The 42,077-nt window shown below is 43.5% G+C and carries 48 protein-coding genes (1 of these 48 only partly in view); 42 read left to right on the top strand and 6 right to left on the bottom strand.

The window, feature by feature from the left end; genetic code table 11:
- The 3 genes from ACNAZ4_RS19880 to ACNAZ4_RS19890 form a co-directional block, all read left to right on the top strand.
- Positions 1–139 carry the end of an SCO family protein gene (locus ACNAZ4_RS19880; RefSeq protein WP_415817380.1) on the top strand. It extends 446 nt beyond the left edge of the window, so only the last 139 of its 585 coding nucleotides appear in the window; the start codon falls outside the window, past its left edge; the stop codon is at positions 137–139.
- 161 nt (positions 140–300) lie between these two features.
- On the top strand, positions 301–1,107 hold the full coding sequence (locus ACNAZ4_RS19885; protein ID WP_415817382.1) for an SGNH/GDSL hydrolase family protein: 807 nt from the start codon (positions 301–303) through the stop codon (positions 1,105–1,107).
- A gap of 27 nt (positions 1,108–1,134) precedes the next feature.
- Positions 1,135–1,719, top strand: coding sequence for a YpmS family protein (locus ACNAZ4_RS19890; protein ID WP_415817384.1), 585 nt, complete (start codon positions 1,135–1,137; stop codon positions 1,717–1,719).
- Positions 1,720–1,803: 84 nt separating this feature from the next.
- Here ACNAZ4_RS19890 and ACNAZ4_RS19895 read toward each other — a convergent pair whose 3' ends face one another.
- Complete coding sequence (locus ACNAZ4_RS19895; protein WP_415817386.1) at positions 1,804–2,565, bottom strand: DUF4397 domain-containing protein; 762 nt, start codon at positions 2,563–2,565, stop codon at positions 1,804–1,806.
- 516 nt (positions 2,566–3,081) lie between these two features.
- Between ACNAZ4_RS19895 and rsgA the strand changes: the two genes are divergently transcribed.
- The 4 genes from rsgA to ACNAZ4_RS19915 all read left to right on the top strand — a co-directional run bounded on the left by rsgA (position 3,082) and on the right by ACNAZ4_RS19915 (position 5,787).
- Entirely contained in the window at positions 3,082–4,152 is a 1,071-nt protein-coding gene (gene rsgA, locus ACNAZ4_RS19900; RefSeq protein ID WP_415817388.1) for a ribosome small subunit-dependent GTPase A, read from the top strand.
- 132 nt (positions 4,153–4,284) lie between these two features.
- The gene (gene msrA / locus ACNAZ4_RS19905) at positions 4,285–4,824 is read left to right on the top strand and encodes a peptide-methionine (S)-S-oxide reductase MsrA (protein ID WP_415817390.1); all 540 of its coding nucleotides are present in this window, start codon (positions 4,285–4,287) and stop codon (positions 4,822–4,824) included.
- Positions 4,821–5,255: a peptide-methionine (R)-S-oxide reductase MsrB gene (msrB, locus tag ACNAZ4_RS19910; RefSeq protein ID WP_415817392.1), complete on the top strand. Its 435-nt coding sequence runs from the start codon at positions 4,821–4,823 to the stop codon at positions 5,253–5,255. Before msrA ends, msrB begins: the two co-directional genes overlap by 4 nt.
- Positions 5,256–5,286: 31 nt before the next feature.
- Positions 5,287–5,787 (top strand): PTS sugar transporter subunit IIA, encoded by a 501-nt coding sequence (locus ACNAZ4_RS19915; RefSeq protein WP_415817394.1) that lies wholly within the window; start codon positions 5,287–5,289, stop codon positions 5,785–5,787.
- A 17-nt stretch (positions 5,788–5,804) separates the two neighbouring features.
- Here ACNAZ4_RS19915 and ACNAZ4_RS19920 read toward each other — a convergent pair whose 3' ends face one another.
- Positions 5,805–6,410, bottom strand: a complete 606-nt coding sequence (locus ACNAZ4_RS19920; protein ID WP_415817396.1) for a DUF502 domain-containing protein — start codon at positions 6,408–6,410, stop codon at positions 5,805–5,807.
- Between the two features lie 138 nt (positions 6,411–6,548).
- Positions 6,549–7,643, bottom strand: a complete 1,095-nt coding sequence (locus tag ACNAZ4_RS19925) for a GDSL-type esterase/lipase family protein (protein ID WP_415817398.1) — start codon at positions 7,641–7,643, stop codon at positions 6,549–6,551.
- 237 nt (positions 7,644–7,880) lie between these two features.
- On the opposite strand from ACNAZ4_RS19925, the gene ACNAZ4_RS19930 reads away from it, so the two are divergent.
- The 16 genes from ACNAZ4_RS19930 (at position 7,881) to ACNAZ4_RS20005 (ending at position 24,338) form a co-directional block, all read left to right on the top strand.
- Positions 7,881–8,039 (top strand): YjcZ family sporulation protein, encoded by a 159-nt coding sequence (locus ACNAZ4_RS19930; protein ID WP_415817471.1) that lies wholly within the window; start codon positions 7,881–7,883, stop codon positions 8,037–8,039.
- A 197-nt stretch (positions 8,040–8,236) separates the two neighbouring features.
- Entirely contained in the window at positions 8,237–9,703 is a 1,467-nt protein-coding gene (locus ACNAZ4_RS19935) for an NAD(P)/FAD-dependent oxidoreductase (RefSeq protein ID WP_415817400.1), read from the top strand.
- 91 nt (positions 9,704–9,794) lie between these two features.
- Positions 9,795–10,775: a S66 family peptidase gene (locus ACNAZ4_RS19940; RefSeq protein ID WP_415817402.1), complete on the top strand. Its 981-nt coding sequence runs from the start codon at positions 9,795–9,797 to the stop codon at positions 10,773–10,775.
- A gap of 926 nt (positions 10,776–11,701) precedes the next feature.
- Positions 11,702–13,063: an aspartate aminotransferase family protein gene (locus ACNAZ4_RS19945; protein WP_415817404.1), complete on the top strand. Its 1,362-nt coding sequence runs from the start codon at positions 11,702–11,704 to the stop codon at positions 13,061–13,063.
- Positions 13,064–13,756, top strand: coding sequence for a CoA transferase subunit A (locus ACNAZ4_RS19950; protein ID WP_415817406.1), 693 nt, complete (start codon positions 13,064–13,066; stop codon positions 13,754–13,756).
- Entirely contained in the window at positions 13,741–14,406 is a 666-nt protein-coding gene (locus ACNAZ4_RS19955; protein WP_415817408.1) for a 3-oxoacid CoA-transferase subunit B, read from the top strand. The genes ACNAZ4_RS19950 and ACNAZ4_RS19955 overlap by 16 nt, the downstream gene beginning before the upstream one ends.
- A gap of 13 nt (positions 14,407–14,419) precedes the next feature.
- Positions 14,420–15,688, top strand: a complete 1,269-nt coding sequence (locus ACNAZ4_RS19960) for a peptidase (RefSeq protein WP_415817410.1) — start codon at positions 14,420–14,422, stop codon at positions 15,686–15,688.
- A gap of 126 nt (positions 15,689–15,814) precedes the next feature.
- Entirely contained in the window at positions 15,815–17,152 is a 1,338-nt protein-coding gene (gabT, locus tag ACNAZ4_RS19965; RefSeq protein WP_415817412.1) for a 4-aminobutyrate--2-oxoglutarate transaminase, read from the top strand.
- A gap of 1 nt (position 17,153) precedes the next feature.
- A complete protein-coding gene (locus ACNAZ4_RS19970) occupies positions 17,154–18,575 on the top strand; it encodes an aldehyde dehydrogenase family protein (protein ID WP_415817415.1) in 1,422 nt (473 codons plus the stop codon).
- A 67-nt stretch (positions 18,576–18,642) separates the two neighbouring features.
- Positions 18,643–19,509: a putative beta-lysine N-acetyltransferase gene (ablB, locus tag ACNAZ4_RS19975; RefSeq protein ID WP_415817417.1), complete on the top strand. Its 867-nt coding sequence runs from the start codon at positions 18,643–18,645 to the stop codon at positions 19,507–19,509.
- Between the two features lie 52 nt (positions 19,510–19,561).
- The gene (locus tag ACNAZ4_RS19980) at positions 19,562–20,947 is read left to right on the top strand and encodes a sigma-54 interaction domain-containing protein (protein WP_415817419.1); all 1,386 of its coding nucleotides are present in this window, start codon (positions 19,562–19,564) and stop codon (positions 20,945–20,947) included.
- 169 nt (positions 20,948–21,116) lie between these two features.
- The gene (gene kamA, locus ACNAZ4_RS19985) at positions 21,117–22,553 is read left to right on the top strand and encodes a lysine 2,3-aminomutase (RefSeq protein WP_415817421.1); all 1,437 of its coding nucleotides are present in this window, start codon (positions 21,117–21,119) and stop codon (positions 22,551–22,553) included.
- Positions 22,553–22,834 carry a YokU family protein gene (locus ACNAZ4_RS19990; RefSeq protein ID WP_415817423.1) on the top strand — a complete coding sequence of 94 codons (282 nt, stop codon included), beginning with the start codon at positions 22,553–22,555 and terminating at the stop codon, positions 22,832–22,834. The genes kamA and ACNAZ4_RS19990 overlap by 1 nt, the downstream gene beginning before the upstream one ends.
- 130 nt (positions 22,835–22,964) lie before the next feature.
- Complete coding sequence (locus ACNAZ4_RS19995; protein WP_415817425.1) at positions 22,965–23,156, top strand: hypothetical protein; 192 nt, start codon at positions 22,965–22,967, stop codon at positions 23,154–23,156.
- Between the two features lie 117 nt (positions 23,157–23,273).
- Positions 23,274–23,495, top strand: a complete 222-nt coding sequence (locus ACNAZ4_RS20000; RefSeq protein WP_415817426.1) for a YozE family protein — start codon at positions 23,274–23,276, stop codon at positions 23,493–23,495.
- Between the two features lie 144 nt (positions 23,496–23,639).
- Positions 23,640–24,338 carry a hypothetical protein gene (locus tag ACNAZ4_RS20005; protein ID WP_415817428.1) on the top strand — a complete coding sequence of 233 codons (699 nt, stop codon included), beginning with the start codon at positions 23,640–23,642 and terminating at the stop codon, positions 24,336–24,338.
- Here ACNAZ4_RS20005 and ACNAZ4_RS20010 read toward each other — a convergent pair.
- Positions 24,335–24,505, bottom strand: a complete 171-nt coding sequence (locus ACNAZ4_RS20010) for a hypothetical protein (RefSeq protein ID WP_415817430.1) — start codon at positions 24,503–24,505, stop codon at positions 24,335–24,337. The genes ACNAZ4_RS20005 and ACNAZ4_RS20010 overlap by 4 nt on opposite strands.
- A 135-nt stretch (positions 24,506–24,640) precedes the next feature.
- Between ACNAZ4_RS20010 and ACNAZ4_RS20015 the strand changes: the two genes are divergently transcribed.
- The gene (locus ACNAZ4_RS20015) at positions 24,641–24,814 is read left to right on the top strand and encodes a YozD family protein (protein ID WP_415817432.1); all 174 of its coding nucleotides are present in this window, start codon (positions 24,641–24,643) and stop codon (positions 24,812–24,814) included.
- A 166-nt stretch (positions 24,815–24,980) separates the two neighbouring features.
- Positions 24,981–25,751: a sporulation protein gene (locus tag ACNAZ4_RS20020; protein WP_415817434.1), complete on the top strand. Its 771-nt coding sequence runs from the start codon at positions 24,981–24,983 to the stop codon at positions 25,749–25,751.
- Positions 25,752–25,795: 44 nt separating this feature from the next.
- Here the strand turns inward: ACNAZ4_RS20020 and ACNAZ4_RS20025 are convergent, their stop codons facing one another.
- A complete protein-coding gene (locus tag ACNAZ4_RS20025; RefSeq protein ID WP_264163720.1) occupies positions 25,796–25,927 on the bottom strand; it encodes a hypothetical protein in 132 nt (43 codons plus the stop codon).
- Between the two features lie 183 nt (positions 25,928–26,110).
- Between ACNAZ4_RS20025 and deoD the strand changes: the two genes are divergently transcribed.
- The 7 genes from deoD (at position 26,111) to ACNAZ4_RS20060 (ending at position 34,746) form a co-directional block, all read left to right on the top strand.
- Positions 26,111–26,815 carry a purine-nucleoside phosphorylase gene (deoD, locus tag ACNAZ4_RS20030; protein WP_214910647.1) on the top strand — a complete coding sequence of 235 codons (705 nt, stop codon included), beginning with the start codon at positions 26,111–26,113 and terminating at the stop codon, positions 26,813–26,815.
- A 567-nt stretch (positions 26,816–27,382) separates the two neighbouring features.
- Positions 27,383–28,234 (top strand): M15 family metallopeptidase, encoded by an 852-nt coding sequence (locus ACNAZ4_RS20035; protein WP_415817437.1) that lies wholly within the window; start codon positions 27,383–27,385, stop codon positions 28,232–28,234.
- Positions 28,235–28,453: 219 nt separating this feature from the next.
- Positions 28,454–30,850 (top strand): heavy metal translocating P-type ATPase, encoded by a 2,397-nt coding sequence (locus ACNAZ4_RS20040; RefSeq protein ID WP_415817439.1) that lies wholly within the window; start codon positions 28,454–28,456, stop codon positions 30,848–30,850.
- A 26-nt stretch (positions 30,851–30,876) separates the two neighbouring features.
- Complete coding sequence (gene copZ, locus ACNAZ4_RS20045; protein ID WP_415817441.1) at positions 30,877–31,083, top strand: copper chaperone CopZ; 207 nt, start codon at positions 30,877–30,879, stop codon at positions 31,081–31,083.
- Between the two features lie 139 nt (positions 31,084–31,222).
- Positions 31,223–32,710: a lmo1851 family serine protease gene (locus tag ACNAZ4_RS20050; RefSeq protein ID WP_462937937.1), complete on the top strand. Its 1,488-nt coding sequence runs from the start codon at positions 31,223–31,225 to the stop codon at positions 32,708–32,710.
- 109 nt (positions 32,711–32,819) lie between these two features.
- Positions 32,820–33,734, top strand: a complete 915-nt coding sequence (locus ACNAZ4_RS20055) for a CobW family GTP-binding protein (RefSeq protein WP_415817443.1) — start codon at positions 32,820–32,822, stop codon at positions 33,732–33,734.
- Positions 33,735–33,915: 181 nt separating this feature from the next.
- Positions 33,916–34,746 (top strand): hypothetical protein, encoded by an 831-nt coding sequence (locus tag ACNAZ4_RS20060; RefSeq protein WP_415817445.1) that lies wholly within the window; start codon positions 33,916–33,918, stop codon positions 34,744–34,746.
- Between the two features lie 50 nt (positions 34,747–34,796).
- On the opposite strand, the gene ACNAZ4_RS20065 is transcribed toward ACNAZ4_RS20060, so the two are convergent.
- Positions 34,797–35,036 carry a DNA alkylation repair protein gene (locus ACNAZ4_RS20065; protein WP_415817447.1) on the bottom strand — a complete coding sequence of 80 codons (240 nt, stop codon included), beginning with the start codon at positions 35,034–35,036 and terminating at the stop codon, positions 34,797–34,799.
- A 113-nt stretch (positions 35,037–35,149) separates the two neighbouring features.
- Here ACNAZ4_RS20065 and ACNAZ4_RS20070 point away from each other — a divergent pair, with 113 nt between their 5' ends.
- From ACNAZ4_RS20070 to ACNAZ4_RS20115, 10 genes are all read left to right on the top strand, one after another.
- On the top strand, positions 35,150–35,434 hold the full coding sequence (locus ACNAZ4_RS20070; RefSeq protein ID WP_415817449.1) for a hypothetical protein: 285 nt from the start codon (positions 35,150–35,152) through the stop codon (positions 35,432–35,434).
- A 291-nt stretch (positions 35,435–35,725) separates the two neighbouring features.
- Positions 35,726–36,052 (top strand): rhodanese-like domain-containing protein, encoded by a 327-nt coding sequence (locus ACNAZ4_RS20075; RefSeq protein WP_415817451.1) that lies wholly within the window; start codon positions 35,726–35,728, stop codon positions 36,050–36,052.
- Positions 36,053–36,064: 12 nt separating this feature from the next.
- Positions 36,065–36,328 (top strand): metal-sensitive transcriptional regulator, encoded by a 264-nt coding sequence (locus ACNAZ4_RS20080; protein ID WP_167833712.1) that lies wholly within the window; start codon positions 36,065–36,067, stop codon positions 36,326–36,328.
- Positions 36,329–36,437: 109 nt separating this feature from the next.
- Positions 36,438–36,803 (top strand): rhodanese-like domain-containing protein, encoded by a 366-nt coding sequence (locus tag ACNAZ4_RS20085; RefSeq protein WP_415817453.1) that lies wholly within the window; start codon positions 36,438–36,440, stop codon positions 36,801–36,803.
- A gap of 21 nt (positions 36,804–36,824) precedes the next feature.
- Positions 36,825–37,118: a rhodanese-like domain-containing protein gene (locus ACNAZ4_RS20090; RefSeq protein ID WP_415817455.1), complete on the top strand. Its 294-nt coding sequence runs from the start codon at positions 36,825–36,827 to the stop codon at positions 37,116–37,118.
- Between the two features lie 147 nt (positions 37,119–37,265).
- Positions 37,266–38,231, top strand: coding sequence for a WD40 repeat domain-containing protein (locus tag ACNAZ4_RS20095; RefSeq protein ID WP_415817457.1), 966 nt, complete (start codon positions 37,266–37,268; stop codon positions 38,229–38,231).
- 4 nt (positions 38,232–38,235) lie between these two features.
- A complete protein-coding gene (locus tag ACNAZ4_RS20100) occupies positions 38,236–38,916 on the top strand; it encodes a response regulator transcription factor (protein WP_415817459.1) in 681 nt (226 codons plus the stop codon).
- A complete protein-coding gene (locus ACNAZ4_RS20105; RefSeq protein ID WP_415817461.1) occupies positions 38,913–40,313 on the top strand; it encodes a sensor histidine kinase in 1,401 nt (466 codons plus the stop codon). The genes ACNAZ4_RS20100 and ACNAZ4_RS20105 overlap by 4 nt, the downstream gene beginning before the upstream one ends.
- Positions 40,314–40,416: 103 nt before the next feature.
- Positions 40,417–40,884 (top strand): FixH family protein, encoded by a 468-nt coding sequence (locus ACNAZ4_RS20110; RefSeq protein ID WP_415817463.1) that lies wholly within the window; start codon positions 40,417–40,419, stop codon positions 40,882–40,884.
- 359 nt (positions 40,885–41,243) lie between these two features.
- Entirely contained in the window at positions 41,244–41,972 is a 729-nt protein-coding gene (locus ACNAZ4_RS20115; RefSeq protein ID WP_415817465.1) for a CAP domain-containing protein, read from the top strand.
- The last annotated feature ends 105 nt before the right edge of the window (positions 41,973–42,077 follow it).

Here is a 42,077-nt window from a genome sequence, read left to right on the forward strand (position 1 = left end):
ACCCGAAGAAGGAGATCAGGTCATTCATGGGACAGACTTCTATCTAATCGACCAAGAGGGTGTTATGAGAAAGTATTATACCGGTCTTAAAGAAGTCCCATTTGAACAAATCATCGAAGATATTAAAACACTACAATAGGCCGCATATGTGGCCTGTTTTTTTGGGGTCTTGGTTAAACCTTGGCTGTTTGAACAAATTAAACTAAATGTATGAGCTTAATACATGCTTCAGCAAAAGAACACGCGGAGCTGTATTAAATGTTATAATAATTATACTTTTCATAGGTAGGTGATAAAAAAATGCTCAAAAAATTCACCTTACTTAATGTCCTATTAATTTTGCTATTAGGAGCCTGCAGTCCGTTTGAAAACCTGCAAAAAGGGAATTTCAATAACGTGAAGAAAACAGGGCTGGAAATAAGGGAAGCCTTGCCGGATTCGTTTTTTCCGAGGGAGTTGCATATTGTTGCTGCGGGGGACTCTTTGACACAGGGGGTTGGTGACAGTACGAATTCCGGTGGCTATATACCATATCTTGCAGACGATCTTGAAAGTGAAAAATCAGTCAGGAATGCGAATTTTGAGAATTTTGGAGTCCGGGGCAACAGAACGGACCAGCTGTTGAAGAGGCTGCAGGATAAAAACCTTCAATCCTCTATAAAGGAAGCAGACTTGATCATATTAACGATCGGCGGGAATGATTTAATGAAGGTTGTTAAAGAGAATTTTTCCAATCTGAGGCTAGATCCATTCCTTATCGGACAGAAGATGTTCGCTGAACAGCTGCAGGAAATATTCAAGTCAATCCGCAATGTAAATCAAGAAGCTCCTATTGTGTTAGTGGGACTTTATAATCCATTTTTCAATTGGTTTGCCGATGTTGAGGAAATGAATCAAATAGTGGACGAATGGAACAGAGAAAGCAACTCGATAGTAGAGCATGATGGGAATGCATATTTTGTGGACATTCATGATATTTTCCTGAACAATGAGGAGAACCTTCTTTACACAGATTATTTTCACCCGAATGATCGCGGGTACCAATTAATTGCCGATCGGATATATGGACTGCTTGATGAACAGGTACTTGATTCACTGAATGACTAGAATTGAACAGAGGAGTTACAAAGACTGATGGTGAAAAATAAATGGAAGATAGGCTTCTTTATCCTGTTAGGCCTTATAATAGCTTCGATTTTAATCTTTTGGATTCTGATCTCCTTGCCTGCTGAGGAATCGAAGATACAGCCTGACAGGAATAATACAGCAAGTGATGATGTAGCCTTTCATGTATCGACGAACAAACGGGACTTGAACAGGGTGATCAATCATTATTTAGAAGAGGAAGCAAAAAATAGCCAGTTTGAATATCAGGTATTATTGACGGATGAGGTTGAATTATATGGGACGCTGCCGATCTTCAGTCAAGAACTGGAATTGAAGCTGACCTTCGAACCGCAGGCTTTGGAAAATGGGGATTTAATTCTGAAACAAAGGTCAATTTCAGTTGGAAGATTGAATCTTCCTGTTTCAACGGTGCTAAAATTCGTCCGGGACAGTTACCACTTGCCGGAGGCTGTTGAGATCCAGCCTAAAGAAGAAAGAGTATACGTGTCGATGCAAAGGCTTAAGCTGAAAAGTGATATGAAGGTACGGGTCGATGAATTTAATTTGAAGAAGGACAATATTAAATTTACATTGCTGGTTCCGGCAGATTAAAAAGGCGCTCTTTATCGAGTGCTTTTTTTTATGAATTTTGCTGGGTTCTAATGCAAATAAGAATGGCCGGTCACCCGGCCAGGATCATCCCTGTAATAGAAGCACCTCAAGCGGTGGCTCACCTTTGGCAGTTCCAACAGCAATAATCGTATAAGCGTTATTTGGCTGAAGTTTGACATTCGGGATTGTCAATACAGTGTTTTTGGTCCCGGCAACTTTTGCCTCAAGTGTGACGGTCATTGGAGTAAGTGCAAGGTAAGTGGTGGCCTGTTTATAGGATACATTCGGAAAAATGACATCCCCGTTCATTCCCGCGATGTCTACTGCAGGGGTATCGGGAGAAAGATGGATGAACCTTGCTTTCGTTTCTCCGACAGGTGTTTGCGGGTGATCTTCAAATGTCAGCAACTGGAGCTTCCTTGAAGGTCCCACAATTGCCGAAGTGTAAATCCTTCCTGGTTCGATAGTTATTTTCTTGCTGATGACAGTCGAAACACTATCTCCAGCAGTATAGATGTCAACCTGATACTTTCCAGGCTCCAGCTGCATATGGCTGCTGTTGTTCTTATAATCAAAGTCTCGCAGTACACGGCTGCCATTTAAATAAATATCAACAGCCTTCAGCTCAGGAGAGGCGTGCAAGAAGCGCAGCATCGATGGCATGATGTTTGATGCAGTGACTGGTGCCGCATAGGTACGCATTAACTCCACAGCCTTGCTCAGGTTTCGCAAATGTTTATGATAGTACATGACATGCCTATCCGGATCAATGTATTTATAGTAATTCGCCAACAAATCATATTTGGCAGCTTTATGCAGGTAATCATTCTGATTTCTGGTGGACATACCCCTCACTCCTAAATAGAATACTCAAATGTAAAGTATGCAAAATGGGCATGACCGGTGCGGAACTGGTCATAAGGCCAGGGGAATTTATTAAAGGCTGTTTTCGTAAAGGTTTTTGTTAAAATCCTAAAGCCGATTTTAACGTGATCATAGCCATTATGTATGTCGGTACTAAGTTTGCAAGCTCTTTTCTCATTATAAGCGTTAACTGTGTGAATAATTTTAGGTTATTCAATCCTACTTTGTAAGCAATAGCGACAAAGTTTGAGAAAAGAGCCTAATAAAAAAAGGTTTACAAAGAGAAAAAATTTCCATATACTGAAGTTAACTATAAGAGAGGCAGGTGGAGTGTAATGAGCAGAATGTTAATTGTTATTGAGTTGACCGTTTCTTATTGCACGTCCCACTAACCTAAGCGGAATAATAGACTATTCGTCTTTTTCTACATGCTTATGAAACTGCGGGATGTGCATGCCTGTGGTTTTTTTATTTTATAAGCATGATGGAGGAGAAAGAATGAGTAAACTTGAAAGTATCGGAATGACTGCTGAAATAGGGAAATATTTCGAGGATGTTCATTTCCAGGAATATAAGCCAGGCAGGGTTGCATTGGAGCACAAGCATAGTTATAGGGTATGGCTCGAAGATGGGGAATACCTTTGTACACTCTCAGGTAAATTGGCATTTGAAGCAAATGGCCGGGATGACTTGCCGGCAGTTGGCGACTGGGTTGCCGTAAAGACCTCACCAGGTGAAATGCGGGGAACCATCCGGGGAATCATGCCGCGAAAGAGCAAGTTTTCCAGAAAGGCTGCAGGGCAAGTCACCGAGGAGCAGATTGTGGCAGCTAATATAGATACTGTGTTCATTGTGAATTCCCTTAATGATGACCTGAATTTAAGGCGGATTGAAAGGTATCTTCTGCTTGCCTGGGAGAGCGGTTCAAATCCGGTCATCATATTGAGCAAAGCGGATTTGGAGCCGGACCTTGAAATAAAGATGGAGCTGGTGGCAGAGGTGGCAATCGGTGTTCCTGTCATACCAGTGAGTGTCCTTGAGGGAACCGGCACGGAGGAATTACAAAGATATCTAGCCCCTGGACGGACGGTTGCTTTAATTGGGTCGTCAGGAGTCGGGAAATCAAGCCTTGTCAATTATTTCTCGGGATACAACAAACAGCTTGTGCAGGAGATTCGTGAAAGTGATGATAAGGGTAAGCATACAACGACACACCGGGAGATGGTGCTGCTGCCTGGTGGTGCTGTGCTCATCGATACACCGGGAATGAGAGAGATCCAGCTTTGGACCGGTGAGGAAGGAATCAGGGAAAGCTTCGCTGATATCGATTTGTTCTCTGAAGAATGTAAATTTCGTGATTGCACCCATGGTAATGAGCCTGGTTGTGCAGTGCGCTCAGCCATTGTTGTTGGCCACCTAGATGAGAGCAGGCTTGCCAGTTATCAAAAGCTGCAAAAAGAACTGGCATATATTGACCGGAAGTTGGATAAGAAAGCACAAGCTGAGGAAAAAAAGCACTGGAAAAATATCAACAAAGAGATTCGCCAGAAAACAAAGTTCAAACGATAATGAACAAAAAGCCTCTTCTCCGGAAGGGGCTTTTACTGTTAAGTGTTCTGAATGTGTTTTTTGCTTTAAAAGATATACAATAGGGAATAAGTATTTGAGTAGAGTTTATTTAGAATTGGAAGAGGTGGACTCATGAATAAAGAAAATCGTATGCTTGCGACGTTTGCTGGAGGCTGTTTCTGGTGTATGGTCAAGCCGTTTGATGAACAGCCGGGAATCTACAGTGTTGTTTCCGGCTATACAGGAGGCACGAAGGAAAATCCTACATACGAAGAGGTATGCAGTGAGATGACCGGGCATTATGAAGCCGTACAAATCACATTTGATCCTGAAGTCTTTCCGTACGAGGAACTTCTGAAACTATATTGGCAGCAAATTGACCCGACTGACCCAGGCGGACAGTTTTACGACAGGGGCCAATCGTACCAGACTGCCATTTTTTATCACGATGAACAACAGAAAAAGCTGGCAGAAGAGTCGAAAAGGAAGCTTGAAGAGAGTGGGCAGTTCTCGAAGCCAATCGCTACAAAAATACTGCCGGCAAAGACATTTTATCCTGCTGAGACCTATCACCAGGGGTATTATAAGAAAAATCCGGAACGCTATAATGCTTATCAAAAAGGTTCAGGCCGTGAAGCTTTTATCAAGGGACATTGGGGTGAGAATAAATGAAAAAGAATCAAGAAGAGTTAAAGAAGAGGCTGACGCCGATGCAATATGAAGTGACACAAAACAATGGGACCGAACCGCCATTCAGGAATGAATTTTGGAATGATCTCAGGGAAGGGATTTATGTGGATATCGTCTCGGGTATGCCGTTATTCAGTTCCCGGGATAAATATGATGCGGGCTGCGGCTGGCCGAGTTTTACTAAGGCAATCGAAGAGGAAGAAGTCGTTGAAAAAAAGGATCTGAGCCATTTCATGGTCAGGACAGAAGTGCGGAGCAAAAGTGCAGACTCCCATTTAGGCCACGTATTCGATGATGGCCCGGGAGAAAATGGCCTGAGATATTGCATCAATTCAGCTGCATTAAGGTTTGTGCCGAAAGAAAAAATGGAAGAAGAAGGCTACGGGGATTTCCTAAAACTGTTCCAGGATTGAACATAACTAAACCGCAGGAAGGGATGGTACGATGTTTAAAAAGTTGTTCGGGAAAAAGGATGAACCAATCAAAACAATCAAGCTCCTTGCACCCATAACTGGAAAAGCAGTTGAACTGAATGAGGTTCCAGATCCTGTTTTTTCTGAGAAAATGATGGGTGACGGTTTGGCGATAGAACCATCGGATGGTGTTGTTGTATCCCCTGTAGATGGTGAAATCATGCAGGTTTTCCCAACAAAGCATGCCGTAGGGATCAGGGCCAGGAACGGAGCAGAGATTCTCATCCATATTGGCCTCGAGACTGTTTCTCTGGAAGGTGAAGGCTTCGAAACACATGTGAAGCAAGGTGACCAGGTAAAGGCAGGGGATAAGCTCGTCACTTTTGATATGGGAATCATTAGCGAGAAGGCAAAAAGCACAATAACACCAATTATCATCACCAATACCGACCAGGCATCCTCATTAGAGAAACTGACAGAAGGAAATGTCGAAAGAGGTTCCACTCCAATTCTTGAGGTAACATTTGAATAGAGGAAAAGCCGCTGATATCAGAGGCTTTTTTCTTTGGCGGGCTTATCGCCATTTTGGGAAGTCATTCCGCCAGACAGGATGAATTTCATCGCATCTTCAGGTTTGACATCGAGGATTTCTATATCCTCCTTAGGAATCAAGAAAGTAAAACCGGCTACCTGGAAAGTTTGTGGTACATAAACAGCAACATGTCCTGATAATGGCTCATGAAATGCCTGAAGGTTCTCTGACGTTATGAAACCAAGACTTTTCATATTGGTCCCCGGGAGTGTGACAAGGGCCACTTTAGAAAAGGACTTCTTATCACCCAGGAAAGAATGGACGGTATCTTTTAGTACAGAGTAAATCGTTTTGACCAGTGGGATTTTTTCCAGAAGTCTGTCAACCATCCTGATGATACTTCCGGTAATGAACCGGGTCGACAGCCAGCCAAGAAAGGTTATCAGGAACAATGTTGTCAGCAGCCCGATACCTGGTATATATCTTTCTTTAAAATACGGCTTCAGCAAATTCCCAAGCAGACTGTCCAAAAACATGAAGGTTTTATAAATCACATAGATAACGAGAATGATTGGGACGATGGTGAGGATGCCGTTAATGAAATTTTTGAATATGCTTTTCATTGTATCTCCTTCAGGAATTATTGCTGCCTGGTTACATGATCACAGGACCAGGCAGCGTCTAGATATGCCCATCAAATCTGCCGTTCAGAGATGGGCATATAGAAAGTATCATACACTTACCTTCAGGAAAATTCTATATTATTTTTTCTCATTGACAGCGACGATGATCGCGGAAATCTGGATCAGGGATTTGCTGCTTTTATGATTCATGGAGGATTCCTCGATCGTTTCAAAACGGACGGTATGGTGACCGTTCTCAAGGCCGTTTGCTATATATAAGAACCGCTCCCGTGAAAAAGGCCACCAGGTGGAAATATTCCTGATATATTTACCGTCTATATAAACCTTCATCATTCCGCCGTCCGGGCTTCGTATTGCCGTCACCCCGAGGGTAGGACCATCAAACTCATATTCAAGAATATCTCCTGGCTGTTTGCTAATATTAATTCCATTTTGCGTCAGGAAGCCTTTACGCGCAGAGAAATGTTTTTTTTCAGACAGAAAGAATGCTTGATTCCTGGTCAAAGGTTTGGGAAATCCGGCAATATCCGTCTCCTTCTGGATATTATCTTTGATCAGCTCCAGAATGGAATACGCATACAGCTGATACCCTTTTCCATTCGGATGCACCATATCGGTAGTCAGCTGTTCTGTCAGCATGCCGGATTCCTTGAAAGGAATCCGCATATCCAATGTTTTTGCTCCATAATGGACAGAAACTCTATCAATCGCGTCAGCAAATTCCTCCTGCTTTAAAGGATTCTCGATGATTGTGATGACCTCAGAATTCGGGTAGCGCTCTTTTGCTTTTCTAATCAGTCTTTCATAGAAAAAAGTGAATTGTTCTGCGTCCATATATTTACGGTCATTTTCGCCAAAGACGATGAAAATGAGGTCGATGTCACTGAATTTTGGCGCTTTTTGCAGTTTGTATAAGCCTTCAAAGGCGGTAGCTCCGCTTTGGACAATACTATTCCGTCGAGCCCTGGATCCGCTGAAATCTTTAAGAAGCACCTCGAACTGACTGTACCATCTCAGGTTTTTACTTTCTGCCCCAGCGCCTCGCCCAATGCTGTCACCGATAATCATGTAATTAATCGATGAACCGCTGGCGACTTTTTCATAAACACTTAAATCCTCGGAAAGGTAATGTTCTGATTGTATCGCTAAAAAGGAAAGCACTGCGGCTGTAAGTAAGATTAAGGTCAAAACTTTTTTAGGATTGGATTTCATTCTAGGCTGTACCCTCCATGCATTAGTTGCTATTAGTCTATTTTAACCTTAAGCGCCCCACGAATGAATTGAAAAGATGGATTCGCCACAAAAAATGAGAAATTAAAAAAAATAGGCTAATGCACAAACGGGTCAAGTACCCATATCATACCGTAAAGGGAAAGCAATTCAAAAACAAACGAGGAGTGGTTTTTAATGTACGGATATGATAATGCCCCAATGCCAGTAACTTCACCAATGGCAACAGCACCAACTTATGGCACTTTCTGTGGCGGAGGTTATCCTTATGCAGGAGTAGGCGGCGTTGGATATGGTTGCGGTGGCGGTTTTGCATTGATCGTGGTACTGTTCATTTTGTTAATCATCATTGGTGCTTGCTGCAGCTATAACTGGTAAAAATAAAGCAGTATAAAACCTGGTAATATAATATCGAGGCTGTCTGCGAGCGGGCAGCTTCTTATTTTGCATTTAATTAATACGAACATTTTATTGTTATATAATATTTATAGTTCGTGTTTTCGGTTGACTGCATCGTGGTTATTTGTTATATTTACCATTGGTTAATCAAAAAACTGATTGGCGGAGGATGCATAATGAAAACAAACTATGATGTAATTGTCGTTGGAGCAGGTCCAGCAGGGATTTTTACTTGCTATGAATTATCGTTGAAGATGCCTGAAGCGAATGTTCTGTTAGTTGATAAAGGACACGATATCTATAGAAGGAACTGCCCGATTTTACAAAAGAAAATTGAAAAATGCCCGCCGCCAGCTGGAAAAAAGGATTTTGCAGGATGCCTGCCGGCTTGTTCGATCACCAATGGCTTCGGCGGAGCTGGTGCATACTCCGATGGGAAATTCAATATAACAAGTGAATTCGGCGGCTGGATGACGGATTATCTTCCTGATTCAAAAGTTGTCGAACTAATTAAATATGTCGATGAAATCAACCTCAAGCATGGCGCAACTGAAAGCATCACAGACCCGATGACAGACAAAGTCCGTGAAATTGAGAGAAGAGGCTATGCCGCGGGCCTGAAGCTGCTGAGGGCCCAGGTTAGACACCTTGGTACGGAGCAGAATCTTGAGATTTTGAAGGATATTTTTGAGTACTTAAAAGATAAGGTGGATATGGCGTTCAAGACGGAAATCGAGGATTTGATTACCGAAAAAACGCCTGACGGCCATAAAGTAACAGGTGTAGAGCTAAGGAATGGCGAGAAAATTTTTGCTGACAAAGTCGTGGTTGCCCCTGGCCGTGACGGCTCAAAGTGGCTGACACAGCTTTTGAAAAAAAGAAGGCTCAAGATGATCAACAACCAAGTGGACATTGGCGTCCGTGTCGAAACATCCAATGTTGTCATGGAGGAAATCAACGAACACCTGTATGAAGGGAAGTTCATCTTCAATACTTCGGTAGGGACGAGCGTGAGAACCTTCTGCAGCAATCCATCCGGACATGTTGTTGTCGAGAATCATTCTGGAATCATGCTGGCAAACGGCCATGCTTACAAGGATCCTAAACTGGGAAGCAACAATACGAATTTTGCCTTGCTCGTATCCCATACTTTCTCTGATCCATTCGATAAACCGAATGAATACGCTCATGAAATATCGCGTCTGGCGAATAGCCTTTCCAACGGCGGGCTGATCGTCCAAAAATACGGAGATATTTTAAAAGGGCGCAGATCTACGGAAAAAAGAATCAAAGAAGGCTTCCTTGAACCAACGTTAAGAGAAGCAGTTCCTGGAGACTTGGGTTTGGTTCTTCCATATAACACCCTTAAGAGTCTGGTAGAAATGACTGAAGCGCTGAACCAGGTTACGCCTGGACTTGCTTCTGAGCATACTTTGTTCTATGGAGTGGAAGCGAAGTTCTATTCTGCACGACCAAAGCTGAACGACAAGTTTGAAACTGAAATCAGCGGCCTGTATGTGGGCGGCGACGGTGCTGGCATCACCCGCGGACTTGCACAGGCAAGCGCCTGCGGAGTCTGGATTGCGACTGACATTATCGAGAAGTCGAAAACAGGAAGAAAGCCTGAGCCTGCACTTGTATAGATCCTGCTAACAAATTGAAAGAACGGGACATGCTTACACCCTGCTTTTTCTTTGATAGAATAGAAGATATCATTGAAGAGGCGGGGAGAATATGTTTGCACCCAAGTTAGTGCCGGGGGATGAAATCCGGGTCATCGCACCAGCAACAAGTATGGTCATTTTAAAAGGAGCTCAACTGGACCTGGCCGTTGAGCGATTGACGCAGCTCGGTTTCAAGGTGACCTTTGGAAAGAATGCAGATGCCCATGATGAGTTCTTCAGTTCTTCGATCGAGGAACGGATCGAGGATCTGCATGAAGCGTTTGCCGATGGAAATGTAAAAGGAATTTTAACGGTAATCGGCGGATACAATTCCAACCAGCTGTTGAAGTACATTGACTTTGATTTAATTGCAGCCAACCCGAAAATCTTTTGCGGATACAGCGATATTACGGCTTTGCAGCTGGCAATCTATAAGAAAACCGGGCTGGTAACATACTCAGGCCCTCACTTTTCAACCTTTGGCGTGAAGCATGGCCTGGAATATACGTTGAATTCTTTTTTGGATGCCGTTACGAATGATGCGCCTTATGAAATTTCCCCATCCGAAACGTGGTCAGATGATGCCTGGTATCTTGAACAGGAAAATCGGACGTTCCACGAAAATGATGGCTTTATGGTCATCCAGGAAGGAGAGGCAAGGGGAAGGCTGATCGGCGGGAATCTTGGCACAATGAACCTGCTTCAGGGCACTGAATTCATGCCATCCCTGAAAGACAGCATCCTGTTCATTGAAGATGATGAAGAAAGCCATTCAAGAAGTTTCGACCGAAATCTCCAGTCACTTCTTCACCTTCCAGATGCCGGCTCGATAAAAGCACTTTTGATTGGACGTTTCCAAAAGAACTCCAATGTGACAGAAGAGGCATTGAGGAAAATCATTCTGAGCAAGGAAGAATTAAGGAATATCCCGATCATCGCCAATGTCAATTTCGGCCATGTCCAGCCATTCGCCACCCTGCCGATCGGATCATTCGTGACTATCAAGGCAGCCAGTGACGAAACCGAACTCTTTATTGAACAAGACGAATAGATCGTGAAGGAGGCACCTTTTATAGAGGTGTCTTTTTCTATAGGTGGGCTTAGGAGCCCATTGGATAGAATTTCATGTATTGAAGGCGAAGTTGTCAGAATCTAGTCCGAGTTCGGACAGCTTTTTGAATAATGGCGCCAAAGCTGTCCGAAGTAAGCCTGAGTTCAGACAGCTTTTAGTGTGATAAGCCTTAAGCTGTCTGAAGTAAGCCTGAGTTCGGACAGCTTTTCGTGTAATGGTACCAAAGCTGTCCGAAGTAGCCCCAAGTTCAGACAGCTTTTCGTATATTGTCGCTCAAGCTGTCCAAAGTAAGCCCGAGTTCGGACAGCTTTTCGTATATTGTCGCCCAAGCTGTCTGAAGTAAGCTCGAGTTCGGACAGCTTTTTGCATAATAGCGCCCAAGCTGTCTGAAGTAAACCCGAGTTCGGACAGCTTTTCGTATATTGTCGCCAAGCTGTCTGAAGTAAGCCTGAGTTCAGACAGCTTTTAGTGTGATAAGCCTTAAGCTGTCTGAAGTAAGCCTGAGTTCGGACAGCTTTTTGCATAATAGCGCCCAAGCTGTCTGAAGTAAGCCCGAGTTCGGACAGCCTTTCGTATATTGTCGCCCAAGCTGTCCAAAGTAAGCCTGAGTTCAGACAGCTTTTAGTGTGATAAGCCTTAAGCTGTCTGAAGTAGCCTGAAGTTCAGACAGCTTTTCGCATAATGGCGCACAAGTAGTCTGAAGTAAGCCCCCAGGTCCCATTCAAATAGTAATACCGATGAATCCCTCAGTGCATCTACTATTAGTCCGTATTTAAATAACCTTCACCTCAATCCCCTGGGCAGTATGTCGTAATTTTTTCATATATAAGAAAGATTCCCGTCTTGTTTTCATACAATTTACAGAATGTCCATTTGATTTTAATTGCGGTGAATGGAGTGAAATTATGAGGCCGTCCTATTTGATCAAGCCTGCCCTGGATGAGAGCTATCCGGAGATTGACTACGGTAAGGGTACCTACCTTTTTGACAAAGACGGGAAGAAGTATCTTGATGCTGCTTCCGGGGCTGTTACGGCAAACATCGGTCACGGAGTCCCTGAAATCATCCTTGCGATGCATGAACAGTCCAAACGAGTTTCATTTGTGTACCGCTCCCAATTCACCAGTGAGGCAGCAGAAAAGCTTGCTGAAAAACTGTCTGATTCACTTCCTGGTGATCTGAACTGGAGTTTTTTTGTGAACAGTGGGTCAGAAGCGACCGAAACCGCGCTGAAAATCGCGATTCAATACTGGCAGGAGAAAGGGGTCAAGTCGAAAACCAAAATACTCTCGCGGTGGGTCAGCTACCATGGTATCACGCTTGGTGCCCTATCCATGTCAGGACATCCCGGGAGAAGAGCGAGGTTCGTGCCATTACTGGAGGAATTCCCGACGATTTCACCTCCCTACTGTTATCGTTGTCCATATCAAAAATCAGCGCCGGATTGCGGTTATTTATGCGCTAAGGAGCTGGAAGGTGCAATAAAAAGGATCGGAGCCGACCATATCGCCGCATTTATTGCAGAACCGGTGATTGGTGCTGCCGGTGGAGCGATTTCTCCACCGGAAGGCTACTACGAAACAATTAAAAAGATTTGTGACGACAATAATATATTATTTATCGCGGATGAAGTAATGACAGGATTTGGCAGGACTGGGCCCATGCTTGCGATGGAGCATTGGAATGTCATTCCCGATATTGTCGCACTCGGCAAGGGGATGGGTGCAGGTTATGCGCCGATCGCAGCCACAGTCGTTAGTGACCATGTGATGGAGCCGATCCTGAAGGGTTCCAAAGTCATCATGAGTGGCCATACTTTAAGCGCAAACCCTCAATCATGCGCAGCTGCTTTGGCGGTTTTGCAATATCTTGAGGATAATCAAATTTTAAACGATGTAGAATCGAAATCTGTTTATCTGAAAAACAGGCTGGACCAAGTAAAAAACAAGTTCAGCTTTATTGGGGATGTCAGGGGTAAAGGGCTGCTCCTAGGATTGGAGTTTGTCAAATTGCCTGCATCGAAAATCCCGTTCGACCAGAGTGTAAAACTGACGGAACTGGTCGTCAAAACTGGCAGGGAACATGGAATCCTTCTGTATCCTGCGGGAGCCGGCCTCGATGGTCTGTCAGGTGATGCGGTCATCATCGCGCCGCCGCTTACGATCACGAAACGTGAAATTGACGAACTGATTGCCCTTTTGAAAACAACATTCATTGAAGTATATAAAACACTGGGACTTCCTTTTGAAAATGGAGTTGAGGAGTAGATGGAAAATCCATTTGGTAAGATTGCCACGCTTGAGCAGGCAATGGAATATTTTTATGACGGAATGACCCTGATGTTTGGCGGGTTTGGCGGAGTCGGTTCACCTCCTGCCCTGATAGATGGCATTCTGGACAAGAACATTAAAAATCTTGTCTTGATCGGGAATGATACAGGTTTTCCGGAAATCGGCATCGGTAAAATTGTCAGCCGCAGGAGGGCCAGGAAAGTGATTGCCTCCCATATCGGCTCCAATCCTGTAGCCGGCGACCTTATGACCAGGGGAGAAATGGAGGTCGAGTTCTCTCCGCAGGGCACGCTGACGGAGCGAATCAGGGCGGGGGGAATGGGACTTGGTGCTATTTTAACGGATGTTGGGGTCGATCATGATTTCGTTGCGAAGGACAAACAAAGAATGACTCTAAATGGCAGGGAATATTTGATTGAACCAGCGCTGACAGCAGAAGTGGCGATTGTTTTTGCCAAGAAAGCCGATCCTTACGGGAATCTGGTTTTTGATAAAAGCGCCAGGAATACGAATCCGCTCGTGGCGATGGCAGGGAAATTCACGATTGCCGAGGTTGAGGAAATTGTTCCGCTCGGCACTCTGGATCCGGAGGAAATAGTGACGCCCGGTGTTTTCGTGGATATGGTAATTCCATCTTGTGGGGTGAATTGGAAATGGGCATGGGAATAGATATCAGGAATAGGATGGCGAAGCGGGCTGCCGAAGAGATTCATTCTGGGATGGTCGTCAATCTGGGCATTGGAATCCCTTCACTTGTCCCCAATCATCTGCCACAGGAAACCAGGGTGATGTTCCATGCCGAAAATGGGATAGTCGGAATGGGTGAATCACCGGCAATTGGGTTGGAAGATGAAAATTTATGCAACGCCGGCGGGTTCCCGGTTACAGTCGTCCCGGGCTCCTCTTATTGTGACAGCGCGGTGGCGTTTGGAATGATCAGGCGAGGGCGTGTTGACTTAACGATACTCGGTTCATTGCAGGTAAGCCAAAAAGGAGACCTGGCAAACTGGATAGTCCCGGGCAAAAAGGTACCCGGAATGGGGGGGGCGATGGAGCTGGCGCAAAAAGCCAGGAAAGTTGCTGTCCTGATGAACCACACCGATAAAAACGGAGTGCCTAAAATAGTCAAAACATGCTCCTTGCCTTTGACTGCGGCCAACTGTGTCGACATGGTAATCACCGACCTTGCAGTATTTAAAATCAATGAAGGATCCATGATTCTCTCTGAGCTTTTTGCGCCATATACAGTAGCTGAGATTACTGCCAAAACCGCCTGCGATTTTTCCATTGCTGAAGATCTACGGGTTATCGAATATTAAAGGGGTTGATATCGTGCAAACTGCTGAGGTAAAGGTGCGGCAATATATAAAGGAAAACAGAATAAAGGGAACACGTCTTTTGCAGAAAATGGTACAGGAGCCAAGTACGAGGGGAGAAGAAAGTGGAGCGCAGGCTGTAGTTATCGAAAAATGCCGTGAATTAGGCTTTGAAATGGATATCTGGGAAATCGGAGGTGATGGACTGGCAGGCCACCCGGCGTTTTGCTCTGATCGCAGTAACTTCAAAGGAAACCCTAACGCGGTGGGAATTATGAGAGGCACTGGCGGGGGAAAGTCGATGATTCTGAATGGCCATATCGACGTTGTCCCCGCCGGTGACGTGAAGGATTGGGACCGGGAACCTTACAGCGGATATATTGAAAGCGGCAAGCTATATGGACGTGGATCGACGGATATGAAGGGCGGTACTGCCTCCTTGCTTATGGCCATGGAGGCCATAAAGAATTCAGGGATCAAGTTAAAAGGTGATGTCATTTTCCAGAGCGTGATCGAAGAAGAAAGCGGCGGAGCAGGGTCGCTTGCAACAGTCCTTAGAGGTTATAAGGCGGATGCCGCAATCATTCCTGAACCAACGAACATGAAGCTGTTTCCGAAACAACAGGGATCCATGTGGTTCAGGATTTCGGTCAAAGGCAAAGGTGCCCATGGCGGCACAAGGTATGAGGGAGTCAATGCGATTGAAAAGGCGATGCTGGTGATTGATAGATTGAGAAAACTGGAGATGGAGAGGAACGAGAGAATAACAGATCCGTTTTTTGATAGTATTCCAATACCGATTCCGATCAATATCGGAAAAATTCAGGCTGGCGATTGGCCTTCCTCCGTTCCAGACCTGGCGATCATTGAAGGCAGGATGGGTGTGGCTCCAAATGAAACACAGGAGGATGCAAAAAGGGAAATGGCGGAAGCCCTATCACATATAAGCAACGCTGACTCATGGCTTGAAGAAAACACCCCTGTACTTGAGTGGTTTGGCGCAAGCTGGCTGCCGGGAGACCTTGACCCGGAGCACGAGCTGATCAAAGTCTTATCAGAAAGCTTTAAAGGTGTAAAGGAACGGGAGCCATTGATCGAAGCCTCGCCCTGGGCGACAGATGGCGGCATCCTTTCGAAAGTTGGCGGGATACCGGTTGTGGTTTTTGGCCCAGGAGTAACGGAAACGGCACACCAGGCAAACGAATATATCAGGCTTGAAGATGTATTTGAATCAGCAGAAATCATCGCACTCACTTTACTGAAATGGTGCGAAATCAGTGAATAACATCTTATTTACCTGAGTTGATGATACAAGCTTTAAATCTAAAAGATTATAAAAAAACTGGTAAATGTCCGAAAACCAGCGGAGAAGATTAAAGCTGCCAGATTAAAAGATTAGGGGGAGTCTAAAGTGGGAGATATAAAGATCAAAACAGCCATTCCAGGTCCTAAGGCGAAGGCGCTGCTAGAGAGAAAAGAGAAGAATATTCCTGTCGGTCCATTCAATACGATCAAATCTTTTGCCGAAAAAGGTGAAGGTGCACTGTTGACCGATGTTGACGGAAATACTTTCATTGACTTTGCAGGTGGAATCGGCACACTCAATGTCGGGCACTGTCCGCCCGAGGTGGTGAGCGCACTTCATGATCAGATTGACCATTATCTTCACCCATGTTTCCATGTGATGATGTATGAACCTTATATTGAACTTGCGGAAGTGCTGAACGACATCACGCCGGGGGATCATGATAAAAAGACTTTTTTCCTGAGCAGCGGTGCGGAAGCAGTGGAGAACGCGGTGAAAATCGCCAGGAAGTTTTCCGGCAGGAAAGGGATCATATCTTTTGAACGGGCATTTCATGGCAGGACATATATGGCAATGTCACTGACGAGCAAGGTGAAACCGTACAAGTATCAGTTCGGGCCATTTGCACCTGAAACCTATAAATGGCCTTATCCTGTATATTCGCAGGAGAAAAGCATGTCTCCCGATGAGCTGGATGCTTATATTTTGAAGAAGTTTGAGACTTTCTTCCAGAGCGAGGTGCCAGGCACGGAAATTGCTGCGGTCATCATGGAACCGATTCAGGGCGAAGGTGGATTTAACATACCTTCAATGGCATTTGTGCAAGGAGTGAAAAAAATATGTGAACAGTATGGAATCCTCTTCATTGCGGATGAAATCCAGACCGGCTTTGGCAGGACAGGGAAGATGTTCGCAATGGAACATTACGGAGTGGTACCTGATTTGATGACGATGTCGAAATCGATTGCTGCCGGACTTCCGATCAGTGCCGTTACAGGACGGGCTGAAATCATGGATTCCGTCGGCATTGGAGAGATTGGCGGAACATATGGCGGAAGTCCTCTCGGTTGTGTTGCAGCGTTAGAAGTCGTTAAAATGATAGATGAGCAAAACCTTCTTGAGAAAGCAAATCTGTTCGGAGAGAAGTTTCAGGAGAGATTCGGAAGGCTGGCAAAACAGTTTCCTGAGATTGGTGAGACCCGATCTTTAGGAGCAATGTGCGCGATGGAATTTTTCGATGAAAATGGGCTGCCGAATGGCCAGATTGTTAAGGAGGTGCTTGCGAAGGCTCATCAGCGCGGATTGATATTAATGAGCGCCGGCCTTTATGGTAACGTCATCAGACTTCTTGCTCCGCTTGTCATAACAGACGGACAGATGGAGGAAGGATTTGAAGTCCTTGAATCAGTGATTTATGAATGCTGCAAGCAGCAGGAGGGATAAAATGAAACAGAATTTATGGATCCATGGAGAGAGTGTGGAAACAGAGAGTTACAGACCACTGTTAAACCCCTATACAGGGGGGCAAATAGCCGAAGTGGCAGAGGCCGCAAAGGTAGACGTAATAAGAGCAATTGACTCTGCAGCTGAAGCGGCGGGGGGCATGGCGGAAATGGATGCCCATAAACGTGCCGATATCCTTCGGAAGGTTGCCGATTATATCCAGGAAGACCGTGAAGAATGTGCAAGGCTGATCGCCGAAGAATCCTCGAAACCATTGAAAGCTGCCCGTGCAGAGGTCGACCGGACCGTCATGACCTATACATTTGCCTCGGAAGAAGCGAGGAGGATCCAGGGAGAAACCATCCCGATGGATGCTGCTCCAGGCGGGGAGGGGCGGATCGCTTATACGGTAAAGGAGCCGCTTGGCGTCATCGCTGCGATTACACCATTCAATTTTCCAATGAACCTTGTCGCCCATAAGGTCGGGCCTGCCATAGCAGCAGGAAATACAGTCGTCCTGAAGCCGGCGAGCCAGACGCCGTTATCGGCCTATAAAATCGCCTCCTACTTTCATAAGGCAGGATTGCCGGCAGGCGCTCTTAATGTAGTGACGGGCAGCGGGAAAACTGTCGGCGACGTCCTGGTTGCCGATGAACGGGTGAAAAAGGTAACCTTTACCGGAAGTCCAGCGGTCGGTAAGCAAATACGGGAAAATGCCGGTTTAAAACGGGTAACCCTTGAACTGGGTTCGAATTCGGCACTGATTGTTGATGAAGGAACGGATCTTAGTAAGGTAATGCCAAGAATCGTGACGGGTGCCTTCTCAAATCAGGGGCAGGTTTGCATTTCGATTCAGCGCATTTACGTGCATGAAAACATTGCCGGGGAATTTGTTTCGCAGTTCGTTGAAGAAGCGGGCCGTCTTAAAGTGGGAGACCCTCTGGAAGAAGAAACAGATGTCGCTGCAATGATCAGTGCGGGGGATGTGGAAAGGGCCCAGTCCTGGATTCAGGATGCAATGGGAAATGGAGCCGAACTGGTCCTTGGAGGAGAAAGCGAACAGCAGGTATTAAAGCCGACTGTGCTCCTCAATGCAAAACCGACTGATAAAATTTCCTGTGAGGAAGTCTTTGCGCCAGTTGTCCATATCAACACATTCCAGGACTTTGATGAAGCGATCACCCAGGTTAATGAGTCGCAATTCGGCCTTCAGGCAGGTGTCTATACAAATGATCTTCAAAAAGCTTTCAGAGCAGCCAGGAAGCTGCATGTCGGCGGCGTGATGATCAATGATATTCCTACTTTCCGGGTCGACCATATGCCATATGGCGGTGTCAAACAAAGCGGGACTGGAAGAGAAGGAATCAAGTATGCTGTTGAAGAAATGACTGAACTGAAGCTCGTTTCATTCAAATTGGATTGAACAGACAGCCTGGCCTAAAGCCAGGCTTTTCATTCGACAGAAAAATTCAGGGGATGGGGGAGAGAAAATGCATTTAGGGAAAACAATCGTCTTATCAGACAAGAATGGCAAGATGACTGTTTATCTTGACAAACAAAACAAACGGGTAAGAGTGGAAGACTATTTAGGCAGTTTAACGAATGCTTTGAAGCATGCAGAAGAGCTGGCAGAGGGCGAAAAAGCTGATAAATTGATCATTAAAGGAAGAAGAGAGCATTTCAATCATCTGCTTGAACACGGGTACAGTTTTGAGGCAAGCATAGACGGTTTTTTCCTTGGCTCTGATTGCGTGTTCTTTTCAAAGTTCCTCAGCGATGAAAGAAAAGCAACGCCGCACTGGACCGAGGAGGATGGAATCATAAAAAGTGTCTATGGCTTGGCAGAGCCTGCCCAGAAGATCACTCCGCCTGGTGATTATGTGATGAAGAAAATGGACAAATCGGATGCCCACGGCTTATCCAAGTTATACAAAGAAGTCTTTCAAATCTATCCGACTCCGCTGAACGACCCGGAGTATATTGTCAAAACGATGTCCGAAGGCAGTATTTACTATGGATTTGTACATGATGGCCAAATTGTTAGTGCAGCTTCCGCTGAAGTTGATCTTTTTTATAAAAATGCGGAAATGACCGATTGTGCGACGCTGAAAGAACACAGGAAGCATGGTTTGATGAAAATCCTCCTGGCACGTATAGAGACTGAGTTAATTGAAAACGGCATTTTTTGTGCCTATTCGATCGCGAGGTCATTATCATTTGGCATGAATGCGGCATTGTATCAATTGGGGTATGCTTATCGCGGCAGGCTGGTGAACAATGTTTATATATATGATAAAATTGAAAATATGAACGTATGGGTAAAAGATTTGGCAAAAACGCCAAATTTTGGGCAGTAGGAGACAGTTTTTCGGCACGCTGTCATATACTTAATATGGGAGTGTGATGGGGATGAATTCAGTATCCAATGTGACCGAAGAAATCTTGAGCGCCATATTGAAATGCATCGATGAGGCCATCCATGTCGTCAATACAGAAGGAATCACCATATTTTACAATGAAGTGGCCGCCAGGCACGATGGATTGGAAATCAGTGAAGTTATCGGGAAGCCGCTCTTGAGTGTCTTTCCTTCGCTGAACGATCAATCCAGCACCTTGCTAAAAGTGATTGAAACGCAAAAGCCGATCTATAATGAAACCCAATCCTTCGTTAATTTGCACGGAAGGAAAATTGACACAGTCAATACAACTCTGCCTATATTCGTCCAGGGGGACCTGATAGGCGCTGTTGAAATCGCCAAGGATTATTCGCGGATCAAACAGCTTTCTGAACGTCTGGTCGAAATCCAAAAGGGATTGAGAATCAAGAATGGCAAGGCTGTAAAACAACAGGCAAGCTATACGTTCAGCGATGTGCTGACAACGAATAAGCAATTTATGATGGTGAAAAAGAAGGCTGAAAAACTGGCAAAATCCGATTCTCCCATTCTTGTTTATGGCGAAAGCGGCACAGGAAAAGAACTTTTCGTCCAATCCATCCATAATGCATCGAAACGGGCTGAGGGCCCGTTCATAGCCCAGAATTGCGCAGCCATACCTGAAAACCTGCTTGAGGGGATTCTGTTTGGAACCTCTAAGGGAAGTTATACAGGAGCGATGGACAGGCCGGGTCTTTTCGAGCTGGCTAACGGAGGGACGCTTTTCCTTGATGAGCTTAACTCAATGCCGTTCGACCTCCAGGCTAAATTGCTGCGTGTACTGGAGGATGGGGCTGTCAGAAGGGTTGGAAGCACAAATGTGACTTCAGTCAATGTCAGGGTGATTTCTGCGATGAATGTCTACCCAGTGAAGGCGATGGAAGAGAACCAGCTGCGGACGGACCTCTTTTACCGACTGAATGTCCTGACGTTCGAATTGATTCCTTTAAGACAGAGGAAGGAAGATATTCTTTATCTGAGTGATGTTTTCATCAGCCAGTATAATCATGAGCTGAGGAAGCATGTAACTGGCCTGGATAAGAATACTGAAGCTGTTTTTCTTACCCACCAATGGCCTGGAAATGTACGCGAGCTGAAGCATACGATTGAGTATATGATGAATGTCTGCGAAGGCGAAATGCTGGCTGCCCATGATCTTCCGATGATGCTGAAAAATATCGCCCCAGAGCCAGTGAGCAGTACAACTTCACTGGTATTGAGAGAAAATCTGAAGGAGCTTGAAGTACAGTTGATCAAAGATGCGCTGGAAGCTTCAGGCGGAAATATCCAGCAGGCAGCCATCCTTCTGGATATACCAAGACAGACACTTCAATATAAAATAAAAAAAATGAATATCTAGCCTTGAAACATAATCTGCCGAAATTTCAGCAGGTTATTTTTTTACCGAGGATTATCCTGATTTGTAAAAACCCCTATTGCAAGCAACTTTGCGGTTTTCAGAATAATTCGTCAACTTGGCACGGAACTTGCATTGTAAAAAGGTATAAAAATAGCTAGGGGGAAATTGGATGAAACAAACTTTATATAAGCCGTCAAGACATTGGAAAGATATCGAATTATGGAAAGATGTGACCGAAGAGCAATGGAATGACTGGCTCTGGCAGCTAACTAACACAATCAGGACGCTCGATGATCTGAAAAAGGTCATCAACCTGACCCCTGAAGAAGAAGATGGAGTCAGGATCTCTACGAAAACAATCCCACTCAATATCACACCATATTATGCTTCATTAATGAATCCAGATGATCCACGCTGCCCGGTAAGGATGCAGTCCGTCCCGATTTCCAAGGAAATCCACAAAACGAAATATGATCTTGAAGATCCATTGCACGAAGATGAGGATTCGCCTGTACCAGGATTGACTCATCGATATCCTGACAGGGTGCTGTTCCTTGTTACCAATCAATGTTCAATGTACTGCCGTTACTGTACCCGCCGCAGATTTTCCGGACAAATCGGCATGGGGGTTGCCAAAAAACAGCTGGATGCGGCAATCAACTATATCAGTAACACTCCTGAGGTACGCGATGTGCTGATTTCAGGAGGGGATGGCCTGTTGATCAATGACAACATTCTTGAGTATATCCTGAAAAACCTGCGCGAAATCGACCATGTGGAAATCATCCGCATCGGTACCCGTGCACCTGTTGTATTCCCGCAGCGAATTACAGAAAATCTATGTTCCATCCTCAAAAAATACCATCCAATCTGGCTGAATACACACTTCAATACATCAATTGAAATTACCGAGGATTCGAAGCGTGCCTGTGAAATGCTTGCGAATGCAGGTGTCCCGGTTGGGAATCAATCGGTCATCCTTGCTGGCATTAATGACAGTGTCGCCATCATGAAAAAGCTGATGCATGACCTTGTAAAAATCCGTGTCCGTCCTTACTATATCTACCAGTGCGATCTGTCTGAGGGTATTGGCCATTTCCGCGCACCTGTGACGAAGGGCCTTGAAATCATCGAGGGCTTAAGAGGGCATACATCCGGCTATGCTGTACCGACCTTTGTGGTTGATGCACCTGGTGGAGGAGGGAAAATCTCCTTGCAGCCAAACTACCTGATTTCTCAAAGTCCTGAAAAAGTCGTGCTGCGAAATTTCGAAGGTGTCATCACCTCTTATCCAGAACCTGAAAATTATGTTCCGGGCAGAGCAGAAGGATACTTCAAGCAGGTCTATCCTGATTATGAAAAGAAAAAATCCAATACCGGAATTGCGGCCATCATGAATGACAGTGAATTCAACTTAATTCCGGAAGGGCTTAACAGGATTGACCGCCGTGAAAAGTACGAGGAAGACCCAACTCATGCTTCACTCAAGAATAAACGGGAAAAGCGTGATGAACTGAAAGAAAAGAAATTCATGGCACAACAGAAAAAATCAACAGAAGCCCCTGATAGCCAGGAGACGATCCCGACAGCAAAGGGGAGTGAATAATGTATAAGTGCGAATGGTGCAGCAGTGAAAATATCAAAGCAGTCACAGACAAAGTTTATTGGGAACTTCCCGACGGGACGAAAGCGATCCAAATTGATGATACCCCGGCAGTTCATTGTATTGACTGTCAAATGACATACCAGACTGAATTAATCACAAAGGAAATTGAAGACCAGTTGTTTTTAATCGACACCAAAAAACTGGCCAAAGTCATCACCTTCGAAGAATTAATGGAACAGCCAAGATTGCTGAAGCGGAATTACTTTGATTTTACATCGTGAAATGAGGAGTGACAAAAATAACCTGAAACAGAAAGCTGTTCACAAAAAATTCACACCTCCCTTTTATCCAGTTACTCCCTACTATTTATAATAGAGTGGGGAGTATTCATATTGGAAGTGAGGAGATCTTGTGTATATCGCTTTATCTATCATGCTGATGGCTGCTATGTTTGTGTTGTTCCTGTGCGGATATTATGTGAGGATGATCAAAGAGAAATTCGGGATGAACTGGCTTCATGCCGTTCCGATCACTGTGGCCATTTTAATGGTGAATATTATCTGGGCTTTGCTGGAGATGGCGAAATCAGCCAGATGGCAATAAGGGCGGGCACCTTTCTTGATTCGGAAGGTGCTCTTTACTTTCATATATGTGGACGGACAGTGAACTTTTCGTTATAGTATGGACAGACAAATTATAACTATAGGCAGGCGTTCATATATGTATAAAAGCTTTTATCACTTTCTTTTGAAATACCGGTCCGCGAAACCAAAGGATGCGATCAGCAGGTTCGCGAACTCAGCATATGATGATCTTTCCTTTCCAAAAAACTCAGAAGACTATGACGAGATAAGCACCTATCTGGAAATGAACGGACATTACCCTGAAAGCATGGCTGTCTTTGACGAAGCATGGGAGGAATATTTAATCACAGAAAGCTGAAAAGGCTGCTGCGCTCAGACGCAGGAGCCTTTTGTTTATTTTATTAATATGATCCATCCTCCATCTGGGCGTAGCGATTTTCAGAAAAGGTGCATATACTGTGTTAATCACAATTCACGACTCATCGTTGAGGAGATGGAGGAAATGGATAAACGGAAGAAACCTAAGTTTAACATCGGTGATACAGTCGTGATCACTATTTATGGTACCGTGGGGAAAGTGACAGATGTAAAGTGGCTTGACGGCCTTCATGTATACGAGATAAATAAGAGCGAGGGCTTGTATTTGGAAACAAGTTTGCAGATGCTCTCTGAATATGAAGGTAAACTGCTGGAAAAGGAACAAATCGATATCGAATATAAGTTTTTCTTTGGCGATTTAGTCCAGGTCAAAGGATATGGTTCAGATCTGTTTAAAGTTGTCGGTTTCAGGACTGAAATATGGCGTTATAAAGAGGATGCCTGGGAGGATGTCATCTACGAACTCTCGAGGATAAAGGATGGAGAATGGCTTGAAGCTGGGGAAGAAGAGCTGACACTTGTGGCTGATTCTGAAAGCGCCGATACTTTCATCCAGAAGCTGGGCCTCCTATTTTCTGCAAATAAGGAAGTAAGGCCTTCTGTGAACCTCGATAAAAAAGCCCATCATCCCCGCGCAGGTGAAAAGGAAGAGTTGCGGAAGATCAACCAGAAAAGGGTGACAATCGATCACTTGCTTGATATATACAATGACTACAGGATTTTATATAAATGGTTCAATGATGATGAATATGCGCATGTAATGCGGGTCATTATCCGCAAACTGTCAATGCTTGTGAACAATGATGGAAAAAGCCATGTTTAAAACCAGCCTGAAAACACGAGCAGCACATAAATAAGGAAAGGGATTCCGGCTACTTGAAACACCTTGAACAATTTATTTACAATGCTGCCAAAAAACTCTACAATCACACTGTCTTCTTTATTTACATCCGTAACGAACATCTCGGTAAGCGCAGCCAGTCTTCTCATAAAATTCACCCCGCATTTGATTTATTCCATTCTATGCTTGTCCAAAATAGATAGAACGTTTTTTCTGAAAAATCAATATGCTTGGCATGAAACAAGCGCAGTTGACATACATTTTGAATAAAGGGGGGCGAATCTGTGAAAGAGATTGAGGTTATAATCGATACAGAAGAGATTGCTGAATTTTTCTTTCATGAACTTGTTAAAAGGGGATACGTTCCCACGGAGGAAGAACTTGAAGAGATGGCAGATATCACATTTGAATATCTGATTGAGAAATGCATCATCGATGAGGAAGAAGAAACAGATTAAGGAGACATTCGATTTAAGGGCCGATTCTGAGGAATCAGCCTTTTTTATTTTGGGTAATGTTCACAAATAAAGGAGGCGAAAATTATTGCATTTTATGAAACCCTCCTTACTTATAATCGTATACATTAGCGTAAAAGAAAATTGTGAATTCTGGGAGGCAATGTGGATGTCATTATTTAATAAGGTGTTTGCAAGTGTTGGGATTGGAGCGGCTAAAGTCGATACGAAGCTTGAAAAGGACCGGGTTAAGCCAGGAGAAGAAGTACGCGGAATCGTTGAAATTCGTGGAGGGAACGTTGAACAAAACATTGATGACATCTACTTGAGTCTACATACAACTTATATAAAAGAAAAGGATGATAGAAAGTATACAGCTACTGCACAAATTGACCGCTTCAGACTGATCCAGTCATTTTCGATCAAGGAAAATGAAACAAAGGAAATCCCTTTCACTTTCAGGTTGCCATTGGAAATGCCTTTGACAATGGGAAGAACCAAAGTATGGGTTTCAACAGGACTGGATATTAAAAATGCAGTAGATCCAAGCGATAAAGATTATTTGACAGTCATACCTAACCCATTGATGGAGGGTGTTTTTAATGCCATCAGCAATCTCGGCTTCCGTTTAAGGGAGGCAGAATGCGAGCAAGCACCAAGACATCTTCGCAGGAATATGCCATTTGTACAGGAGTTTGAATTTATTGCTGTATCAGGTCCATTTAGAGGACGCCTGGATGAACTGGAATTAGTTTTTTATCCAAACAGCGAAAATGAAGCAGAAGTTTTGATCCAGGTTGACCGTAGGGCACGAGGACTCGGTGGATTCTTATCGGAAGCGATGGGCATGGATGAAACATATGTTAGAATGAACATCCATGTATCTGAGTTGCCTGCGTTACAGCAAAAGCTTCAGGATACCATTGCACGATACTGCTGAAAAAGTTTATGAGACGATGAAGCAAAAGCTTCATCGTCATTTTTTTATCCTTGTTTCTTTCTTCCGTTAGCTGAAAACTCCTTGCCATGTGCTTCTTGCTCGGCAACAATTGCTTCAGGTGATATATGGTTATTTTTCTTAGGTGAATTGATGCGGTTACGATGTTTTTTGCCCATTGTTCAATCTCCTTCATGTGAGGTTTAGGATACTTGGTAACAGAGAATGATTTATTTGTGATTCGGTAAAGCTATTTCTAGCTTGCCCATTAACAAATTTGTCATGAAACTGAAGATTTTCCTGCTTAACTATATTGTGGTATAGTTTTAAGGTAGCAACCTATAGGATGGAGGATTATTTGTATGAGTGTACATATTGGTGCTAAAGAAAATGAAATCGCAGAAACGGTATTGCTTCCTGGGGATCCATTAAGAGCGAAATACATTGCAGAAACATTCCTTGAAGATGCAAAGTTATATAATGAAGTTAGAAATATGTTCGGATACACTGGGACATACAAAGGCAAAAGAATCTCTGTACAGGGGACGGGCATGGGTGTACCATCCATTTCAATTTATATCAATGAATTGATGAACAGCTATAATGTCCAAAATTTGATTCGCGTTGGCACTTGCGGAGCAATCCAAAAGGATGTCAAAGTCCGTGACGTGATCCTGGCAATGACTTCTTCAACAGACTCCCAAATGAACCGACTTACATTCGGTGGAGTGGACTTTGCTCCCACAGCGAACTTTGACCTATTGTACAAGGCGTATAATTCAGGTCTTGAAAAAGGTTTGAACCTTAAAGTTGGTAACGTATTCACTGCTGACCAGTTTTACAATGATAATGCAGAATTGGAAAAATGGGCAAAGTACCAGATTCTAGCGGTCGAAATGGAAACAACAGCCCTTTATACACTGGCAGCAAAATATGATCGCAAAGCACTTTCAATTCTGACAGTCAGCGACCATATCCTGACAGGTGAAGAAACGACATCAGAAGAACGCCAAACAACCTTCAACGACATGATTGAAGTAGCGCTCGAAGCGGCAATCAAGGAATAATGAATTGAAAACCCTTTCCTTTGCGGAAAGGGTTTTATTATGGACTTCCTTAGTTATGAGCATAAAACATGGATGTGCACCATGGTAAATAACCCTTATTTCATGAACATTTAGAAAGCAGAGAGAAGCCGAATTGTCTAAGAACCAGAATTTAAAGGACATTTTGTGGGTATAGAGTCATTAAAATGTCTAAGAACCAAGTTTTAATGGACATTTTGAGGATAGAGTGCCATCAAAATGTCTAAGAAAAGGNGTTTAAAGGACATTTTGAAGGAAGAGAGTNGTCAAAATGTCTAAGAAAAGGTGTTTAAAGGACATTTTGAAGGAAGANNGTNGTCAAAATGTCTAAGAAAAGGTGCATAAAGGACATTTTACACTCCAAGCCCTAGTTATACGGCTTGCTTTCAGGATTAGCTCCAAATCACTTCACCCAATTGGGGGAGTTTGCAAATTCCGAAACCAGGCATAATGATTAACAGGATAATGGGAAAAAAGGCCATTCGAAAGTTTGTTGAAAAATGTTAGAATGGTTTTATTGCCTTAAAATGTTGAAGATTGGTGGAAATGATGAAAAAAATATTACTTGTAATCGCCTTGCCGATATTACTGACAGGATGTGCTCCGATTGAGCCTTATCTTGAGAAGATCCCTTATTTAGGCGAAAAATTAATAGGACAAGACCGACAGGATGACCAGCCTGCAGAAGAAGCAAAACAAGAACAGAATAATGGAGAAACTGAAAAACCTCCAGGGGACAAGCCCGAAGATGACGCACTGACCCTCGAAGCTGCTTATTTCAATGTCATCCAGAATGCTGACGGCAGGAATGTCATCCAGAATCCACAAAACACTTTGGCACTTGTCAACAAGATTTTCGGATTGCCTGGCAATTATATCCCTGGTGACCTGGTTCGGCCGAATGTCCTTTTCTCATTTGGAGATGCCAAGCTTGAAAAGAGCCTTATGAGGAAAGAAGCTGCAGAAGCTATGGAAAAAATGTTTGCAGGTGCAAGGAATGACGGAATAGAGCTCGCTGCCGTATCCGGATATCGTTCCTATGGAAGACAGGAAACCCTGTTCAAAGCCGAAGTCAATAAGGTAGGGGAAGAAAAGGCCCTTGAGGCAGTTGCCAGACCGGGAAGCAGTGAGCATCAAACTGGTTTGACGATGGATATTTCAAGCAAGAACAATAGTTTTAATCTGAACGAACAATTCGGTTCGACTAAAGAAGGAGTGTGGCTTGCCCACAACGCTCATAAATACGGATTTATCCTGAGGTACCCAAAAGGGAAAGAAGAACTTACAGGCTATATGTATGAACCGTGGCACTTCAGGTATGTGGGCATCAAAGCTGCAACCGAAATATATGAAAATGATTGGACGCTTGAAGAGTATTTTGATAATGTGAAAAAAATCTAGGAAGAAGCCTGGCCGCAAGCCGGGCTTTTTGTTTTAAAAATGTCATAACTACAGCCGTCTATTAATGAGCAAACGTGATATTTTTAACTGTAGTATACGTAAAACAACCTATAATAAAAAAAAACACAATCTTTTCGGTTGATTAATATACTATACAGGGGTATAGTAAGTGGTGTAGAAATAATACTTTAAATCATCGATTGAAACGGGGTGTAGTTGATGAATGAGCAATTGACTGTCGATATTACAGGCATGACTTGTGCTTCCTGCTCCACGAGGATCGAAAAAGTCCTGAATAAAATGGACGGGGTGGAAGCGACCGTCAACCTGGCGATGGAAAATGCCTCAGTACAATACGATAAAGAGAAAATAAAACCAGATGATATATTCAATAAAATAAATGACCTGGGGTACGGTGTCAGGAACGAAAAAATGGATTTGGATGTATTCGGTATGACCTGTGCTGCCTGTTCCACCAGGATTGAAAAAGTCCTGAACAAAATGGATGGGATGGTGTCAGCAAACGTCAATCTCGCGACTGAATCAGCATCCGTTGAGTTCAACAGCGCTGTATTGTCTGTTGATCAAATCATCGCTAGAATCCAGAATCTTGGCTATGATGCCAAGGAAAAGGGCCAGCGCGAAGCAAAGGCTCAGCAAAAAGAAGAGGAAATTAACGCAAAGAAAAGAAAGTTATTTATATCCATTCTTTTGTCACTTCCATTATTGTATTCCATGATCGGCCATGCACCTTGGGATACCGGCTTGCCGATGCCTCATCTGCTGATGAATCCCTGGTTCCAGCTCCTGATGGCGACACCTGTGCAATTCTGGATTGGCGGTCAATTTTATGTGGGTGCCTATAAGTCATTAAAGAACAAAAGTGCGAATATGGATGTCCTTGTCGCTCTCGGTACATCTGCTGCCTACTTTTACAGTCTCGCAGAAGCGCTGAAAACGGTCGGAAATCCGGATTATATGCCGCATTTGTACTTTGAAACAAGCGCTGTACTGATTACTTTGATCCTCGTTGGAAAACTGTTCGAGGCTCTTGCGAAAGGGCGTACAACAGAAGCGATTTCCAAGCTTTTGAGCCTGCAAGCAAAGGAAGCGACGGTCATCAGGGATGGCGCGGAGATTAAAATCCCGATTGAGGATGTAAAAGTCAATGATACCATCCTAGTTAAGCCTGGCGAGAAAATCCCGGTAGATGGCAAGGTATTATCAGGACAGTCTGCAGTAGATGAGGCCATGATAACAGGGGAATCCATCCCGGTAGAAAAATCGGCTGGAGACTCAATGATCGGTGCGACAATCAATAAAAATGGCACCCTGACAATGACTGCAACCAAAGTCGGCAAAGATACTGCCCTTGCAGGGATTATCAAGGTCGTTGAAGATGCACAAGGAAGCAAGGCGCCGATCCAGCGTGTGGCAGATCAGATTTCCGGCATCTTTGTCCCAATTGTCGTTGCGATTGCCATCGTGACATTCCTTGTCTGGTATTTCTTGATCACACCTGGGGACTTTGCATCCTCTCTGGAAACAGCCATTGCTGTACTCGTCATTGCCTGCCCTTGCGCACTTGGGCTGGCAACTCCGACTTCCATTATGGTTGGAACAGGAAAAGGAGCAGAAAACGGGATCCTTTTCAAGGGTGGGGAGCATTTAGAAGCCACTCATAAAATTAATGCTATTGTTCTTGATAAAACGGGTACAATTACTAAAGGGAAACCGAGCGTTACTGATATGGAAATATTCGGTGATGAAGCAAAGGTCCTTAAATATCTCGTATCAGCTGAGAAATCCTCAGAACATCCACTTGCAGAAGCGATTGTTGAATACGGCAGTTCAAAAAATGTTGAGGTGCTACCGGTGGATGAGTTCTCAGCGATACCCGGTCACGGAATCAAAGCAGTTATCCAGGGCGAAAAGGTATTGATCGGTACCAGGAAGTTGATGAGTCAGACTGGAGTCGTCTTTGACAGATACGAGGATCAGCTGGAGAAGCTGGAGACTGAAGGGAAAACAGCTATGATGATCGCCATCGAAAATAAGGTGAATGGCATTGTCGCAGTCGCAGATACTGTGAAAGAAACAGCCAAAACAGCGATTGAAGAGCTTAAATCCATGGGTATTGAAGTATATATGCTCACCGGTGACAATAAGCGGACTGCAAGAGCCATCGCCTCACAGGTTGGTGTGGATAATGTCATAGCTGAAGTGCTGCCGGAAGAGAAGGCGAATCATGTAAAAGAACTTCAGATCAAAGGCATGAAAGTCGCGATGGTCGGCGACGGCATTAATGATGCGCCAGCATTGGCCCTTGCCGATATCGGGATTGCGATTGGGACAGGGACCGATGTAGCGATTGAAGCTGCAGATGTCACTATTCTCGGCGGGGAATTGACATTGATTCCTAAAGCGATATCTTTAAGTAAAAAAACCATGCAAAATATCCGTCAAAACTTATTCTGGGCACTTGCATACAATTCTGCCGGTATCCCGATCGCTGCCATGGGACTCCTGGCGCCATGGGTTGCTGGAGCAGCAATGGCATTCAGTTCACTATCTGTAGTGACTAATTCCCTTCGTTTGAAGCGGATTAAGTTATAATTTTTAATAAGAGAGGAAGAATTAATATGGAAAAAACAACTTTAAATGTATCAGGAATGACTTGCGGACACTGTGAAAAGGCAGTCAAGAACGCATTGATGGGCGTGGACGGTGTTGCCAGCGTTATCGTTTCTTTGTCAGAGGGAACTGCTGAAGTGGAGTACGATTCTTCGAAAGCAGAAGTGGGCAAGATGAAATCAGCAGTTGAAGACCAGGGTTACGATGTAGAATAACACTTTAGGCAGCGGGTTCAACCGCTGCTTTTTTGTTTCTGCCTATTTTTCTGTTAATTTCACAGTAAAAATGTTATTCTAATCATTAAGGATTTTAAGCTTGATTGGAAAGTGGTGAAAAGGGTTGGATCAGCAAAATATGAATGAAGAAAACAAGGAAGAGCTTGAAGGCCAACACATGGCAGAAGAAACAGAGACCAAGAGTAGTTTTCTTCGGATCAAAAAGTTCCACTTTGCAATGCTGTTGTTTTTTCTTGTGTTTTTAACAGCAGGAATCACTACCTTTGCGCTTGCTTTCGGTGAAGACAAGCCCGCAGTGCAAGTCATCAGGGAAAGAGAAGAATTTGCAAAGTTATACGACGCATATGACACTTTGAAAAATGAATATTACCAGGAAATTGACCAGGAAAAACTCATCAATGGAGCGATTGATGGAATGCTTTCTGCATTGGACGATCCATATTCGGATTATATGAGCCAGGAAGATGCGAAGAATTTCCATCAGAGTCTTTCGTCTTCATTTGAGGGGATTGGAGCGGAAATCCAGGAGAGGGATGGCTACATTTCCATCGTCACTCCTCTAAAAGGTTCCCCAGCGGAAAAAGCAGGGCTCCAACCTGAAGATAAAATCATGTCCGTTGACGGCAAAAGTCTTCAAGGCATGAGTACGACTGAAGCAGTTGCTCTTATCAGGGGTGAAAAAGGGACGGATGTAAAGTTGTCCATACTCCGCCAGGGTGCCGAAAAGCCGGTCGATGTTACCATTACTCGTGATACAATTCCGATTGAGACAGTTTATGGTGAGATGCTGGAAGACGGAATCGCCAAAGTCCAGATCACGAATTTCTCACAAAATACTGCTACCGAATTAGTGGATATTTTAAATGATCTGCAAAAGCAGGGGATGAAGGGTCTTGTCCTGGACCTTCGCCAAAATCCAGGCGGTCTTCTGGACCAGGCAATCAAGATTTCAAGCCTTTTTGTTCCTGAAGGAGATATCCTGTTCCAGGTGGAAGACCGCAATGGCAATGTGGAGAAGTATCCATCTGAAAATAAAAATGGCAACAAGCTTCCTTTAGTGGTGGTCATAGATAAAGGGAGTGCAAGTGCATCTGAAATCCTGGCAGGAGCAGTAAGTGAATCTGCCGCTGTTCCGTTGGTGGGTGAAAAGTCATTCGGAAAAGGAACTGTCCAGAGGGCGGAAGATTTTTCTGACGGTTCGAATATGAAATTCACCACAGATAAATGGCTGACACCTAAAGGGAATTGGATCCATAAGAAGGGCATCAAACCGGACTATGAAGTTGCTATGCCAGAATACGCTTCTCTGCCGTTTATTGATCCGGAAGCAGAGTTGAAGGTTTCAACTGCCTCAGAGCAGGTGAAATCAGCACAAAAAATGTTGAAGGCGCTTGGCTTTGACCCGGGAAGGGAAGACGGTTTCTTTGATGAAAAAACGAAGGAAGCAGTCAGCGAATTTCAGAAATCCAAAGAGATCGAACAAACGGGTATCCTGAAAGGGAGCACAACAATCGAACTTATGAATGCATTGCGTGAACAGCTTAAGAAAGATGATCCGCAAGTACAGAAGGCGCTTGAAGTGTTAAAGCAGGAAATGGCGAAATAACAGTAAATGCATGGTTTTATTAACAATGCTAAATTGCAGTAACTTAAAAATCTCCAGCTCTTGCTGGAGATTTTCCATATTACATAGAAAAGATAGGCGGATGTGAAAAATGAAAAAAGCAGAAGTTTACATTTTGTCGGGATTCCTGGGGACAGGAAAAACAACATTATTGAGACGGATTTTACAGCATGAAAAAGAGAGTGCTAGGAAAATCGCGGTGATGATGAATGAGCTCGGAAGTGTTTCGATTGACTCAGATGCCGTTGACTCCGAAGTACCGTTGAAAGAGTTATTGGGCGGATGCATTTGCTGCACAATCCAGGATAAACTTGAGTCACAGCTTCAGGGCTTGCTTTTCGATCATGACCTCGATGCGATCTATATCGAAACAACTGGTGCTGCACATCCGGTCGAAGTATTGGATGCGGTGCTTTCACCGCTGTTTGCGGACAAGTTGGTGATCAAAGGGATCATTACGACAGTGGACGGGAAGCAATGGATTAACAGAACCAGTCTGGATCCGCAGGTACATCAGCTTTTGCTTGAACAAGTGAAACATGCTGATCTGGTCATTATTAATAAATCAGATTTGCTCAATGAATCGGAACAAGCTAAGATCAGCATGGATCTACAAGGCCTTAACCCTGGTGCGAAAATTATTTTGAGCTCATATTCAAAGATGCCAATGAAGCTTTTGGAAGGGTTGGCCTATACAAAAAAAGCTGAAACCGCAGATTCACATGTATCAGCGGATTTAAGACTGAGTACATATGTTTATCGATTTCAAAATGCAATCAGCCAAAGGGCATTTGAAGATTTCCTGAGGGCGCTTCCTGATTCCATTTATCGGATTAAAGGGTATGTCTTGTTCGACCATTCCTCTTACCCGGATTTATTTCAGTATTCATATGGCATGCCATTCTATATGAAGGAATATATGAAGATGCCGTTGAACCTCGTTTTTATCGGGCAGGTTACAGATTGGAACGATATCGAGCAGCAGCTGAGAAAACTGGAATTGTAAGTCTGTTTACTTCCATGGTAAAAGATGAATATCTCAGTGTAAGAATGTTTTCTTATTGATGAATTATTTTCCTGAATAGTCCGGCGAGTTAAAGCAAAAACTTTCATGTAGCGAATTAATCTGAATGGGAACTAGGTAGTTCCTTGTTAAACTAAGCCGGGTTAAGAAGAGATGATCTTAAATGAGAACAATTAAAATGTTGATAATTGCCATGGTGCTTCTTGCATTTACGGACGTAAGTGCAGAAGCTAAGAAACAATCGGACAAGGTTGAAATGCCGCAATGGGAAGAGGTAAACGAACTTTTGCCGAAATATAGTAAGTTCACTGTGATGGATCTGGAAACCGGACTCCAGTTTCGTGTCCAGCGCAGAGCCGGAAGCAACCACGCGGATGTCCAGCCACTTACATCGAAGGATACAGCAATCATGAAAGCAATTTACAATGGCAAATGGAGCTGGAAGCGCAGGGCGATCATCGTCATTTCGGAAAATGGCAAAATCGCCGCTTCGATGCATGGGATGCCGCATGGAGGCGGTGCTTTGAAAAATGACTTTCCCGGTCATTTTTGTATCCACTTTTTTGGGAGTACAACTCACCGAACCAATTTCATGGATTTATCCCACAAGCTGATGATTTTAAAGTCCGCAGGGAAGCTTGAGAAGTATTTGGAACAAACGGATCCATATGATTTAGTGAATGCTTATATTGCAGGAATCAAACAGCAGGATCCTTACATCGTTTCATTTATCTCCTTGCAGGATCTTGAATGGAAAAAGCTGCTGCCGCGAATAGAGAATGTCAATATCAACCGCATGGAGGTCTTGCCAGCTGAGGATGTTGGTGATCAGTTGACTCTGACGATACCTGTAGAGATTAATTGGCAGATAAAAGGTAGAGGCGGGCGGAATTTTACAGGTGAGATTTTACTTGTCCGATTCTTGGGAAATGAACAATGGAAGGTGGATTCAATCCGTTTTCTTGAAGATAATAAAATAACGATTCCCAAATAAAAAGCTTGAGAGCGAGTCTCAAGCTTTTTGTCATTCTTGAATTCCATTTTTCAACTTTCTCCGAATTTGGCAAATGTTTTTTCGTCTTCAACAAGACCGCATGCTGCACATTGGATTTTCAGTTCAGGACCTCTATATGGCAGGTGAAATGGGTCTAACTGGTCATTCGAATACTGTTCTACAATCTCTCCCGATTGCGGGTTTAATTTTACTGGGTGGGGTACCTGTGTGATCATATTGAACCTGGTCCGGTTGGTTTTGCAATTAGGACAACGATATGGTTTGCTCATAATGTAGTCTCCTTTAAGTCATTTAAACTTATTTTTTGCATTGTCGAGCTGAATTATGTAAATATACAAAGTGAGTACATGAAAGCGTCATTTTTTTTGCAGGAGGCAATAAAGTGCAGACAGAAGAATTTGGGAAATTACTTGATGAATACAGGATGATTTGGAACAATCGCCGGCTTAAGTCTGGCCTTTCACCAGAAGAGATTCTTAGGGATGCCATTCTCAGGGATCTGAGAGATGAGAATTCCCATCCGAGGGCCAGAAAGTCACTGAAAGATAAATATTACCTTGCCACAAAGAGGATTATCGATTCATCTTTATCAACTGAAAGCAAAATCAAGTTAATTCGATTGCATCTCGAATTAACGGATGCTATTCAGCAGGATGACTCGAAGTAAAGGGCGAATACGCCTGGAATGGGCTGCAGCGATGGGAATTTCAGAACAGAAGGCTATTTTCGTATTGATTGTTGCTTTTCGGTGGTGAGTGCAACAAAGTTCACACAAAGAGCATAACCGAAATGGATGGCGGTGAGTTCCTGTTCTAAGAAGGAAGTGTGTGCTTCCTTTTTTTTAACGAGAAAAATGTCAAAAAATATCATCATAACACTTGCTTTTATACCCCTTATGGTATATTATTTATATTGTAAGTTCAGTTATGAACAAGAATTAATAAGAGGTGAAGAGTAGTTGCTGACTGGTTTTATCATCATTCTCCTTTTGGTCACCTTGTTTTTCAACCGCTATGTACCTGTAAGGAATCTGCGTGCGATAAATGGGCATGAACATGAAGCGATATTCGTCGATCTTAGAGATTATCAGGATTCCGCTAAAAATCCGGTCAATGGAGCGATTAATATCCCATGTGGGTATTTAAAAAGATATATAAAGGAAATTCCGAACGAACAGATTGTCATTATTGCATCCAATGAAGTAGAAAAGAACTTCGGAGCAAGATTGCTAAAGAAATATGGCTATGATATCAAGGGTTATACCATTACTGGACCATCACAATAGGAGGTGGCTAAAGTGGAGTACAATAAAGAAATAGTCAATCGCCTGAAAAGGATCGAGGGACAGGTAAGGGGCAGCATCCGCTTGCTGGAAGAACAGGAAGAATGCAAGTCGGTTGTGACTCAGCTGTCAGCGATCCGGTCTGCTGTCGATCGTACGATTGCCCTGGTTGTCAGCAAGAATCTCGAACAATGCTTGATCAGTGATTTACAGGAAGGCCGGGAAACCTCGCAGGCAGTTAATGATGCAGTGGAATTGCTTGTCAAGAGCAGAAAATAAACCGGTTTCTGTTCTTGACAGGGTGCTTTTCGTCACTTAAAATACCCTTAGAGGTATAAGTTGCCATCAGATATGGTGATTGACTAAAAAGATAACGAGGTGTATTTGAATGAGTGTAGTAATTAATGTGTTAATTATCATCTTAGCTGTAGCGTTCTTGTGGAGCCGCTTAGCTCCAACCAAAGGAGTGAATCAGATCACGACAGCCCAGCTTCGTGAGATGGTGAAAACAAAGCCGGTAGGAACACAATTCGTTGATGTCAGGACTCCTGGTGAATATAAAGGAAACCATATTAATGGGTTCAAGAATATTCCGCTTCAACAGCTGGCAAACCGGACAGGAGAACTTTCTCAGGAAAAAGATGTAGTCGTCATTTGCCAGAGCGGCATGCGCAGCAGTCAGGCAAGCAAGTTGCTTAAAAAGGCTGGATTTAAAAATGTGACAAATGTAAAGGGCGGCATGAGCGCCTGGTAAAATATTAAGGGGGAATAGAAAATGCGTCAAATGACACCAACAGAAGTGCAAAATAAATTAGGTACGAATGAATTTGAAGTTGTGGATGTTCGAGAAGTAAGCGAAGTCGCACAAGGGAAGATACCGAATGCGATCCATATCCCGCTTGGTCTTCTGGAATTCCGGATGAATGAACTGGATAAAAACAAAACATATGTTATGGTTTGCCGCTCTGGTGGCCGCAGTTCAAGAGCATCTCAATTCCTTGATTATCATGGATACAATGTTATCAATATGCAGGGCGGCATGATGTCCTGGGAAGGTCCAACTGAATAAAACACCATAGAGACGGCGCCTGCTGTCTCTATTTTTGTGTAAGCATGCCATGACGTCAAATAGGAGTGGGTACGTTCGATTTCATAGATTTATCACAAATTAGAGATATAATAATGTGAGATACTAGTGGAAGAAAAGGAGTTAATTATGAAGCGGTTTTATTTGTTGGCTGCAGTGTCATTCACTGCTTTGCTTTCTGCCTGTTCTTTCGATTCATTCGAACCAATACCAAATGATTCTTCTATTATATCTACAGTGAACATAAAGGATATGACCCTTTCCTTTTATGATATGGACAAAGGGGAAAAATTGCCCGATTGGAGGGTTGATCGCCCCTATATAGGCGGGATGATGCTGCCTGATGAGGACACCATCCTTCTTTACGGACAGACTCTGGAAACAGTCGATCTCTATTCCTTGAGCAGAGGTGAAAAAATTGATTCCTGGGAAACGGGTGAGGGAATTGTTAACTCGTTATTGGTTGCTGACGGAAAGGAAATAGCCTTTGCAGATCAAAACAGGGAGAGTATCCGATTTTTTGATGTTAGCGGGAAAGAAGTCAAAGAGGTCAAGTCCGAGAAGGACCCTTTAACACTGCTGGAAGCAGAGGACAAACTTTATGTGATCAGCTATAACCAGGAGATGCTCACTGCTATTAATGTCGACGATAAAGAAAGGCTCCCTGGATTTAAGGTTCACCCTGCAGCCGCAGGAGCGATCATGTCCAGCGGAAAAGACGAGTTGTGGATAGGCGGGCATGGTAAGGGTACACAAATTGAAGACCGTATCCATATTTATGACCTGAATAGCGGGACGCTTAAGAAAGAAATACAAGCTCCTATCATGCCGGTGGATTTTACAAAGAATGAAGATAATATCTTTGTCTTAAGCCACGGGTCCAATACGCTGTATAAATTGGCAGGGGACGGAACAAAGCAGGGTTCGATCAAGGTTGGTGCGAATCCTTTTGAAATAGAATTATTTGAAGATAAGCTGATTGTCGCTGGATATGATAGCAACGAGGTGTATATCATCGATCCGGGAAACTTATTCATAGAAAAAACGCTGAAAGTCGGCGATGGCCCCTTTCAAATAGTTACGAGGGAGAGATAACAGGATGAATCCCGTAAATGTTTTGATCATCGATGACGAAGAGGATATGCGCAACCTGGTTCAAATGTACTTGGAGAATTCAGGCTTTACATGTGTCCATGCTGCTGATGGGTCGGAAGGATTGAAAAAACTCCAGGAACAAAAATTTGACCTGGTGATTCTTGATATAATGATGCCTTTTGAGGATGGCTTCGCGGTTTGCGGAAAAATACGGACTTTTTCACAAGTGCCAATTATATTTTTATCTGCTAAGGGAGAAGAATGGGATAAGGTGAAGGGACTGCAGCTCGGAGGGGATGATTATATCGTCAAGCCCTTCAGTCCAGGTGAGCTAGTGGCAAGAATCAATGCGCTGCTAAGAAGGACATCGTTCGTTAAGAATGAAGATGAAACACTCACTCTTGGGAAAATCACCATCGATAAAAAGGGTAGAAGGGTTCGTGTTGAAGGTGAGATTGTGCCGCTGACGCTTAAGGAATTCGAGCTGCTTGTCTTTCTCGTCAACCACCAGGGCCAGGCGCTAAGCAGGGAACAGCTTCTTGAATATGTCTGGGGTATGGATTACCATGGCAGTTTAAGGACAGTTGATACACATATTAAGACATTGCGAATGAAACTTGGTACCGGTGATTATATTCAAACGATTTGGGGAGTCGGGTATAAGTTCGAGGTGCCTGCGGGATGATCTCTTTTTCAGACAGCCTGTTCAAAAAGCTATGGCTGACCGTGACAGCGACAATCCTGATAACCGTGTTATATTCATATTTCTTATCCTATCTATTTTACGAAAAGCTTTATGTAGATATTGTCGAAGAATCATTATTGGATGAAGGCAACCGCCTTGCGAGCGATTATGATGGCGGACCGTTGACAGATGAAATGAGGCAGCAGGTGGAATGGTACAATGAAAAATCTGAATCAGAGGTTTTTCTTGTCAGCAATCCAAAAGAGTTAAGTGCCTGCCTTCCCTATTCAATCGATTATGAGACATTGATTGGAAAAGAAGAACGGGAACAGCTCCTGAAGGGTGAACATGTACTCAAATCCGGTTTTGAAGAGCGCTTTGGAAGGAAAATACTTGCCGTTGCGATTCCTCTTCTTGATAACAGCAGGCTTGAAGGAATAATATACTTATACGTTCCATTAGCCAAAATTTCCGAGTTGACCGTTGATTTTTCCTTCCTTTGGCTAATTGGGGGAGTGTTGTTCATTATCATTGCTGCATTTCTAGGGTTTAAAATGCTTCACCGGCTGACAAGGCCATTGGCAGCCATGAAGCAGGCAGCTGAAAAAGTATCTGGCGGAGATTATTCAGCCAGGGTGGATATTCAATCCAATGATGAGATTGGCCAGCTTGCAAGGGCATTCAACCAAATGTCCGAGTCCGTTCAAAAAGAGGATGAAAGAAAGAGGGAGTTCCTTGCTGATGTTTCCCATGAACTGAGGACCCCGATCAGCTATATAAAAGGCTATAGCGAAGCATTGGAAACTGGGATGATAAAAGATCCTGAAGAGAAAAATAAATACTTAAAACTTATAAACAGGGAATCTGGCAGGATGGTCAAAATTGTCGAAGACTTACTTGAGCTTTCGAGACTGGATGCAGATGAATACAAGCTGGTGAAAAGCCCTTTTCCGCTGGCGCAGCTTATTGATGATTTTATCATTAAATATGGTCCTGCAATGAAAAATAAACATATTAGCCTGTCGCTTGATTTGGATCCAGATATCATTGTCAATGGTGATGAGGGAAGGCTTGAACAGATTTTTCAGAACATCATCGACAATTCGATTCGCTATACAGAAAATGATGGAATGATTTCAATCAGGCTAAATAAACATCCGTATGGCTGTATGGTGGAAATCGAAGACACGGGTATTGGAATACCAGAAGAAGATATCGCCAAACTCACTGATCGCTTTTATAGAGTGAATAAGGCAAGATCTCGAGCAGACGGTGGAACAGGACTGGGGCTTGCGATCGTGGATAAGCTTGTGAAGCTTCATGAAGGCAGGATGGAGATTTCGAGCGAGCTTGGGAAGGGTACGACAATCAGGCTCTATTTTCCGGTAATCGAATAATAATCAGGGAGAATGACATACCTAGATAATAATTAGCACATACTTTCAACACATTTAATGGATAGGATAACACTGTATTAATCTTATTTAAGGGGTAAAAAAAATGAAACGTCTTTTGATAACAATTATGGTTGTGCTGCTGAGCATGTTTGCAACAGCCTGTACACAAGACCAAGCTGAAGAAGAACCGCAATTTTTAGAGGTCGATCTCACAGCCACTCCTGAAAAAGCCGTAAAAGGCGAAGAGATTACCTTCGAGGCAAAGGTTACCTACGGATCGGAAGAAGTGGATGATGCAGAAGAAGTTAAGTTTGAAATTTGGCGTTCCCAGGCAGATGAACATGAAAAGATTGTAGTAGGTCATGCTGAAAATGGAATCTATCGATTGAAGAAGTCTTTTGAAGAAGAAGGAACATACTATATTATTTCTCATGTCACGGCTCGGCGTATGCATAACATGCCGAAAAAGGAATTTGTAGTCGGAAAGCCAAGTGAGCCTGAAGATGAAAATGCCACAGATATGGAAATGGAAGATATGGATGGACATGGTACAGAAGAAAGCGGACACTGATCCATAGCGGCATGTGCCGCTTTTTTTTATGTTTATAATAGCGGATGCTGCAGTAATTCTCTTAATGTTTGTAACATAGATGAAAAATAAGTAATGAAGCAGGCTGCCAAAAAAAGTTGTCAATAAGTTTATTTTTCCTCTTTCAGGTGCAGCTGGTTATTAAATAAAATAATGGATAAATATGACTAGCACAACTGTCCCGCCAATTCCTTTAAAAATAAGGCAGAGGAATATTTTTCTATTAATATTTTTATAGAATAATACTTTTTCCATTTTAGTCCAGGTTTATTACAAAAAAGCCGTGATATGATGAGTTTGCACGAGTTAGATAAATTCATTTTTACGGGAGGAATTGGAGAATGAAAAAGAAATTGATTCTTTCAGTCGCAGCGGCTGCAGCATTATTCACTGCAAGTCCTGGTCTGGATAAAGCAGATGCATCAACTATACAGACAAAGGTGTATTATTATCAAAGCGGGAATATAAATGATGTCAATATAGATTCTATTCTACAAAAGTATTTTAAGGATTATCAATTCACATGGAAACAAGCACAGCCAGTCCAGAAGCAAGCCCCAGCTCCTGCAAAAGCTCAGGAACCTGCTAAAGCACCTGCTCCTGCAAAAGCCCAGGAACCGGCTAAAGCACCAGCAAAGGCGCCTGCACAGGAGTCAGCAAAAGCACCAGCATCAGCACCAGCTTCTTCAGCTGTAAGTGCCTATGAACAAAAAGTAGTAGAGCTGACAAACCAGGAAAGAGCAAAGAACGGCTTAAAACCGCTTGCACTTGATACGGAATTGAGCAAAGTTGCGAGGGAAAAATCTCGTGATATGCAAAGCAAAGGCTACTTCAGCCACACAAGCCCAACTTACGGCTCACCGTTTGATATGATGAAGAAATTCGGCATCAATTATTCTTCAGCAGGCGAGAACATCGCAATGGGTCAACCTACTCCTGAAGAGGTTGTCAAAGCATGGATGAACAGTTCAGGCCACCGTGCCAACATCCTTAACTCAAGCTATACTCACATCGGTGTAGGGCATGTAGCTAACGGTAATTACTGGACTCAAATGTTCATCGGAAAATAATTCAATAATAAATGAGAACAGCCTCTGTGATATGCTCCCCTTTAGGTAGACAGATTAAAAATAAAATCTGTTTACTTAATGGGGAGTTTTTATTATGTCAAAAAG

Source organism: Mesobacillus thioparans (assembly GCF_965138835.1).
GTDB classification, from domain to species: Bacteria; Bacillota; Bacilli; order Bacillales; family Cytobacillaceae; genus Mesobacillus; species Mesobacillus thioparans.

What these genes read in the sequence shown, in the direction of transcription:
- ACNAZ4_RS20020 (WP_415817434.1), top strand. Translation starts at nt 24,981, where the DNA reads ATGTCATTATTTAATAAGGTGTTTGCAAGTGTTGGGATTGGAGCGGCT.
- ACNAZ4_RS20095 (WP_415817457.1), top strand. Translation starts at nt 37,266, where the DNA reads ATGAAGCGGTTTTATTTGTTGGCTGCAGTGTCATTCACTGCTTTGCTT.
- ACNAZ4_RS19920 (WP_415817396.1), bottom strand. Translation starts at nt 6,410, where the DNA reads ATGAAAAGCATATTCAAAAATTTCATTAACGGCATCCTCACCATCGTC.
- ACNAZ4_RS20115 (WP_415817465.1), top strand. Translation starts at nt 41,244, where the DNA reads ATGAAAAAGAAATTGATTCTTTCAGTCGCAGCGGCTGCAGCATTATTC.
- ACNAZ4_RS19945 (WP_415817404.1), top strand. Translation starts at nt 11,702, where the DNA reads ATGAGGCCGTCCTATTTGATCAAGCCTGCCCTGGATGAGAGCTATCCG.
- ACNAZ4_RS19970 (WP_415817415.1), top strand. Translation starts at nt 17,154, where the DNA reads ATGAAACAGAATTTATGGATCCATGGAGAGAGTGTGGAAACAGAGAGT.
- msrA (WP_415817390.1), top strand. Translation starts at nt 4,285, where the DNA reads ATGAATAAAGAAAATCGTATGCTTGCGACGTTTGCTGGAGGCTGTTTC.
- rsgA (WP_415817388.1), top strand. Translation starts at nt 3,082, where the DNA reads ATGAGTAAACTTGAAAGTATCGGAATGACTGCTGAAATAGGGAAATAT.
- ACNAZ4_RS20010 (WP_415817430.1), bottom strand. Translation starts at nt 24,505, where the DNA reads ATGAGAAGACTGGCTGCGCTTACCGAGATGTTCGTTACGGATGTAAAT.
- ACNAZ4_RS19940 (WP_415817402.1), top strand. Translation starts at nt 9,795, where the DNA reads ATGTTTGCACCCAAGTTAGTGCCGGGGGATGAAATCCGGGTCATCGCA.
- ACNAZ4_RS19885 (WP_415817382.1), top strand. Translation starts at nt 301, where the DNA reads ATGCTCAAAAAATTCACCTTACTTAATGTCCTATTAATTTTGCTATTA.
- ACNAZ4_RS20100 (WP_415817459.1), top strand. Translation starts at nt 38,236, where the DNA reads ATGAATCCCGTAAATGTTTTGATCATCGATGACGAAGAGGATATGCGC.
- ACNAZ4_RS20085 (WP_415817453.1), top strand. Translation starts at nt 36,438, where the DNA reads ATGAGTGTAGTAATTAATGTGTTAATTATCATCTTAGCTGTAGCGTTC.
- ACNAZ4_RS20035 (WP_415817437.1), top strand. Translation starts at nt 27,383, where the DNA reads ATGAAAAAAATATTACTTGTAATCGCCTTGCCGATATTACTGACAGGA.
- ACNAZ4_RS20050 (WP_462937937.1), top strand. Translation starts at nt 31,223, where the DNA reads ATGAATGAAGAAAACAAGGAAGAGCTTGAAGGCCAACACATGGCAGAA.
- ACNAZ4_RS20090 (WP_415817455.1), top strand. Translation starts at nt 36,825, where the DNA reads ATGCGTCAAATGACACCAACAGAAGTGCAAAATAAATTAGGTACGAAT.
- ACNAZ4_RS19915 (WP_415817394.1), top strand. Translation starts at nt 5,287, where the DNA reads ATGTTTAAAAAGTTGTTCGGGAAAAAGGATGAACCAATCAAAACAATC.
- ACNAZ4_RS20055 (WP_415817443.1), top strand. Translation starts at nt 32,820, where the DNA reads ATGAAAAAAGCAGAAGTTTACATTTTGTCGGGATTCCTGGGGACAGGA.
- deoD (WP_214910647.1), top strand. Translation starts at nt 26,111, where the DNA reads ATGAGTGTACATATTGGTGCTAAAGAAAATGAAATCGCAGAAACGGTA.
- ACNAZ4_RS19895 (WP_415817386.1), bottom strand. Translation starts at nt 2,565, where the DNA reads ATGTCCACCAGAAATCAGAATGATTACCTGCATAAAGCTGCCAAATAT.
- ACNAZ4_RS20025 (WP_264163720.1), bottom strand. Translation starts at nt 25,927, where the DNA reads ATGGGCAAAAAACATCGTAACCGCATCAATTCACCTAAGAAAAATAAC.
- ACNAZ4_RS20040 (WP_415817439.1), top strand. Translation starts at nt 28,454, where the DNA reads ATGAATGAGCAATTGACTGTCGATATTACAGGCATGACTTGTGCTTCC.
- ACNAZ4_RS20005 (WP_415817428.1), top strand. Translation starts at nt 23,640, where the DNA reads ATGGATAAACGGAAGAAACCTAAGTTTAACATCGGTGATACAGTCGTG.
- ACNAZ4_RS20060 (WP_415817445.1), top strand. Translation starts at nt 33,916, where the DNA reads ATGAGAACAATTAAAATGTTGATAATTGCCATGGTGCTTCTTGCATTT.
- ACNAZ4_RS20105 (WP_415817461.1), top strand. Translation starts at nt 38,913, where the DNA reads ATGATCTCTTTTTCAGACAGCCTGTTCAAAAAGCTATGGCTGACCGTG.
- ACNAZ4_RS19950 (WP_415817406.1), top strand. Translation starts at nt 13,064, where the DNA reads ATGGAAAATCCATTTGGTAAGATTGCCACGCTTGAGCAGGCAATGGAA.
- ACNAZ4_RS20065 (WP_415817447.1), bottom strand. Translation starts at nt 35,036, where the DNA reads ATGAGCAAACCATATCGTTGTCCTAATTGCAAAACCAACCGGACCAGG.
- ACNAZ4_RS19890 (WP_415817384.1), top strand. Translation starts at nt 1,135, where the DNA reads ATGGTGAAAAATAAATGGAAGATAGGCTTCTTTATCCTGTTAGGCCTT.
- ACNAZ4_RS20110 (WP_415817463.1), top strand. Translation starts at nt 40,417, where the DNA reads ATGAAACGTCTTTTGATAACAATTATGGTTGTGCTGCTGAGCATGTTT.
- ACNAZ4_RS19955 (WP_415817408.1), top strand. Translation starts at nt 13,741, where the DNA reads ATGGGCATGGGAATAGATATCAGGAATAGGATGGCGAAGCGGGCTGCC.
- msrB (WP_415817392.1), top strand. Translation starts at nt 4,821, where the DNA reads ATGAAAAAGAATCAAGAAGAGTTAAAGAAGAGGCTGACGCCGATGCAA.
- kamA (WP_415817421.1), top strand. Translation starts at nt 21,117, where the DNA reads ATGAAACAAACTTTATATAAGCCGTCAAGACATTGGAAAGATATCGAA.
- ACNAZ4_RS19925 (WP_415817398.1), bottom strand. Translation starts at nt 7,643, where the DNA reads ATGAAATCCAATCCTAAAAAAGTTTTGACCTTAATCTTACTTACAGCC.
- ACNAZ4_RS19990 (WP_415817423.1), top strand. Translation starts at nt 22,553, where the DNA reads ATGTATAAGTGCGAATGGTGCAGCAGTGAAAATATCAAAGCAGTCACA.
- copZ (WP_415817441.1), top strand. Translation starts at nt 30,877, where the DNA reads ATGGAAAAAACAACTTTAAATGTATCAGGAATGACTTGCGGACACTGT.
- ACNAZ4_RS19980 (WP_415817419.1), top strand. Translation starts at nt 19,562, where the DNA reads ATGAATTCAGTATCCAATGTGACCGAAGAAATCTTGAGCGCCATATTG.
- ACNAZ4_RS19935 (WP_415817400.1), top strand. Translation starts at nt 8,237, where the DNA reads ATGAAAACAAACTATGATGTAATTGTCGTTGGAGCAGGTCCAGCAGGG.
- ACNAZ4_RS19930 (WP_415817471.1), top strand. Translation starts at nt 7,881, where the DNA reads ATGGCAACAGCACCAACTTATGGCACTTTCTGTGGCGGAGGTTATCCT.
- ablB (WP_415817417.1), top strand. Translation starts at nt 18,643, where the DNA reads ATGCATTTAGGGAAAACAATCGTCTTATCAGACAAGAATGGCAAGATG.
- ACNAZ4_RS20000 (WP_415817426.1), top strand. Translation starts at nt 23,274, where the DNA reads ATGTATAAAAGCTTTTATCACTTTCTTTTGAAATACCGGTCCGCGAAA.